General features: G+C 45.2%; 40 protein-coding genes and 3 pseudogenes. 22 read left to right on the top strand and 21 right to left on the bottom strand.

Features of this window, described 5'->3' with window-relative positions:
* The coding region (locus R7127_RS07880; RefSeq protein ID WP_318148336.1) for a hypothetical protein at positions 1-734 on the top strand (734 nt) is incomplete at its 5' end.
* Between the two features lie 3,767 nt (positions 735-4,501).
* Here R7127_RS07880 and R7127_RS07875 read toward each other — a convergent pair.
* Positions 4,502-5,296: a hypothetical protein gene (locus R7127_RS07875; protein WP_025594096.1), complete on the bottom strand. Its 795-nt coding sequence runs from the start codon at positions 5,294-5,296 to the stop codon at positions 4,502-4,504.
* Positions 5,297-5,707: 411 nt separating this feature from the next.
* Positions 5,708-6,196, bottom strand: a complete 489-nt coding sequence (locus R7127_RS07870; protein WP_318117470.1) for a LysE/ArgO family amino acid transporter — start codon at positions 6,194-6,196, stop codon at positions 5,708-5,710.
* Between R7127_RS07870 and R7127_RS07865 the strand changes: the two genes are divergently transcribed.
* Entirely contained in the window at positions 6,188-6,571 is a 384-nt protein-coding gene (locus R7127_RS07865) for a DUF4832 domain-containing protein (protein WP_318148335.1), read from the top strand. The two genes, R7127_RS07870 and R7127_RS07865, sit on opposite strands and share 9 nt — an antisense overlap.
* A 146-nt stretch (positions 6,572-6,717) precedes the next feature.
* On the opposite strand, the gene glpC is transcribed toward R7127_RS07865, so the two are convergent.
* Genes glpC through glpA form a run of 3 tightly spaced genes read right to left on the bottom strand, consistent with a single transcriptional unit; the run spans position 6,718 to position 10,933 of the window.
* Positions 6,718-7,944, bottom strand: coding sequence for an anaerobic glycerol-3-phosphate dehydrogenase subunit GlpC (gene glpC, locus R7127_RS07860; protein WP_004726856.1), 1,227 nt, complete (start codon positions 7,942-7,944; stop codon positions 6,718-6,720).
* A complete protein-coding gene (gene glpB / locus R7127_RS07855; protein ID WP_318148334.1) occupies positions 7,941-9,266 on the bottom strand; it encodes a glycerol-3-phosphate dehydrogenase subunit GlpB in 1,326 nt (441 codons plus the stop codon). The genes glpC and glpB overlap by 4 nt, the downstream gene beginning before the upstream one ends.
* Positions 9,263-10,933 carry an anaerobic glycerol-3-phosphate dehydrogenase subunit A gene (glpA, locus tag R7127_RS07850; protein ID WP_025594253.1) on the bottom strand — a complete coding sequence of 557 codons (1,671 nt, stop codon included), beginning with the start codon at positions 10,931-10,933 and terminating at the stop codon, positions 9,263-9,265. The genes glpB and glpA overlap by 4 nt, the downstream gene beginning before the upstream one ends.
* Before the next feature lie 701 nt (positions 10,934-11,634).
* Here glpA and R7127_RS07845 point away from each other — a divergent pair.
* A complete protein-coding gene (locus R7127_RS07845; RefSeq protein WP_318148333.1) occupies positions 11,635-12,261 on the top strand; it encodes a recombinase family protein in 627 nt (208 codons plus the stop codon).
* A gap of 670 nt (positions 12,262-12,931) precedes the next feature.
* Here the strand turns inward: R7127_RS07845 and R7127_RS07840 are convergent.
* The 6 genes and pseudogenes from R7127_RS07840 to mrkA form a co-directional block, all read right to left on the bottom strand.
* A pseudogene (locus tag R7127_RS07840) lies at positions 12,932-13,243 on the bottom strand (transposase); the annotation flags it as partial.
* 310 nt (positions 13,244-13,553) lie between these two features.
* Positions 13,554-14,189 carry a type 3 fimbria minor subunit MrkF gene (gene mrkF, locus R7127_RS07830; RefSeq protein ID WP_097561883.1) on the bottom strand — a complete coding sequence of 212 codons (636 nt, stop codon included), beginning with the start codon at positions 14,187-14,189 and terminating at the stop codon, positions 13,554-13,556.
* 13 nt (positions 14,190-14,202) lie between these two features.
* Entirely contained in the window at positions 14,203-15,198 is a 996-nt protein-coding gene (gene mrkD, locus R7127_RS07825; RefSeq protein WP_318148332.1) for a type 3 fimbria adhesin subunit MrkD, read from the bottom strand.
* Entirely contained in the window at positions 15,189-17,675 is a 2,487-nt protein-coding gene (gene mrkC / locus R7127_RS07820) for a type 3 fimbria usher protein MrkC (protein WP_318148331.1), read from the bottom strand. Before mrkC ends, mrkD begins: the two co-directional genes overlap by 10 nt.
* 11 nt (positions 17,676-17,686) lie before the next feature.
* Complete coding sequence (mrkB, locus tag R7127_RS07815) at positions 17,687-18,388, bottom strand: type 3 fimbria chaperone MrkB (RefSeq protein WP_000820818.1); 702 nt, start codon at positions 18,386-18,388, stop codon at positions 17,687-17,689.
* Between the two features lie 95 nt (positions 18,389-18,483).
* Positions 18,484-19,086, bottom strand: coding sequence for a type 3 fimbria major subunit MrkA (mrkA, locus tag R7127_RS07810; RefSeq protein WP_318148330.1), 603 nt, complete (start codon positions 19,084-19,086; stop codon positions 18,484-18,486).
* Between the two features lie 241 nt (positions 19,087-19,327).
* Between mrkA and R7127_RS07805 the strand changes: the two genes are divergently transcribed.
* Positions 19,328-20,025 (top strand): IS1-like element IS1B family transposase gene (locus R7127_RS07805; protein ID WP_223844742.1). Its coding sequence is split into 2 segments (ribosomal slippage): positions 19,328-19,577 and positions 19,577-20,025, totalling 699 coding nucleotides; the frame shifts between segments, so codons are not numbered across the junction.
* Between the two features lie 241 nt (positions 20,026-20,266).
* Complete coding sequence (locus tag R7127_RS27035; RefSeq protein WP_411977852.1) at positions 20,267-20,503, top strand: helix-turn-helix domain-containing protein; 237 nt, start codon at positions 20,267-20,269, stop codon at positions 20,501-20,503.
* A gap of 164 nt (positions 20,504-20,667) precedes the next feature.
* Here R7127_RS27035 and R7127_RS07800 read toward each other — a convergent pair whose 3' ends face one another.
* The 3 genes from R7127_RS07800 to radC form a co-directional block, all read right to left on the bottom strand.
* Positions 20,668-21,432: a hypothetical protein gene (locus tag R7127_RS07800; RefSeq protein WP_318148329.1), complete on the bottom strand. Its 765-nt coding sequence runs from the start codon at positions 21,430-21,432 to the stop codon at positions 20,668-20,670.
* A gap of 113 nt (positions 21,433-21,545) precedes the next feature.
* Positions 21,546-21,977, bottom strand: coding sequence for a DUF2787 domain-containing protein (locus tag R7127_RS07795; protein WP_021452675.1), 432 nt, complete (start codon positions 21,975-21,977; stop codon positions 21,546-21,548).
* Positions 21,974-22,447, bottom strand: a complete 474-nt coding sequence (gene radC / locus R7127_RS07790) for a RadC family protein (RefSeq protein WP_020835153.1) — start codon at positions 22,445-22,447, stop codon at positions 21,974-21,976. The genes R7127_RS07795 and radC overlap by 4 nt, the downstream gene beginning before the upstream one ends.
* 145 nt (positions 22,448-22,592) lie before the next feature.
* On the opposite strand from radC, the gene R7127_RS07785 reads away from it, so the two are divergent.
* On the top strand, positions 22,593-22,772 hold the full coding sequence (locus R7127_RS07785; protein WP_020835154.1) for an AlpA family transcriptional regulator: 180 nt from the start codon (positions 22,593-22,595) through the stop codon (positions 22,770-22,772).
* Between the two features lie 176 nt (positions 22,773-22,948).
* On the top strand, positions 22,949-23,218 hold the full coding sequence (locus R7127_RS07780; protein WP_005445453.1) for a hypothetical protein: 270 nt from the start codon (positions 22,949-22,951) through the stop codon (positions 23,216-23,218).
* 80 nt (positions 23,219-23,298) lie between these two features.
* Here the strand turns inward: R7127_RS07780 and R7127_RS07775 are convergent, their stop codons facing one another.
* The 6 genes from R7127_RS07775 to R7127_RS07750 all read right to left on the bottom strand — a co-directional run bounded on the left by R7127_RS07775 (position 23,299) and on the right by R7127_RS07750 (position 30,537).
* Complete coding sequence (locus R7127_RS07775; RefSeq protein ID WP_065274349.1) at positions 23,299-23,979, bottom strand: response regulator; 681 nt, start codon at positions 23,977-23,979, stop codon at positions 23,299-23,301.
* Positions 23,966-25,621, bottom strand: coding sequence for a sensor histidine kinase (locus R7127_RS07770; RefSeq protein ID WP_318148328.1), 1,656 nt, complete (start codon positions 25,619-25,621; stop codon positions 23,966-23,968). Before R7127_RS07770 ends, R7127_RS07775 begins: the two co-directional genes overlap by 14 nt.
* A gap of 112 nt (positions 25,622-25,733) precedes the next feature.
* Positions 25,734-27,035, bottom strand: coding sequence for a sodium ion-translocating decarboxylase subunit beta (locus tag R7127_RS07765; protein ID WP_005445449.1), 1,302 nt, complete (start codon positions 27,033-27,035; stop codon positions 25,734-25,736).
* Positions 27,036-27,050: 15 nt separating this feature from the next.
* Entirely contained in the window at positions 27,051-28,862 is a 1,812-nt protein-coding gene (gene oadA / locus R7127_RS07760) for a sodium-extruding oxaloacetate decarboxylase subunit alpha (RefSeq protein ID WP_065274351.1), read from the bottom strand.
* An 11-nt stretch (positions 28,863-28,873) separates the two neighbouring features.
* Entirely contained in the window at positions 28,874-29,125 is a 252-nt protein-coding gene (locus R7127_RS07755; RefSeq protein ID WP_021452680.1) for an OadG family protein, read from the bottom strand.
* Between the two features lie 68 nt (positions 29,126-29,193).
* Positions 29,194-30,537, bottom strand: coding sequence for a citrate/sodium symporter CitS (locus tag R7127_RS07750; protein ID WP_065275061.1), 1,344 nt, complete (start codon positions 30,535-30,537; stop codon positions 29,194-29,196).
* 270 nt (positions 30,538-30,807) lie between these two features.
* On the opposite strand from R7127_RS07750, the gene citC reads away from it, so the two are divergent.
* From citC to R7127_RS07715, 7 genes are read left to right on the top strand one after another with little or no spacing between them, the layout of a single operon-like run.
* Positions 30,808-31,860 carry a [citrate (pro-3S)-lyase] ligase gene (citC, locus tag R7127_RS07745; protein ID WP_065275062.1) on the top strand — a complete coding sequence of 351 codons (1,053 nt, stop codon included), beginning with the start codon at positions 30,808-30,810 and terminating at the stop codon, positions 31,858-31,860.
* 41 nt (positions 31,861-31,901) lie between these two features.
* Entirely contained in the window at positions 31,902-32,198 is a 297-nt protein-coding gene (gene citD, locus R7127_RS07740) for a citrate lyase acyl carrier protein (protein ID WP_318148327.1), read from the top strand.
* On the top strand, positions 32,195-33,070 hold the full coding sequence (gene citE, locus R7127_RS07735; protein ID WP_065274352.1) for a citrate (pro-3S)-lyase subunit beta: 876 nt from the start codon (positions 32,195-32,197) through the stop codon (positions 33,068-33,070). Before citD ends, citE begins: the two co-directional genes overlap by 4 nt.
* An 18-nt stretch (positions 33,071-33,088) precedes the next feature.
* The gene (citF, locus tag R7127_RS07730; protein WP_370623142.1) at positions 33,089-34,597 is read left to right on the top strand and encodes a citrate lyase subunit alpha; all 1,509 of its coding nucleotides are present in this window, start codon (positions 33,089-33,091) and stop codon (positions 34,595-34,597) included.
* Positions 34,594-35,130, top strand: coding sequence for a citrate lyase holo-[acyl-carrier protein] synthase (gene citX, locus R7127_RS07725; RefSeq protein WP_021452685.1), 537 nt, complete (start codon positions 34,594-34,596; stop codon positions 35,128-35,130). Before citF ends, citX begins: the two co-directional genes overlap by 4 nt.
* Positions 35,111-36,070 (top strand): triphosphoribosyl-dephospho-CoA synthase CitG, encoded by a 960-nt coding sequence (citG, locus tag R7127_RS07720; RefSeq protein WP_020835167.1) that lies wholly within the window; start codon positions 35,111-35,113, stop codon positions 36,068-36,070. The genes citX and citG overlap by 20 nt, the downstream gene beginning before the upstream one ends.
* Positions 36,071-36,088: 18 nt before the next feature.
* On the top strand, positions 36,089-36,916 hold the full coding sequence (locus R7127_RS07715; RefSeq protein WP_021452686.1) for a DUF5718 family protein: 828 nt from the start codon (positions 36,089-36,091) through the stop codon (positions 36,914-36,916).
* A gap of 32 nt (positions 36,917-36,948) precedes the next feature.
* Here R7127_RS07715 and R7127_RS07710 read toward each other — a convergent pair.
* Positions 36,949-37,199: pseudogene (locus tag R7127_RS07710) on the bottom strand (IS3 family transposase); the annotation flags it as partial.
* 133 nt (positions 37,200-37,332) lie between these two features.
* Between R7127_RS07710 and R7127_RS07705 the strand changes: the two are divergent.
* From R7127_RS07705 to R7127_RS07670, 8 genes and pseudogenes are all read left to right on the top strand, one after another.
* Positions 37,333-38,850: pseudogene (locus R7127_RS07705) on the top strand (IS1634 family transposase); the annotation flags it as partial.
* Positions 38,851-39,932: 1,082 nt separating this feature from the next.
* Entirely contained in the window at positions 39,933-41,150 is a 1,218-nt protein-coding gene (locus tag R7127_RS07700; RefSeq protein ID WP_318148326.1) for an AAA family ATPase, read from the top strand.
* A complete protein-coding gene (locus R7127_RS07695) occupies positions 41,150-42,340 on the top strand; it encodes a ParB family protein (RefSeq protein ID WP_318148325.1) in 1,191 nt (396 codons plus the stop codon). Before R7127_RS07700 ends, R7127_RS07695 begins: the two co-directional genes overlap by 1 nt.
* Before the next feature lie 910 nt (positions 42,341-43,250).
* Complete coding sequence (locus R7127_RS07690) at positions 43,251-43,700, top strand: hypothetical protein (protein WP_318148324.1); 450 nt, start codon at positions 43,251-43,253, stop codon at positions 43,698-43,700.
* Between the two features lie 3 nt (positions 43,701-43,703).
* The gene (locus R7127_RS07685; protein WP_206954927.1) at positions 43,704-44,225 is read left to right on the top strand and encodes a FlhC family transcriptional regulator; all 522 of its coding nucleotides are present in this window, start codon (positions 43,704-43,706) and stop codon (positions 44,223-44,225) included.
* Positions 44,226-44,506: 281 nt separating this feature from the next.
* Positions 44,507-45,547 carry a conjugal transfer protein TraF gene (traF, locus tag R7127_RS07680; protein WP_206954929.1) on the top strand — a complete coding sequence of 347 codons (1,041 nt, stop codon included), beginning with the start codon at positions 44,507-44,509 and terminating at the stop codon, positions 45,545-45,547.
* The gene (locus tag R7127_RS07675) at positions 45,547-46,971 is read left to right on the top strand and encodes a conjugal transfer protein TraH (RefSeq protein ID WP_206954931.1); all 1,425 of its coding nucleotides are present in this window, start codon (positions 45,547-45,549) and stop codon (positions 46,969-46,971) included. Before traF ends, R7127_RS07675 begins: the two co-directional genes overlap by 1 nt.
* Before the next feature lies 1 nt (position 46,972).
* A partial coding sequence (locus tag R7127_RS07670; protein WP_318148323.1) for a conjugal transfer protein TraG N-terminal domain-containing protein occupies positions 46,973-51,730 on the top strand: 4,758 nt, incomplete at its 3' end.

Below are 51,730 nucleotides of genomic sequence, written 5' to 3'. Positions count from 1 at the left end.
TAAAGTGGGTTAGCGAATTGGTTTCAACAAGTCAGCCTGTAAAGTGGGTTAGCAAGATGGATTCAACAGGTCAGCCTGTAAAGTGGGTTAGCAAGATGGATTCAACAGGTCAGCCTATAAAGTGGGTTAGCAAGATGGATTCAACTGGTCAGCCTGTAAAGTGGGTTAGCGAATTGGTTTCAACAAGTCAGGCTGTAAAGTGGGTTAGCGAATTGGTTTCAACAAGTCAGCCTGTAAAGTGGGTTAGCAAGATGGATTCAACAGGTCAGCCTATAAAGTGGGTTAGCAAGATGGATTCAACAGGTCAGCCTATAAATTGGGTTAGCAAGATGGATTCAACAGGTCAGCCTATAAAGTGGGTTAGCGAGCTGGTTTCAACAAGTCAGCCTATAAAGTGGGTTAGCGAGCTGGTTTCAACAAGTCAGCCTATAAAGTGGGTTAGCAAGATGGATTCAACAGGTCAGCCTATAAAGTGGGTTAGCAATTTGGTTTCAACAGGTCAGCCTATAAAGTGGGTTAGCGAGCTGGTTTCAACAGGTCATATTATGAAGTGGGTTATTAAATCGATTTTCAACACTCATGGCATGAAGTGGGTTATTAAATCGATTTTCAACACTCATGGCTTGAAGTGGGTTATTAAATCGATTTTCAACACTCATGGCTTGAAGTGGGTTATCAAGACGATATTCATCACTTATGGGGTTCAGATAGTCCAATTCGTGATTAATTTGTGATGTCACGGTTCGCGATACCCATGACGCTGGATTTTTGTGTGAGGTTGCGCAAAGTCAGGAGTTGCATTTCTGATGATGAGCTTGTTGTGAGTATCATTCGAGGGTTTTAGTAAACTTAAAGGATATTGGACATGTCATAAGACTATAAAGTGAGTGAATTAGTTTTATACACATATCTGATATGTTGATAAGATATGCTTATGAAAGAGCCACGAAAATCACGCTGAATCAATGGAACAAAGATATGATATCTAGTACCTACCTTAAGCACATCTTCAGCATTTTGGGATTCTAAAAATCATGATGGATTGATACATTAAGTAAATCACGCCCATAGGATAGAACTGCTCACAATTTTAGTATGACTCGTGTGTTGAAATAGTAACGGTGCAACAACCCAATAGACCAATAGACCAATAGACCAATAGACCAATAGACCAATAGACCAATAGACCAATAGAACTATCAATCAACAACGTATTCGAACTCAATACACTGATAATTAGGACTATGGCCCCTACCCTACCTCATGGTTCTACGCCAATAATCTAAAGTTCAACAACAATCATAGTGTTGTAAATCCAAGTCTGGATGCAAAGGAACCATCTAATTTTTAGTCTATTCATAATACAGATGTGGAATATGCCTAATGGAGTCCATACAGATACAAATTTCCATAACTTTAAATGCTAAATTTAGAATGTAACTAGAAAGTTTTTTTAGCGCACTCCTTGTAGTTATTGAATTGATATCAAAATTCACTAACCTCTCCACCTCTCCACCTCTCCACCTCTCCACCTCTCCACCTCTCCATTCTTGTTTCAGAACTAATCTCTAGCTGGCCAGAACAATTTTTTGAATTAAGTCATTCGGAATTGTGAATAACAGCCAGTTCGTAATGTAGGCCTCCCCTACTCTACTGACCATCATTATGGTAGCTGCGCTAGTTTAATGATCCCGAATGCAAACATCAGAAGGTAACGTCTCTTCAATTTATTAAACGTTCAATTATAAAATCACTGAGTGGTTGTGATGAATTTCTAACTTTAATGAGGAAGTGATGTCATAGCATTTCATGTGATTGTATGAACTTTTAATGAAGGGGTATTTTATTTTTTGACTAATAACCTTCTCGTTTATCAAGGGTTCATTGGTTGAAAGACCGTTCTGCCGGATAGATTACTAATCTAAAATATCAGTATTACTGAGAATGGCCACCAAGGTTTCTAATGATCTGTGAATTTGAAAGATTACGATTCAAGCTGCTAGCTGCTAGATCAATAGTTAAATTTCGGATGCTTTATGTGTTACCACTAGTGGATTACTGTTCCCTGGTACTGTCTCTGGAAAATCGCATGTTGGCATTGGTATTTAATGCTGAAATATTCAATATAAGATCGTGTATCTGGTTGTGGTTGATAAGATTCTAATTTTGATTAACATTTACCTCGCGATGCAAATCTTCCAGAACTAATAGACCAAGTTGCATAAGGTCTTATGTGTTCATTTGCCTTCTTACTCATATTTAGGTTTTGATATATCCACTATCGCAACCGTATGAAAAATCGATACCACAAACTAGTGTATAACTCATAAAGTAGATTGACCAACAACTAATGATTGAGTCATAACATTCAATGGAGCAGATTCCCGTTAGGGCATAAGAACATCCTTCTTTAGTCTTATGTTTAACTTGAGCGAAACCACTGTCTCACATAACTGAATAATTAGCCAAAAGCAGTAAGCATAATAATACGCGACAGCTCTCAGTAACTTGGCAACGACAACAACATTTCTATGTTCACCTGTTTACTGTCGGACGTGAAATCACTGGTGCAATATATTCAGTAATAGTTACTTAAGCTGACTTGAAACTGATTGCGAACTCACATCATCTGTCCGTGCTTAACCGACGGGTCCTCTTATATTTTAAGTTTAGCTTTGTCGCTACGGATAAACACTAGTATCGAAAACATTCTGTTCAAGCCTTTAAATTATACCTTTGAGATAAAAAAGACGTTTAGACTTTGATACCTCCAGACTTCAACACTTGATATATTAGTTGTTACATTTCTTGGCTGAGTTCCCATATTCACGCCAGAACTAATTGAGCCTCCAACCCGATCATAAACATGTTTTTTTCTTTCTTTTTTTCAGCGGAAACGGAAAAGGTCTAAGATCTAGCGAACAGTGTTTAGGGGGGGGGAACAGTAAGACTTCCTAATGCTGATGTGATTAATCAGTCAATCGCATGCAAAGGGAGAGATGTTCTTCTTCTAACTGGTCTAAGCTTTCGGTTCAACTTAAGTTCTTATGCATTCCAGTTCGGAGCTTGAGACAATGTATGAAGGAAATTGTATCGTTGTTTCCTTGCAGGGTTTACCTTCAAGACTTTAAATTAATTTTCGGTACTCATTTCATGCCTAAAATGAGTTCATCCAAACTGTTTGGATGAACCTGATATTTAAAGATTTTGATTTTTAATTTTACTTTATATCAATGACTTGGAGGATATTGATGGTTGAATCCAATGCATTTGGTGAACCACATTTTTCTACGTATTTTTCAACACTCAATCGCTCGCCGTAACTTGGTTATGACCTCAACATCACTGTGTACATATGCCGACTATTAGACGTGTAATCTCAGGTGCAAAATATTCGGCAAGAGTTACTTAAGCTGACTTGAAACTGACTGTGAACTCACATCATCAGTTTGTGTTTAACCGATGGGGCATATTTTATTTTTAAGTTTTGCTTTGCGATACGGCTCAAAAACTGGCATCGCAGACATCAATATGAGCCTTCAAATCGCATCATTGAGATCACTCAGGCGTTTAGCTTTGATGCCTCCAAAATTCAACACGTGGTATATCAGTTATCATACTTCTTGGCAGCGTTCCCACATTCACGCCAGAGCTTATTGAGCTTTCACCCGATCATGAATATGTTTTAGTTCTTTCTTTATGTCAGCAGAAAAGGGAAAGGTCTAAGTTCTAGCGAACAGTGTTTAGGGGAGTGTAACAGTAAGACTTCCTAATGCTGATGTGATTAATCAGTCAATCGCATGCAAAGGGAGAGATGTTCTGCTTCTGGCATGGTCTAAGCTTTCGGTTCAACTTAAGTTCTTATGCATTCCAGTTCGGCACTTGAGACAATGCATGAAGGAAATTGTATCGTTGTTTCCTTGCAGGGTATTCCTTCAAGACTTTAATTAATTCTCGGTACTCATTTTATGCCTAAAGTGAGTTCATCCAAACTGTTTGGATGAACCTGACATTTAAAGAATTTAATTTTTAATTTTACTGTATATCAATAACTTGGAGAATGTTGATGGTTGAATCCAATGCATTTGGTGAACCACATTTTCTACGTATTTTTCAACACTCAATCGCTCGCCGGAACTTGGCTATGACCTCAACATTACTGTGTAAATCTGCCAACTATCGGACGGTAATCTCTGGTGCAGATTGTGTTTAACCGATAGGTCATCTTTTATTATTAAGTTTTGCTTTGACGATACGGTTCAAATGTCGGAGGAACAATAAACTTCAATCGGTAACGTGCCTTTTTAAGCGATTCGTAGACTATAAAAAGCTAAAGATTGATCATTATTAAGGTGCATTGCTACCAGAAACACTGTGGAAATGACAATAAAGTCAGATCAACCTCTAACTTGCTTCTGGACAGAAGTGTTTTAGAACTGATTCTCTACAGCGTTTCTGTCAGAATAGGAAAAGTATGTTGATTCCTTGATTGTTTGTATGTTTATTGCGTCAAATCTAAAAATGGCTTTAATTTAATTAATCCAGCCTGAATAGATGCCAGAATTGCCAATAAAAACGTTAAAATTACCATACTGTACTGTAGTATCACGCTATCTTTATGGCGCCGTTCTTCTGTTTGATACTTTTCAAGTGTTACAATAGCCTTTCCATTTACTTTGTACCCCCCGCCTTTTACCTTACTGACCTCGCCTGATTCCACAAATGAATCTACATACATACGTAGCTTATTTTGACAATTTTCTTTGTCAGGATGCCTAAAAAAACGCAGAGAATACATATCAGAAACTAGTGATGTTAGACTAAACTCCTTCCGACTGATGCCATAATTTTCAATAAGATAGTCTAACAGGTCATATCTTGGTTTTAGCTGAAGTTTTTTTCTGTTAAATAGGGACTGTGAAACCTTGTTCAATATTCGCTTTGACTTAACCTTTATGTAATCTTTTTTTGTAAGGCAATGAAGTATAAATGAGTTAATACCTGTATAAGTTGTGTAGTAATTATGCAAGTAGTGCGTGATTTCAACGGTATTTACATTGATATTGGCAATATCGATGTCTAGTTCTATATCACATGTGTCAGTTGCTGGATTGTACTTTAGTACTTTGACTTTATTCATATCCAACTCGCGAACTAGAGCTGAAACCCCATCAAGCTTAATTCTAGTTGAATAGAAATTATTCTTTTCACACTCTGGACCTGACATGGGGATCGGTGATGGACCGACTTTCCCAAATGCTTTTTTCAAAGCCCACATTTGAATTTTTGACCACATAATTCACCTAAAACATAACAGTGCTTTTTCAGCAGACACTGTCTGTATAATATTTTTAGAAAATACAAACACCATACCAGCAACATACTGTTCTATAAGCCTTATTCTTCCTTCCACTCATAAATTACAGAACATGTCTGTATAATCATAATTGCTCAACTAGGCTCATAGTCTGCTATTAGTAAATGTAGGTCAAGAACTGACATAAGAAAGTGGTCTGGTGTTGAATGCCAAATGATTTTGGGGCATTTTCGTGCCAGCTAAGAGCAAGCTGACACGTTGATGGACAGAAATGGTTTATAGTATTTACTTAAATTAGCAAAGGACGAATAACCCTTCTGGTATGGAAACTCAGTGTCCAATCTAACAGGAGCAATTTAGTTAATAGAAATGCAGCTTCATCGCGACGCTCTATATGTATTGGCTTAACAAAGGTGCTGCCAGCTTCAATGCAATACCACACATGATGCATGAAATCGCAGAATCTAAAATTCGCCATGTTCTTGGCTTACTAAAAAGTGGGATCAACTTGTTAGCCAAATACACTAATCCATAAAACCAGCCCCCTGATGCGATCAGTGCCCCTATAACAAACAATAGTTTTTCATCAGGTTCCATTTGAGCAGTCACGCCCCCGAGTATCACCACCGTATCCAGATATACATGTGGATTTAAAAAAGTGATAGCCATCGCCATTAAAACGACTTTTAACCAACTCTGGGCAATGTCCGAATTTTCCAACTCTAGGTGACTTGAACCTTTCCAAGCTGATTTTGCAGATTGGTAGCCATACCAGAAAGCTTGGATTGGGCGATTGCGCAGCACGCTTCGACATTGAACCTGAAATCGCACGTGGTGCCGACTCAGTATCGTGATTTGTTGGACGATGCGTTGGCTCAAATTGGCTATCGTCTGCGTGTAGACACACTGGTACACCCTGCTGAATTGACGCCGGACGCGACCATGACGGTTCAGGCCTTGCTTGTGAACGAAGGGAACGCGCCACCGTATCAGCACCATTATCTGGCGTATCGATTGGTGAATGAGGACGAAGAAACCGCGTTTTTCAACGTCTCAACCGCAGATGTCATGCGTTGGCTGCCGGGTGAACACGCGACCTCCAGCAGTTTCACTTTGCCTGAAACGATCCCCACCGGCCATTACTACCTTGAGTTGGCTTTGGTCGATCGCCATGCTGAGGCAGAAGTGAATCTGGCCAATGAAGGGTTGCAGGCGTCGGGCTGGTATCGCTTATCTGACGTGACCATTCGTTAGGTCGACAGCCTTCGCCATGCTGTGGTGCGATAGACAGCAGCAAACGAAAAGCGAAAGTGACAGAAGAAAAGCGGGCAATGCCCGCTTTTTTGTACGTTGAGCGTTGAAACGACTTTCTTTGAAGACGCCTTTTTGGGGTTGGAAGACTAAGCCAGTGCTTGCGCCAGCAAGCTGACCGGGTGAATGGTTTCCAGCGCGGTGTTCTCTTCGATTTGCCATTTACAGGTTTCGCAGTCGGTGATCGCAAAATCTGCATCGGAGGCTTTGATCGAGTCAAACAGGTGCGAGCCGATTTTCATCGACACGTCATAGTTCTCTTCTTTAAAGCCATAGGTGCCCGCCAAACCGCAGCATTCGCTATCGAGGACAATCAGTTCTAGGCCCGGAATCATGCGCAGTAACTCAATGGTAAACATCACGTTGCCACTGCGTTCCAAGTGACAAGGCGTGTGATAAACCACTTTGAGGTTGACCGGTTTCATTTTCGGCGCATTGCCATTCATAAACTCTTTCAGCAGGAAGCGCGTGACGTATTCAATGTCGTTGGACACTTGGCTGTTGTCGACGCCGAGCACATGCGGGTATTCCTGTTGCAGCGTGAACGAGCAAGTTGAGGAGGTTGAAATCACTTTGGTGTGATATTCATTGACCGCAGTTTCCATGTTCTTCACGTTCAGCAATGCGTTTTTACGCGCTTTGTCATGAAAACCGTTGGCAATCAAAGGCACGCCGCAGCATTTCTCGTTGTTCAGCAAGCGTACGCCAATATTCATCGCATTCAACACCTTCACCAGATCTTTGCCCAATTGTGGGTGGTTGTAGTTGACGTAGCAGCCATGAAAGTAGGTGACTTGGCGCTGATACAGCGGCTGGCTGGTGCAATTTTGTTTAAACCAGCGACGGAACGTGCCGTGCGAGTATTTCGGCAACGCTTTGTGGTCATGCACGCCGATGGTTTTGTGCATGATTTTTTTCACCAATGGCATCGATGTGGCGAAGTTCACCACTGGTGCAAATGGCGTGGCCAGTGAGCCGAACAGGTCGGTGTGGCTCAGCACGTAGTCACGCATCAGTTTCGGATTGAGCGGTTTCTTGCCATGTTTACCCCGCGCGACGGCGATGATGTCGCCGATTTTCACCCCAGAAGGACACGCGGTTTCGCAGCGTTTGCAGTTGGTGCAGTATTTAAGCGCTTCGTCGTAATATTCCGGGTTTTTAATGCGCAGGCGCTCGCCATCCGGCCCGCACTGTTTCGGGCCTGGGTAATCTGGGTTGGCTTTTGCCACGGGGCAGTACACCGTGCAGACGGTGCATTTAATACATTGGTCAAAGCTGGTATTCAGAGGAGCAGCTTTTGAAAATGGCGCGTTCATGCGAGCACCTCCTGATCGAATGGGTTAGGGTGAGACGCTGACAATTGAGGTTCTAGGCATTGCATGATGGCGTGGTAGGCGGTGCCAATCGCGACGCCGCCACCGCACCCTTCAAACACGGGATCGTATCCCGACAACATGGAGCCGCAGCAGTACAAGTTTTTAATGGTGACGCCGCTGCGCTGTGGGTTCAATTGCGCGTTGGTTTCGACACCGAATGCCATAAAAGGGTGTGAACGGTCGGCAAAGAAGGCCGGATTGCGCCAATCAACGCGTGCTGGTTTATGCGTCACTTGCAAGCCAAAGATCGGTTCTTGGATGGCGTGTTGCTCGGCATGCAACCCTTGGCTGAAATAGCTGCCGGTTGCCATGATGTAGTTGTCAGCGCTGATGGCCATGTCGCGCAGGTTTTGCGTTTGCAGGCTAACCAGACGCTCGCCGTCAAACGTGCCGTTGACCACTTTGTCGCCTTTGAGGTGAATGCCACCCAGCAGCAGGAAGGTGCGACTGAGCGCCTCTTCAATGCGAATACCCAGCAGCGATGGTGGCATGGTCGGCACTTCGTGAAATTGCAGTTGCGTGGTGTCGCGTAGCTTCGTTAGCAGCGTTAGGCCATCGCCGTTGCCCATGATCGCGGGCATGATCACCAAGTCGTTGCGATTGGCTGCACGCATCAAACCATCGCATAGCGCGGTCCACGCGGCATCGTGTTTTAGCAAACGTGCAATGTCGATTGAGCGCAGCTCATTTGGGTTGCGGCGGTATCCGTCAAACCCCGGAATCGACAGGGTGACCGTGTGAATCGGCACACTTTGAAAATCGGGATGCTGGTGAAGGTTATCTTTCAGCATTTGTGGCTGAAAATCGCGATAGCCATCGATCGAAACCACCACAATACGCTCAAACGAAACTTCTTGGCGGTGTTGGTAAACAAATGGCTGCGATAGCCAAGTCGCTTTGAGTGTGCCAAGCGGCGTGATGCGCCCGTGATTGGCCAAATCATCTTGATGCGATAGCGGCACGTTCGCGGTGGCGAGCGTTTGACGAAACCATTCCAGCCCTTTTTGCAGTGTGCTACGACCCACCGTGTTGTACGGATGGGACGGCGCTTGTTGCTGTAATGCGTCGAGGGCATCAAACGGGTGGGTGACCGCGCTGCCATCTGGTAATTTCGCCAGCACATCAATGGAGCCGGAAGAGAAATGTAACGCGCTTTGACCCTGATTGATGAGCACGGTTTTTTTGCCAGCTTGCAGGCTGCGAATTGCAGCGGTATAACCCGCAATGCCCCCGCCGATCACGGCCACATCATAATGCATCATAATTCCGCCTCCTGTTTTTGTTGTTCTGCTTGAGGGTGTTCTGATTGAGCGGGCTGGGGCAGGTCGCTGGCACCGAGTAATCCTTCGTAAATCCAATAGCTGAATTCCGCTTCGCGCAGCGCATCACCCCAGAAAATGGGTTTGATGCCTTTCCAGCGCTCTTCTAGAAAATCGACCAACAATTCACTCGATTGACAGCCATCGACCTGACCATATTCGGAAAACAGGCTGGCCGCACGGTAGATGCACAGTTCGCCCTGACAAGGGCCCATGCCTAAGCGAGTGCGGCGGCGCAGATCGACCAAGTTGTTGACGTCGAGCTGTTTAATCGCGTATTCAATTTCGCCCGCAGTGACCATTTCACATTCACAAATAATCGCTTGGCTCTTGGCATCGTCAGACAAGAATTGCGTGGCGCGTTCACCATGGCGATAAATGGCGGATTCATACACCGGTTTGGCGATGCTGGCGGTTTTCTTGATGGCTTTTGGCGTTTCGTTTGACCCCGGCAGTGGGCGCGTGTGGGTTTCGCACGCCTGAGTGTTGCCCAGTTTCTTCGCCACTAAGTCGGTCGCCCATTCCGCCATTAAGCGGTAGGTCATCAGTTTGCCGCCGGTAATGGTGGTGAGGCCTTTGAGGCCGTCGCGCTCTTGGTGATCGAGCAAAACGATGCCGCGGCTGATATTCCGGCCACTGCCATCGTCATCTACCGAAACCAAAGGACGTACCCCCGCGTAGGCACGCAGTACGCGCGTATTGGCCATGATCGGCGCAAGTTTCGCGCCTTCTGCCAACAGCACATCCACGTCACGTTCGGTGACGTGCAAGTTGTCGATCTGGTCGTAATCAATGTGTTCGGACGTGGTGCCGATAAGTGAAATGGTGTCGCCGGGCACCAGAATGTCGGCATCGGAAGGTTTACGGCAACGGTTGATCACCAAGTTATTGATGCGGTAATCGAGGATCAACAGCGAGCCTTTGGCAGGGAACATCTTGATGTTGAGGTCGGCATATTCGCAGATATGTTGTCCCCAAATGCCCGCGGCGTTGATCACTTCTTTGGCAAAGATTTCAAACTGTTGGTTGGTGCCCAATTGCAAACAGCGTACACCGAGTATGGTATCGCCTTGGCGAATCAAACTGGTGACGATGGTGCGGTTGAACATGCGCGCGCCGTGCTCTTTGGCATCAAGGACGTTCGAGGCACATAAACGGAACGGATCCAGCGTGCCGTCGGGCACTTTCACCGCACCGATCAGCGCCGGGTTCACGTTCGGTTCGAGCGCGAGTGCTTCTTTTGGCGTTAAACGGGTCGCTTCGATACCGGCATTGCCGCAAGCCTGAATAAAGGTGTCTTGAAAGCTGAGTTCGTCTTCAGGCAGGGTAATGAATAGGCCGTCAGTCGCTTCCACACAATGGCGAGCGATGCGTTTGAGCGTTTGGTTTTCTTGAATGCATTCTTTGGCCGATTCTGCATCAGTGACGGCATAGCGCGCACCAGAGTGCAGCAAGCCGTGGTTACGACCCGTGGTGCCGGAGGCGATGTCATCTTTCTCTAACAGAATGCACGCGATGCCTCGCAATGCGCAGTCTCGCATGATGCCTGTGCCGGTCGCGCCGCCGCCAATGATGACAACGTCGGTTTCCATTCGTTGATAAGCCGTCATGACCTTTACCTTATGCAACTTTAATAAACTTACAACTAGTATGTTTTTTTTTATCATTTACGTTCGATATATTGCTCACAAAAGCGCGAACGAGCGTTAAATTGATAGTTTTGGTGATTGTTTCGTGTGGGTGTGGAGAAATTAACCAACAATGTTGCTGGTATTTAACAGGGTTAGGCACATATTTGTTACATGTAAATCGATGAAAACAGGAATAAATTCGCTAACGAGCTGGTCTGATGTGCAAGCGGAGTCAAGAACGTTGTTGGTAAATGAAAACGTATGATGCCTTGTTTAATAAGCAATTGCTCAGTTTATTAGGGTTTTCTTGATTAGAAAATGGCGCGATAAAAACTAACCCTACTGATGAAATGATCAAAATGATGCGCCAATTAACAAAAAACGAGTTTGACATTAACAAACTTGTGCTCGAACGCTCATAAATTTCCTTGTTCGATTTTCGAGAGTGCTCTTCTGTGTCAGATTTGCCCACACAAAGTTTGTGTACATAACTATAAACAGGGGTGTGAAGCCCAACGGTACGGTTTCGTACGTTAAGCATTAAATCAAACAGTTAGAACGGTATGACGCTTAGGTATACTTATAAGTCACACGTAAAAATTGACACGAAAAGTAGATTTGTCATAACCTATTTGTCACACTTGTTTAGATCATAATCTAAATGTCACTTTGAGGGGCTTATGTACATCTTTGGATACTTAAGAGCATCAACCTCTGATCAGAATGCAAAACGTGCTTTACAGGAGTTTGCACAGCAAAAGGGCTTTCGAATAGCAGGTTGGTATATTGAGAATGAATCGGGAGCCTCATTACAAAGACCTGAATTACTCCGATTACTTGATGATGCTGCAATTGGTGATGCGATCATAATAGAGCAAATTGATCGTCTTTCTCGACTTGATGAAGAAAGTTGGTTCAAATTAAAAGAAATGCTGAACCAAAAGGAACTTAAGGTAATCAGTATCGATTTACCAACTAGCCATATCGCTTTTGCGCCACACATTCCCGACGAGTTCACTCGTTCGATGATCAGGGCTATTAATGGGATGATGATGGATATGCTCGCTGCAATTGCACGAAAAGATTACCAAGATCGACGGCGGCGGCAAGCTGAAGGGATCATGAAGGCTCGAGAAGAGGGAAAATATCGAGGAAGACAAGCAGATCTCCAGCTTCATGAAAAAATCTATCAGTTAAGAGTTATCAATGGGTTAAGTATCAGTGATACCGCTAAATTGACGAATGTGTCCACTAGAACGGTAATTCGGGTGGCTAAGAAGTTAGCAAGTGAGCGTTCATTGGGATAAGAAGCTTAACGTTTCTGTTCCTTATGGGCTCTAGTCCCCTAAACAAGAAATGCCCCAAAGTTTGTTTCGTCAAAAAGAACAGGATTGTTACTGGTTGAATTTTGACCAAGTATAACTAATCTGACATCCACGATTCACAAAGTACGAAAAATGGGCATCATTGTGCTGTTCTTGTTTCAAGCGCACTCGCTGACTTTTGCCCTGTAAATCAAGTTCAAAGTGTCACAAACTTTCAAAACGATTTTGGGCCATTTAGGTATAGATTTCTTATTAAAACCGTTGCTAACGCTTTCTAGGTAACAGGAAGCCTGATTTTTGATAGCTAACTTACGGATTTACCATAGTAGGAATAATAAACACCCGTTTTTGAGAGGTTCAACATTATTTTTAGGAATGTGGTGGTAGGATGTGTGAAATTGTTTGTATAAGTAATGGAATAAAAATGAAAAAACTAAACATCATGAATTATTAATTCACCGATCTATTTGTTTTTGTCAACATATTCATTTGTTTAATTAATCGATTTATGGAAAGTAATCCTAATGAATAAAATAATCCTTTCAGCTATTGCGGCAACTGTGCTTTCTGGTTGTTCTACAATTGTTAGTAAGTCAGATTATCCGGTCACAATTCACAGTAACCCTGAGGGTGCTACATTTTCTATACCGAATCAACTTGAAGATGCAGGCTTGAGAACCTGAAAATTATCATTAATTCGAGATGCCAAAGAGCCTGCGATCTCTGGAAGAGTCACAGTAAAAAATTGGTCTATTGCCGCCTTGAAGTCCCGTTTACTTTTGAAGTAAACGTTGTTCCTCGACTTCTCATTCATTACTTTCCAAAGCCGCTCTATTGGATTGAGGTTTGGGCTGTAAGGTGGAAGATAATGCAGCTCGATATTAAGGACAAATGCCGCATCTCTGACCAAGTCACTACGGTGATATCCCGCACCCATATCAATGATTTTCTGGTGCGTACCGGGTTGAGAAGCGGTGTAAGTGAACTGCAGTTGCCATGTTTTACGGCAGTGAGAGCAGAGATAGCGCTGATGTCCGGCAGTGCTTTTGCCGTTACGCACCACCCCGTCAGTAGCTGAACGGGAGGGACAGCTGATAGAAACAGAAGCCACTGGAGCACCTCAAAAACACCATCATACACTAAATCAGTAAGTTGGCAGCATCACCGGTTTGCTATCCAGGGACATTACTGGCGGGAAGTCAGTATTGAACAACTGGTCGCCGATGATATTGCCATGTAAAAAAAGCCGGGAATTCCCGGCTTTTTAACGTCACTTAATTATAAACTAATTCCCACGTTGCCCAGCTGGTAATCGGCCCGCTGGTGGCGCTTTTCGGCGTTGGCGAAACATAGCCAACGTAATAGGTGAACAGGCCGCCGCTGACCGCGCTTTCCTGCAAACGCACCTGATTTTGCTGCGGGTCCGCCGGGACAATTTTATTACTCTTATCCAGCGTATTATTATCGTTAGTCGATAGGGCCAGATAAATATTCTGCGCTCCATCCGGCAAGGTATTGGCCAGATACCCGGCGTTTTCGTTACCGACCGCCGTCAGTAAAAAACCATCGACCCAGCGCACGCTGACCCGACGCACCTCATCCTGCGAGGCTGCCCCACCATCATGGCGCAGCTGGCAGTTTGACAGTGCCAGGGTAAACGGCTGCGGTTTCATAAACGCCCCGGCACCGCGATCGTGGACTTCCGCCAGGCTGACCGGCGCCAGCCAGACATTACCGCTGCCGGCATGCTGGCCGCCGTTTAGCGCGATGCTACAGGAAATATCCGTCACCCGCCCGGAAAAATCGACCCGTCCGCGATCGTAATTGGTCTCAAAACCCCACGCCGAGGGGGCGGCGAGGCTGCCGCAAAATAGCAGCCACGCGATAGTGTTTTTCGGCAATCCCTTCATTCCCCCTCCCGTATTAATCGTACGTCAGGTTAAAGATCATATGCGACTCCACCTCGCCGGTGCTGGTCGTCGGGCCATACTGATAAAAACGCGCTTGCAGCGGTATGGTGATGTAGCGGGTCTCCTGATCATTCAAGCGGCCGACGGTGTATTTCTTATTAAACTGCAGCGGGGAGCCATCCTTCAGCACCTGGATGCCAATGCCTTTCGCCATCCCGCTGCCGGCTTTTTCATTCAGCAAGGCGCCCATGGTAGCGGTAGTGCTGGTGGCCAGGGTACCGGAGAACGAGGTGCTGATGTTGGCATATCCCGTTTCACTCAGGCCGCCGCTGCACTGCAGGTCGATATTAAAATCCTTCCCGCCGGCGGTGGTGCCGACCCCTTTCAGGTCGGTGCGCCGGATGGAACCCACATCGACATTCATATTTTTCCCGCTCAGCACCGAACAGGAGGGCGAGACCACGGTGATGGCGCTGGCGCTCAGATAGGTTTCGAGGATCGGGTTAACGCCGCTCTCCCAGTCGTAGGAGGTGTACTTACGCGCCGCCAGGGTGCCGCTGCCGGTGGTTGCCGCGGTTTTGATAATCTCCAGCGTAAAGCGCGACCCTTCGAGGGAATAGTAGGTGGTGTTATATACCCGGGACGAATAGACGTCGGGATAGACGATATTTACCGTTGCGCCGCCGCGGCTGAAACGCATGCCGATTCCAGGCACGTTGGTGGAGTAGATTTTATTTCCAAGGTCCGTGGCCCCTGGCGACACGATCTTCGCCGCAAAGCGGTTGGTGCCGGAAGTACAGCGATAGCTTGCCCTGCCGGGAGCGCTCATCGTCCAGTCGCGGGTAAGGATCACCGAGCCCACCGGCAGATCCGGGGGCACCACCACCCTGCCCACCACCATGTCCAGCATCACCGTTTTCGATGAGAGACGCGTACAGGAGGCCCAGGACGAGGTGGTTCCCAGCGCCATTAAGACGATAAAAAGCGTTAGTAATTTCCTCAGCGACATACGCTATCCTTTGTTGTTTGCTGTCCCAGATCCACCGAACACTGCCCGCCGCTCCACTTCACAATCGCGCGTTTGGCGTTCGCATCGCTGATAAACATCATGCTGCCCTGGCCGACAACGCCGATCTCCTTGCCGTCGGGGGAGAAAATACTTGCCGCAAACGGCAACGGCTCGTGGTTCGCCTGGCGCGCCTGCAGGGTGAGGTTGTTCTGCACCTTAGTGCCGAACGCGACCTTAACCACGCTGCCTTCCCACGGCACAACCTGCGCCACGGTGCGATCGAAGGCCACGTCGTCATGGCTGCCTTTCGGGTCGATTTCCACGGCGTTAATCCGGTACGGGCGCAGATACGGCAGGATGGCGTAACCATTGCTGTCCACACGGGTGCCCGGCGATCCCGGAAGCATCGCCCCGGCCGCGTCTTTGGCTTCAATCAGGGCCATCGTCGAGCCGCTTTCCGGTGAGAGCACCACGCCGCCGCTGTGGGCGATCATCGTCCCGCTGGCGCCAATGCCGCTCTGACGATAGCCTTCGCCCTGGCTGTAGCTGCCGTTGAGGGTGGTCCATGGCGTACGGTAGCTGCCGTTGAGCGCCACATCATGCTGACCGCCGGTGGCGGTGGTGGTCGACACGCCGTAGTTAAGGTTGTTTTCACTGTCCAGCGAACCGTTGATACCAATCTGCGAGCTGGCAAAGCGTGAGTTATTGAACGAGGTGTTCGACGTCAGGTTGGCGGTGCGGTTATCGCCAAACCACAGCGGGTAGCTGAAGTTGAGTGAAATACGATCGTCGCGACGATGACCGGAGCTGTCTGGCGTATAGACGCGCTGCGCGCTCGCCGACCAGGAGAGACGACCAAATGAATTGTTGTAGCTGACCTGATACTGCTTCTCGGTCCCGGAGCGGTTCCAGTAATCGGAGATACGGCCGCTGAGATAAAACCCGCCCCAGCCGTCCGGCAGGTTCTGGTTCACCGTGAAGGTCATGCCGTTTTTTTGCCGCCACAGGGTGTAGTTGCTGCGACTATTTTTTTCCTGATCGACGGCGTACAGCGCGTCGTTGAGGTTGTAATAACCTTTCGTCGAGTAGCGATACGCCGCCAACACGATGCTGGTCTGGGTATCGGTAAACATGCGGTTAAAGGTCGCGCGATAGCTCTGACCCGAGTCATCATGGGCATCGCTCTTCAACCGCGAATGGGTGACGTCAAAAGAGAGCGCGCCGATGCCGGTGTTCATCCCGGTCCCCACCAGGAAGGCCTGATAGTCGTCAAAACCGGTGACCCCGGTGTAGCCGGTCAACTGGTTGTTGATCCCGTGCTGCCAGGTCGCCTGATAGAGCATCGGCTTGTTGCGCAGCGCGCTGTCGTCCACTTTACCGGCGGAGAGCGCGTAGCGGGTCATGCCCGGGCGCAGCAGCTGAGCAACGGAGGCGTAAGGCACGCTAAACACTTCTACCGAGCCATCCGCTTCTTTCACCGAGACCTCAAGATCGCTGTCATAGCCGGAAGGATAGACATCCTGCAGGGTAAACGGTCCGGGCGGAACGGTGGTCTGATAGATAATATTGCTGCCCTGACGCACGGTGACGAGGGCGTTGCTCTGCGCCACGCCGCGAATTTCCGGAGCATACGAGCGCATGCCGTCCGGGAACATATTGTCATCGGTGGAAAGATTAACCCCGCGCAGACCGATGGTGTCGAAAAATTCACCATTGGTGAAAATCTGCCCGCCGCTGACGATGGAGTTGAGCTGTGGGATAGGGCGCTGGAGATAGGTCTGGTTGCTGTTCCAGTGCGCTTTACCCTGCTGCTGCTGCCAGTTCAGGTTGCCGATGTGCTTCAGCAGCCAGCCGTCCCACGACAGTCCGGCGTTGACGCCCAGATAGGCGCTGCTGTTATCCGACCCGCCCACCGAAGAGGTATGGCTGTTCCAGGCGTTCGCCATCCAGCCAAGATTGAGCGCGGTAATACCTTTGTCCCAGAACTCCGGGCTGACATAGTTTTTCAGGCGTTGATCTTCATAGATCTGCGGTACCGAAATGTTCAACCGCAGGGAGGACTGGACCAGGTTGTCTTTGACGTTTTCTTCGTTGCGCCAGGATTTGAGGCTACCGCAGTAGCCCTCCTGCTCGCTCAGCTGCGGATTGAGCTTTTCCGCCGCGATGCCATATTGGGCCAGCATCGCTTTGGTGTAGCAGACGCCCAGCCGACCATCTTTATCGCGCGCGATGCGTAAATCGTAGCGCCCTTTCCACTCGTCGTTGGTGTAGACGTCAAGGGAGTAAGTGCCTTCGGTAATCGCGCTGGTCGAAAAGCGCGACAGATCGACCTTTTCGCGACTGCCGACAATAAAGCCGTCGTTAAACTGATATACCGTTCCCGGGTTTTCCTGTCCGCTGGAAAATGGCGGAAAGCAGCACAGCGCGATGGCGATCGCGGTGCTTAATCTTCCCGGGCAGAATGACCTCTGCTTCATTAGCTTTTCCCTTATTTAACGGCCACTTTCACTGCGACATCGGCGCCATAGTCATTAATGTTGTTAACGGTCAGGGTTTCGCCGCGGTTGACGGCGGAGGAGAGCGCCACCGTCTGGCTGGACTGCGGCGCCAGCATCACTGTTTTGCTGTTCAGCGCTTTACCGCCGTCGCGGGAAATACGGCTGACGGTAATGTAGAACGGCGTCGGGTTGTTGATGGCGAGACTACTGCCGCTGGCGGTCAGGGTCAGCTTCTCGGCCGCCGCATCGCGGTTGCCCAGTCCGGCAGGACGATAAATAAATTTAAAGCGCGAACGGATCGCCAGCTGCAGCACGTTCTGGCCTTCATTTTTCTGATTGGCCACCACCGGCGGAATTTCCAGCAGATTCAGCCACCACAGCGTCTCTTTATCTTTCGCCAGACCGGCGCTGCTACCGAGCTTAATACGCAGCGTCTGGCCGCTCTTGGCGTCAACGCGCGAAATCGGCGGGGTGATAATAAACGGGGTGGTAATGGTATCCGGTGTGGCATCGGCATCGCCGTTATCCAGCCAGGCCTGCGCCAGCGCCGGACGGTCGGCGTTATTTGAAAGCTGTACCGTTATTTCTTTTTCATTTCCTGGATAAATAAAGCGGGTACCGTTAACAATAATATTGTTGGCATGGGCCGCAAAACTAAAAATGAAACAGAAAAAAAGGGCAATACGCTTCATGCTGACCTCAGAATAAAAATACAAGCGGCGGACATTGCCGCTTTATTATTGTTATTAACTGCCCCATCGCGGGGCAGTTTTATTTTCTGACGGAATTACTGGTAAGTAATTTCGTAAGTCGCGTAGCTGTTAACCACACCGGTGGTTACCGTGGTCGGCGCGCTGGTGGCGTAGCCTACGTAGTAGGTGAAACGCGCGCCATCAGCTACAGCGGAAGCGTCGCCTTCCGCTTTCGGCTGAGTGCTGTCACCCGGGATGATTTTGTTGGTCAGCGCGGTAGCGTTGTCAGTAGACAGCACCAGCTGGATGTTCTGAGCACCGGAAGCTTCGGTGTTCGTCAGGTAGCCCTGTTGTTTGTTGGTTGCGCCAGCCAGCAGGTTACCGCCGGTCCAGTTCACGCCCAGTTTGCTTACGTCACCCGTGCCATCAGCAGCCTGGCAGTTAGAGACGTCAATGGTGAAAGATTTCGGTTTCAGGTAAGTATCCGCTGTTGCCGCTTTAACTTCAGTCAGGGTTACCGGAGACAGGTAAACGTTCGCATCGCTGCCCTGGCCGTTAACGGAAACAGTACAGGATACATCGGTAACTTTACCGAAGAAATTAACCTGGCCGCCGCCAACAGTGGTATCAGCTGCATGGGCAGCAGTCATGCCAAAAAACGCGGTTGCCATTGCTGCAGAGAGAAGAACCTTTTTCATTGTCATTTCCTTGTCAGAGTGAATTACGAATGCTAATAGAATCTTCGACTGACCGGGAACCGCAATATTTAAGGCGTCAGGTAACGAACCTAAAAATATAAGTTCGCTGGTGCTATCGGCTTCAAAGAATGCTATTTATTCGCCGACAAGTATACATTTTATTCGCCGACAAGTATACATTTTTTCGGTGATGCTGCCAACTTACTGATTTAGTGTATGATGGTGTTTTTGAGGTGCTCCAGTGGCTTCTGTTTCTATCAGCTGTCCCTCCCGTTCAGCTACTGACGGGGTGGTGCGTAACGGCAAAAGCACTGCCGGACATCAGCGCTATCTCTGCTCTCACTGCCGTAAAACATGGCAACTGCAGTTCACTTACACCGCTTCTCAACCCGGTACGCACCAGAAAATCATTGATATGGCCATGAATGGCGTTGGATGCCGGGCAACCGCCCGCATTATGGGCGTTGGCCTCAACACGATTTTCCGCCATTTAAAAAACTCAGGCCGCAGTCGGTAACCTCGCGCATACAGCCGGGCAGTGACGTCATCGTCTGCGCGGAAATGGACGAACAGTGGGGCTATGTCGGGGCTAAATCGCGCCAGCGCTGGCTGTTTTACGCGTATGACAGGCTCCGGAAGACGGTTGTTGCGCACGTATTCGGTGAACGCACTATGGCGACGCTGGGGCGTCTTATGAGCCTGCTGTCACCCTTTGACGTGGTGATATGGATGACGGATGGCTGGCCGCTGTATGAATCCCGCCTGAAGGGAAAGCTGCACGTAATCAGCAAGCGATATACGCAGCGAATTGAGCGGCATAACCTGAATCTGAGGCAGCACCTGGCACGGCTGGGACGGAAGTCGCTGTCGTTCTCAAAATCGGTGGAGCTGCATGACAAAGTCATCGGGCATTATCTGAACATAAAACACTATCAATAAGTTGGAGTCATTACCGGCTCTTGCTTGGCTCTATGATTTAGTTCTCACCAAGCTGACCCCGTAATACATATCATAAAAAGTAACAAAAAACGGTCTAAACATTCCTGTAGTGTGACCCTGGGTTGGCATAAAAAGGTTTGTTTGTCCAGTATTTCTAAACATAAGCACTGTAAAGTAATGCTAAACATGCCGTCAACTAATATCAGTGGCGCATGTGATGATAAATTACTGACTCAAACCCATTAGGACGCAAGCAAAGCTTTCTCAGGAGAAGCTGGGCGTTCTTGCGGGCCTAGACGAAACCACGGCCAGATCGCGTATATCTCAGTACGAAACCGGCACTTACAGACCTACCTTTGAAATGGTGTACTCAATTGCTGCCATCCTCGATGTACCAGAGTGCTACTTCTATATTGTTGATGATGATTTTGCCGAAGAGGTTTTGCAGCTTTACAGAAGTAAAAAACGCCAAAAATAAACCTTTCGACCAAAATCAATGGCCAAATGGAAAACCTCCATTTAGTAACAAGTCAGTAACAATAAACTCCCCTCTTTTCCGCATAGAAAACTGTACCTTTCACGGCTTATGTACCGCTTTTATGGCGAACCTTCTCGGCGTGGTGCCGATAAGGGGGCGTTACGTTAAATCGGACGCCCTTTTTGTGCGTAGGTGGTCGATTTACCATAACGGCACTTTGTGCGCATCAAGCCAAAGCCTAATCTTGAGGCAATCCTTTTAGCTAGCGCTATCTTAACCGAAGCGCTAGCTCTCCCAAACTCACTTTGCCATACAAAAAGTAATTTATGAATTGCTAATTTAAGTAGATGCTCTAGCTGATTTCTGTCCAGAGGTATGCCAGCGCCGATCACGGCAAACACACCTTTGTAAGAGTATTGAGTAAATGTGAGTAAGTAATCTCTAAGTGTGTTGGTAAGGTGTAGCGGTTCACCTCTCATTGGAAAGTCAGTAACATGCACTTTGGATGACCAATGGCTTTGGATGTCTTTTATATTTTCAGGTGCAATACCTGAAAGAAAGTTATCCAGTAGAGAAGTAAGGCTGTTAGGCAGTTGATGCTTGGTTGATTCGATTAACCAGTAGAGCAACACCGCTTCATGAGCAGTGGTGCTTAATGCAAGCGTCTCGGCTTTTTGATAACCAAAAGGTTTATCGCGGTCATCTACCATGACATCAGGAAACATGGCACAAATAGCGGACAGATTACGTTGGATAGTGCGTAGGGATCGCTGTAAACCAAGCGGTGAAAGTTGAGCTTGGATTTGTTTAGCGGTGATTTTCTTATTGTATGGAATAAGGTTGTAAATCGCCAAGATAAGCTCAAGATGGTATTGAGTTTGGTTAGGTTGCGTCATGGTAAGCTCAACGAGGTTTATTCTGTTGGGCATGACAATATCAAAAAGGTGCGACAAAGCTTGTCGTATCAATATCTTAGGTGAAATTGCTACGACGACCTCTATCGCATCTGCGTCATGGCGTGTCGTAATGAAGAGGAAGACGGTCACTTTCCAATGATAGATAAATGGATCTCATCAAAAGCTACTTTTGAAAGGTGACGAGCGAATGTTTTCATCCATATCTGCAAAAGATCTAGAACTTCTGGATGACTGAGATTAGCGGAGCCAGTATCCGGTTGGTAACACCAACCATTTGCTAAATGGAAATAAAGCTCAGGCTCCACTGAGTGCGCGCCTTCAAATGGGTAAGAAAAGCTAGCAAAGAAGACAACCTGCCAAGGTTCTGAACTTGAATCTCGTTTGAACTGCACTTCAACAGGGTGTATTCCTTGTCCATTTCGATAATAATTAAGTTGGCGACAATTCAAGACTAGCCGTTTTGCCTCATCGGATAAGTTGTAACGCGTGAACAATGCTTCTAATTGCTGATGAAGTTGAGGCACCAACGACACGTCACCATAAGTTGAATTGATCATAACCATCCCTTCTCTGCAAACGAGACACTGCTTTCTCCAACCACAATGTGATCCAGAACTCTGACATCCACCAGCGCTAAAGTATCGATAAGCTTACGTGTAATGCGTTTATCTGCCTGAGATGGCGAGGGATCTCCGGATGGATGATTGTGTGCCAGAATGACGGCGGCAGCGTTGACCTCTAAAACGGTTTTAACCACTTCTCGTGGATAAATACTGGCTGAGTCAATGGTTCCTTTGAAGAGCGGTTTGAACTCAATGACACGGTGCTGACTATCAAGCAGTAGTAGCGCAAAAACTTCGTGCTCTGCGCTGGCTAATTTGAATCGAACATATTCTTTTGTTGCATCCGGATTACAAAGGGCATCACCGCGAACATAGCGATTAGCAAGGATTTCTGCGGCATGCTCAAGGATTTCATTTTCTTGATATTTCTGTTGTTTTTGGTAGTGAAGGTTATCGGTCGACATAGGTCCTCCAAGAGTGAAACGATAGGAACTTCACTAAGAGGACATATATCTGAAAGTGATTGGTTTCATAGACAAAGAAGAGCTCTGAACGTTTTTTCTAACACACAGCGTTATCCCATGGGTAAAAGAATTAGGAGTCAATCCCATGAGATTTTTAAAGCTGAAAGAAGTGATAGAAAAGACCGCATTGAGCCGTTCGGCCATCTATAGAAAAATGAGTGAAGATGCTTTCCCTAAGTCAGTCAATTTAGGTGACCGTGCGGTAGCGTGGGTAGAAAGTGAAGTTGACGATTGGATGGCGAAGGTGTTAGTTAATCGACAGTGATTACCTGAAAACTGAAATTGAATAGCCACCTTCTAAAGAAGGTGGCTTTGGGCTAAAAATAAAAACCATAGAAATTAAATCATGCATTAAATCTGCGCTTTTTTTTGAACGCGCTTAGAAACTCAAACTCGATGATCCTGTGTAATGCTTCTGTCTACTAAACAAATGGTATGCGTATGATAGTAAGTAAGATATCTGATGAGCTAATTACGGAAAAAGCAAAACTAGAGTGGCTAGCGTATTGGCGTCACTTCAGCACCGTTAAGCATCGCCTTTGCTGCGAAGCCAACTGTACCGCAGAGCATGATTATGGTGTTCTGGTTAGAAAAGACGGGGAAGAGCGTAAGGTTTTCGTGGTGCCATTATGCAAGGCGCACAGTGATAATCTTGAACGATTGGAAGTCTCTGACGGCACAGAAATTATCTCCGCGGATCTGACCTTGTGATTTACGTTGTTGCTTCAACGACGTTTAGGGAACGCTTTGAATCGTAGGGTTTCAAAGCGTTCTTCCTAAGCAAAGGGAGGTTACATTTTCTTTTGATAAACCCTTTCAGGGCGACCAACTTTACCATGTTGAATCACAGCAAGTAGAAACCCTTTTGCGGCTAAAAACTCAAGATAACGTCTTGCTGTTGTTTTGCTGATGCCGACTTCATTGCCTAGAGACTCCGCCGTGTAAACAATTTCACCATCATCAAAGGCATTCGTGACTTTGTCGAGCGTGAGCTCATCGATCCCCTTGGGTAAGGCTTGCATGTGTGATGATTTGGATTGAAAGTTAAACAGCTCGTCGACGTGGCGTTGATTGATATTGTCATTTGCTTTTAACGAACTGGTGTACTTCAGATAGCGCTCTAAAGAATCGGTTAAGCGATCATAAGAGATCGGTTTTAGCAGATAGTCGAACACGCCACACCTTACGCCTTCTCTTACTGTTTCCATGTCATTGGCGGCGGTGATAAAAATAACATCTGGTGACTGCTTGGCAGCGGTTATGCCTTTCAATAAATCGATGCCTTTGCCGTCAGGCAAGTAGTTATCCAATAAGACTAGTTTTGGCTTCAGTAACTGAATCATCTTTCTGGCTTCAGCGATACTTTTTGCAATTCCGATAGGTCTGAAACGTTGTGTTTGCTGAAGATAGTAAGAATGAAAGTCCGAGATATTGGATTCATCTTCTACTATCAAAACGTCATAAATTTCCATCTTTCAAACTCTCGTTAGGAATAAATAAAGAAAAGATTGTTCCGGTTGGTTCGGCGTCGTCGACAAGGATTGCACCGCCAGCGTTATTGACAAGCTGGTGGACCAAATACAAGCCAATACCGTGTCCCGGTTGCGATTTGCTGGTGATCCCTTTATCAAATAGGGATTCTGCGATTTCATCGGGTATTCCAGTGCCATTGTCAGCAACCTCGACCACCAATTCCGTTTCGTTGGCGTCAGAAATCAGTATCGAGATGCATTTGTTGCTGTCAGGTTTTTTCAACGTTGCTTCATAAGCATTGTCGAGTAGGTTACCTATGATGGCGGCTAACTCATCATCAGTAAGTTTGGTTGGTGTACCGCTTAGGTGACAGTACGGATCAAAATGGAGAGCGAGACCAAGTTCTTTTGCTCGGCTGTATTTGCCCAATAACAGACCCGCAATCACTTTGGAGTTGAACGTACGAGAAATGAAATCAATCAGCTTTTGATGTATTTCTGTTTCTTGCCTTATGGCACTGAGCGCCTCTTCGTACGCGCCAATTTGAATCAGCCCACTGACTGTAGAAAGCTTATTTGCGTATTCGTGGCTCAATACTCGTAAATTGTCGGTTTGCTGCTGAACTTGGTTAAGTTGCGATGTAAGCGTGCTTAAATCATTGCGCGGTCTGAAGCTGATGACCCAACCAGAGTGTTGGTTGTCTTCCCAAATCTTTACACGAGTTGCGACCAAGGTTTCGCCGTTACAGGTAATCACTTGATGCTGTCTCTGTGACTCCTCCGCGTCCTCTGCCATCTTTGCTCCCAAGAAAAAGTCAGCAGGGGTGACGTATTCGTTGACCATTCGACCTTGGAGGTGGGAAAGATTACGCGCAATTCCCAAGATCTTAAGTCCCCTCTGGTTTGCCGACAAAATACGACCTTGTTTGTCGACCGCAATAATGCCTTCATAAACCGCTTCAAATACCGAGTTTTGCACACGGAGGGAGAGGGCGATCTCTTCTGGTTCCATGCCATACATCTGACTTTTGATATGACGGGAGAAGAACCAAGCGCCCAAAGATGAGCAAACTAGAATGATCAATAAGGCAAAGAAAAACGGCGTGGAGTAGAGGAGCAGTAAATTACTAACGGTATCCAGTAAATAGCCTACTGAAACAACACCAATGATCTCGCCAGTTGAGGAAATAATGGGGGATTTCCCACGTATCGCAAAACCTAAGCTGCCTTCTCGTATTGAGTAGTAGTGCAATCCTTGTTGAAGGGCGCGTATGTTGTCTCCACCTTGCATCGGGTAGCCAACTTTTTTGATGTCTGGATGCGCTAAGCGAATGCCCTTACTATCGCCGACGACGATGAAGTTGGCATCGGAAATCCCTTGTAGGCGCTTAATTTGTTTTTGCACTCGCGCTGTATCTCGTAAAGAGACCGCTTCGATCAGTTGAGGGTCGCTGGCAATTTCACGAGCTTGTATGACTGCGCGCGCACTGACCTGGTGGTTTAACGTATCAGAAAGGATGTGGTGGAAATAGCCTCCGATAAGGAGTAATTGAAACGAAACAACCACAAAAAGCAGCGCCCATACACGCTGTCTAAAAGAGAGGTTACGGCAGAGGTAGTCGTGAAATGTTCGGTCTGGCATGAATGGTAAGCTTCTTATTGATTGAAGGGTAAATTATCAAATGAAACAAGGAAGAGACTTGATCGAGATCTATTGAAGATAGTCAATCGAGCCTCGTTCCTTGTGTAACTGTCTAACCGATCACATATTTGATCATCACGCCTGCTGCAACCGCCGAGCCGATAACGCCGGCTACGTTTGGTCCCATCGCGTGCATCAGTAGGAAATTCTGTGCATTCGCTTCTAGACCCACTTTGTTGGACACCCTTGCTGCCATCGGAACCGCAGAGACACCCGCAGAGCCAATCAGTGGATTCACTTTTTCACTCGCGAAACGGTTCATCAGTTTTGCCATCAATACACCTGCCATTGTGCCAATACAAAACGCGACGATGCCAAGTGCGAGAATACCGATGGTTTGCGGCTGTAAGAACTTATCGGCAACCAATTTGGAACCCACAGAAAGACCCAAAAAGATGGTGACGACGTTGATCAATGCGTTTTGAGCAGTATCCGATAAACGTTCAACTACGCCACATTCACGCATTAAGTTACCAAAGCAGAACATACCTAGTAGCGGTGTCGCCGAAGGAAGCAACATGGCAATCAGAATCAACAGGAGCAAAGGGAAGCAAATCTTTTCTAACTTGCTTACTTTACGCAATTGCTGCATCGTGATTTGGCGTTCTGATTCTGTGGTCAGCGCACGCATGATTGGCGGCTGAATCAAAGGTACAAGTGCCATATAAGAGTAAGCTGCTACAGCGATAGCACCCAGTAACTCTGGTGCGAGCAAGCTAGATACGTAAATCGCCGTTGGACCATCTGCGCCGCCAATGATGCCCACAGCAGCGGCTTGCGCGACACTGAAATCCATCAAGCCCATAGAGCTCAAACCCAGAGCGCCGAGCACAGTTGCGAAGATACCAAACTGAGCTGCCGCACCAAGAAGTAAGGTTTTAGGGTTGGCTAACAATGGACCAAAGTCCGTCATTGCGCCTACGCCCATGAATATCACCAAAGGACCAGCGCCAGATGCAATTGCAATGCTGTAAAACAGGTACAGCATGCCATCTGAGTATTGATACTCTTCCGCGAGTAAGTGGATATTGGCAAGTTGAGTTGGTGTCGCCGTTGCAAGTGCCGTTTTTACTTCGGCAGCGGAGTCCGTCGCAATGTTCAACACAGAGCCAAATGCTGACATTACCTCTGGTTTGGCTGCATGGAGTGCATTTTCTACCGCAGACAAGGCTAAGCCTGCATCAGGTAGGTTAGCAAGAATCCCACCAAAGCCGATTGGCACCAACAACAAAGGCTCGAACTGTTTAACAATGGCGAGATAAAGCAGAATCAAGCCAACAATAAGCATGATGGCTTGTCCCCATTCGAGGTGGAACAAACCAAAGTCATTCACTAACGCTAAGACATTTTCCATGTGACTAATGCCTCGTTACGCCAGTTGAAGTAAAGGTTCGCCTACATCTACTGCGTCGCCTTCAGACACATCAATGCTGGCGATTTTTCCGGAACGTGGTGCACGAACTTCTGTTTCCATCTTCATCGCTTCAAGAATCAGCAGCACATCGCCTTCTTCAACTTCATCACCAGGCTTGGTGTGGATCTTCCAAATGTTACCCGCAAGTGGGGCGTTCATCGGCTCGGCATCTTGAGCGGTTGTCACTGGCTTTGATGGCGCGGGTTGCGGCTCTGACACGGCTTGAATATCTCCACCTGCGTCAACCTGAACGACATAACTTTGGTTGTTGACGGTAATGGTGTAAACACCGCTTTCTGAGGTAGCATTCATGGTTTGTTTCTCTGGTTTGGTGTTAGTTTTTGCTTGTGCTGTTGCTCTTGCTGCTTCATTGCAAGGTGCGGGTTCAAAGGCGTCTGGGTTGTTGCGGTTTTCTAGGAACTTCCAACCCACTTGTGGGAAAAGCGCGATAGTAAGTACATCGTCAATAGCGCTGCCGGAGAGCGGAATGTTTTGCGCTTTTGCTTGAGTGGTCACTTCTGTGGTCAGGTGCTCCAGTTCTGGCTCCAACTTATCGGCAGGGCGGCAAGTAATTGGTTCTGAACCTTCCAACACACGCTGTTGCAGTTCCGTGTCGACAAGGGCAGGCGTTTTGCCGTACTCGCCTCTCAAGACACCAGCGGTTTCTTTGGTAATGGTTTTGTAGCGCTCACCCATAAGGACATTGATGACAGACTGTGTGCCGACGATTTGCGACGTTGGCGTGACAAGCGGCAGATACCCAAGCTCTTTTCTGACTTTCGGGATCTCTTCTAACACGGCATCAAGCTTGTCTGCGGCATTTTGCTGTTTCAACTGACTTTCCATGTTGGTTAACATTCCGCCAGGGACTTGCGCCACGATAATGCGAGAGTCTGAGCCTTTTAACTGACCTTCAAAAGCGGCGTATTTTTTACGTACTTCTCTAAAGTATGCAGCGACAGCTTCCAGCGCTGAAATGTCCAAACCTGTGTCGTATTCAGTGTTTTGAAGTGATGCAACCAGAGATTCTGTTGCTGGGTGACCGTAAGTGCCGCTCATGGAAGAAATCGCTGTGTCCACACGATCTACACCCGCTTCAATGGCTTTCATTAACGTCATATCAGCCATGCCAGCGGTCGAGTGGCAATGCAGGTGAAGGTCAACATCCACTTGCTGTTTTAATGTTGAAACCAGCTCACTGGCTAAGGTTGGCGTCAGGATACCCGCCATGTCTTTGATTGCGATCGAATCAACGCCCAGTTCACTCAATTGTTGCGCGATGTCTACCCAGGTTTGTAGGTTATGAACAGGGCTAGTGGTGTAACAGAGTGTACCTTGAGCGTGTGCGCCTTGTTTTTTCACCGCAGCAATCGCTTGTTGCATGTTCCGTGGGTCGTTCATCGCATCAAATACACGGAATACATCCATGCCGTTTACCACAGAGCGCTCAATGAACTTATCAACGACGTCGTCAGCGTAATGGCGATAACCCAATAGATTTTGACCTCGAAGCAGCATTTGCAACGGCGTTTTTGGCATCGCTTTTTTGAGTTCTCGCAGTCTTTCCCAAGGATCTTCCCCTAGAAAACGAATGCAACTATCAAACGTAGCGCCACCCCAACACTCAAGTGACCAATAGCCGATGTCATCCAACTGTTGGGCGATTGGCAGCATATCGTCGATGCGTAAACGGGTGGCAAATAACGACTGGTGGGCATCACGTAATACAACGTCAGTGATACCAATGCGTTTAGTAGACTCAGACATTCGAATTCCTCTTATAGCGAGCTTTGTTTGATTTTTTGATGATGAATAGCGGCAGCAATCACAGCGACGAGTTGGTTATCATCGTTTGATGGTTTGGCAGCACCCACTTTCTTTTTCGGAGGGGGAGTTGGTTCGACATGAAAGCGCCCCAAAAAGCGAGACATGGCTTTGACAGCAAAGACCAAGAAAACAAGAAAAGTGAAGACAAAACCCATACCCAGTGTCATGAGGTTTAAGCCTTCGGCGAATAAATTAACTTCCATTAATATCTCCCATTGGACAAAACAAAGAGCAAAGGAAGACTTTGCTCTTTGACAAAATAAGAAGGGGATTAACCGCCCAACATGCCAAACACGACACTTGCGATGACCAGTACAATACCGCCACCAAGACGAGATGAGATTTGCGCGTAAGACAGCAAGCTCATGCGGTTTGAAGCAGCAAGAACTTCAAGGTCACCAGAGCCACCACGGTTTGCCATACATAGACCAGCAGTGATTGAAGACTCGATTGGGTAAAAGCCCATTAACCAACCACCGACAGAGGCACCAATGATTGCGCCAGCAACGATCAGTGTTGCGATGATTAAGTTCGTGAAGGTTAGTGCATTCATGATTTCGCCAAGGTCGGTATAAGCGATACCAACGCCCACCATGAGCACCCAAAGCAATTGTTTTGAGAAGAATGAAGACAAACGTTTTGCGCCTTCTTTCACTTCTTCAGAGCAGATACCACAGGCGTTAACAATCGCAACGATGATGACCATGTAAGCGAAAGTGTGGATTTTTACGTCACCAAAACCTGGCAGTATTTCTTTAGAAAGGGCGGATGAGAAGGTGTAAATACATGCCGCCATCATCAAGCCAATCGCGATTTCACGGGGAGTGATTTTTGGAGCTTCGCTCTCTTCAACATCGAAATTAGACTTACGCAATAGCTCGCCATTACCAGTCAAAGACGGTACTTTTTCACCGATGCTGTTTAGAACGGCTGCTGCGACAATCGCTACGATGTTAGCGATGGTTAAAATTGCAATTGCAACCGAGTAGTACTGTTCTTTAGAGCCACCCGTGACTGACTCATAGATTTCAGAAAGTGGAATCGCACCTGCACCGTTACCACCACCCATGATAGGCAGTACGTAAAGCATCATGATTTTGTCGATAGAAATGCCAAACATCATTCCGCCAAGAATGCCGAGAATTGAAGCACCTGCAACGGCTGCAAGAATGGTCGGAATGTAACCAACTAATGATTTAAGCAGTAGCTGACGGTTAACCGCCAAAATCGAGCCAGTGATCAGAACGGCAATGAACAAGTCGAGGAAATCGGTCTTCTTCATGACTGCAGTAACAGTGTCAATTTCGTTTTGGGTTAGTAAACCTGCATGAACAAACCAAGCTGCGACAAGGAAGATCATGACAGGCGCACCGCCAATGTATTTGTTAAAAATAGGCAGGCGTTTACCCAGTTCGCCAAATAGCGCACCAACAACAAACATAAAACCAAAACCGCCGACAATATTATCAGGGATGGTGTCTGTCATATGTGCAATTAACATGACCGCGAACATAAATGCATATAGCGGTAATGGTAAGCCAAAGATTCGGACTTGAGATAATAAGTCTAATCCCGGGCTTCTTGTTTCAGTTATTGAAAGGGTCTTTTCGTTCATCATTATTATTCCGTGTTGATTTAACATGGCGTAATTTAAATTTGAATGAAAAACCTAACTGTGAGTGTGATCATTTTACTTTGTGGAATATATACACACTTATGAATTTAAAGTTTTTAATTATTTAATTACTTAATTTACAGATAGTTAAGTAATTAAATTCATTAAATTCATAAATGACGTTTAGTAGAAGAAAATAGTCGATACGGATCATCATTTTTCAAATTCAAGTGACGCATGATGGCGGCAACACGAAAGAGGATGATGATCATGTTTGACACCTACGCATTTAGTCGAGTGAACCGAAATCAATACGAGAAGTTTGGTGCTATTACCGAGTTTCTAACTTGTTATGATTTGGATGTTGACGCTGATGTAGAGCGATTTGTGGTGGCGAAGTCTCAAGGTCAAATCATTGCTTGCGGCGGTCTTGCTGGCTCAACACTAAAATCTATTGCGATTGATCCTGCCTTACAAGGTACTGGATTTTCTCTGCGGTTAATGACTGAGTTGACCACGATGGCTTATGAAATGGGGCGCTTTGATCTATTCTTGTTTACCAAGCCTCAGAATATGCAAAGGTTTCGTGAATCTGGTTTTTTCCCCATTTCTTTTGCGGACGATAAATTAGTCTTGATGGAAAGTAGTCAGACCAATTTAAGAAACTTTGTACGTTCATTAAGAAAGAAAAAGAAAGACGGTGATAAAATAGGCAGCATTGTGATGAATGCAAACCCGTTTACTTTAGGGCATCAATACTTAATTGAAACGGCGGCGTCACAATGTGATTGGCTACATTTATTTGTCGTCAGCGAAGAAGGTAAAGGTTTTGCTTATCACGATCGTTTGAACATGATTGAAAGTGGCACTAAACATATTCCCAACCTTACGATTCATCATGGTTCAAAATATATAATTTCTAAAGCAACGTTTCCTACTTATTTTATTAAAGAGAAGCGATTGATTGATTATTGTCATACCGCTATTGATCTAAATTTATATCGTCAGCATATTGCGCCAGCATTAGGCATTACACACCGATTTGTTGGGACGGAGCCAGACTGTGTTGTGACTCATTATTACAACCAACAAATGAAACACAGATTAACCACAAAGGATCTCAACGGCGCACCAATTAGCGTTATTGAAATAGAGCGTAAGTGTGCGTCTGGCACTACGATTTCAGCGTCAACGGTGCGAAAACTCTTGCAGAAAGGACAATTGGATCAACTGGTTCACTTTTTACCCTCAACCTCTATCGACTACCTACAAAGGCACACGGACGCTTTACCGTGTCTTACCCAAGAAACAGTGGCTGCTTAACAGCCCAATTAATTTTTAACCAAGGTGTTAAAGGTCTTTCAATGAAAATAATAAAACCCGCTTTTGCAGGGACGCTGGAATCCAGTGACTTGCAAGTTCGTATCTCACCCAATCTAGAAGGTGATATCGACATTTCTCTTGATAGCACAGTGAAAAAGCAGTTTGGCAAAGTCATCGAAGCGTTGATTCATGATGTACTCAATTCGATGGGCGTGACTTCCGCAACGTTAGAAGTGGAAGACAAAGGCGCGCTAGATTGTGTGATTAAGGCTCGCGTTCAGGCTGCAGTCATGCGCGCGGCAGACAGCAATGACATTCAATGGAGCAAATTATCATGAGTAAGTTACGCCGTAGCATGTTGTTTGTTCCAGGGGCAAACGCCGCCATGTTAAGTAATACCTTCATTTATCAGCCTGATGCAATCATGTTTGATTTGGAAGACTCTGTGGCGCTGAGAGAAAAAGACACCGCCCGTATGTTGGTGTTTAACGCGCTGCAACATCCTCTGTATCAAGAGATTGAAACAGTAGTCCGTGTGAACCCACTAGAGTCTGAGTTTGGTTTGAAAGATCTGCATGCCGTTGTGCGTGCGGGCGTTAATGTGGTTCGTCTACCAAAAACAGACAGTGCGGAAGACGTGCAAGAAATGGAGCGCTGCATTGAAGACATCGAACGTGTATGTGGCAGAGAAGTTGGCAGCACCAAAATGATGGCGGCAATCGAAAGTGCGCAAGGTGTGAATAACGCCGTCGAAATTGCTCAATCGTCTTCGCGTTTAATTGGTATTGCACTGGGTGCTGAAGATTATGTCAGGGACTTAAAAACGCAACGTAGCCCAGAAGGGACAGAGTTGCTGTTCGCCCGTTGTTCTATTCTGCAAGCTGCACGTGCTGCGGGCATTATGGCGTTCGATACCGTTTATTCCGACGCTAATAACGAGCGAGGATTCCTCAATGAAGCGGAACACATTAAGTCGTTAGGTTTCGACGGAAAATCGCTGATTAACCCAAGGCAAATCGAGCTACTTCACAACGTATTTGCACCGACTCAAAAAGAGGTGGATTACGCGATTCAAGTTATCGAGGCAGCAGAAGAAGCGCAAGAGCAAGGGCTTGGTGTGGTTTCACTTAACGGAAAAATGGTCGATGGACCAATTATCGAGCGAGCTCGTTGGACGTTACAAAAAGCGCAATCTGGAATTAAAGAGTAGGGCACGAACATGAAACAAATGGAATCCATCAAACCAGCATTGCTGCCAGAGACGTTGTCACTGTTTTCAGAGGCAAATGCGTTAACGCCTCATCTCAACGACTCAAACTCTAAAAAGTCGAGAAAGCTAAAGTCAGATCTGCGTTCTGCCATTTTAGACTCTGGGCTTAAAGACGGTATGACGATCTCTTTCCACCACGCGTTCCGAGGTGGTGATAAGGTGGTTAACTTGGTGTTAGATACTATCGCCCAGATGGGATATAAAGATCTGACACTGGCTTCAAGCTCTTTAACGGGTATTCATTCGCCGGTTGTTGAGCACATCAAAAACGGCGTAGTGAGTAAGATTTACACATCAGGTATTCGCGGTGAGCTTGGTGAAGCTATTTCTCATGGTTTGCTCAAAGAACCTGTGCATATTCACTCCCATGGAGGACGTGTGCACTTGATTAAATCAGGCGAGCTAAACATCGATGTGGCGTTCATCGGTGTGCCTTGTTGCGATGAGTTTGGCAATGCAAATGGCATGAACGGCAAATCTCGCTGCGGCTCTTTGGGTTACGCCAAAATCGATGCTCAACACGCGCGTAAAGTGGTCATGCTTACTGAATCTATCGTCGGTTATCCAAATCACCCAGCATCAATCACACAAGATTTGGTGGATGCCGTAGTCGAAGTCGAAGAAGTTGGTGATGCGAGCAAAATTGGTGGCGGTGAAACGCGTCTTACCAGTAACCCACGTGAACTGCTTATTGCAAAACGTGCTGCCGATGTGATTATTAATTCTGGTTACTTTAAGCAAGACTTTAGCTTACAAACTGGGTCTGGTGGTGCGTCGCTTGCCGTCACGCGTTTTCTAGAAAATAGCATGGAAAAACGAGGCATTACTGCTGAGTTTGGGTTGGGCGGCATTACCTCAACCATGGTCTCTATGCACGAGAAAGGGCTGATCCGAAATCTAATCGACGTGCAGTGCTTTGACTCTGGTGCAGCGGACTCACTTGCTCGAAACCCAAACCATATTGAAATCTCAGCGAATGAATACGCTAACCCATCTTCCAAAGGCGCAGTGGTTGATCGTCTAGACGTGGTCATTCTCAGCGCGCTTGAAATTGATGTGAACTTCAACGTCAACGTTATCACCGGTTCTGATGGTGTGATTCGTGGCGCGTCTGGTGGTCACTGCGACGCAGCGGCAGGCGCAAACCTTGCCGTGATTGTGGCTCCGCTCGTGCGTGGTCGTATTCCAACTGTCGTAGAGCAAGTGTTAAACGTGGTAACGCCGGGTCAATCGATAGATGTGTTGGTGACTGACCATGGTATTGCCGTGAATCCTCGACGCCCAGAAGTAAAAGAGCGTTTGTTGAACGCAGGACTGCCTGTGCTTGATATGGAAGCCTTGGTTGCGAGAGCGCAATCATTAACGGGCAAAGCGGAACCAATTGAATATGACGATCAAGTGGTGGGTTATGTACGTTATCGCGATGGTTCTGTGATTGATGTCATCAGAAAGGTTAAATCTGAATGAGCATTCGCTATGGGCTGAAAGTTGGTCTCGATGATGTCTTGAGCAACAAAGAAGCTCGTGTGAAACGACAAGGTGAGTGGTTAAAACGCCACTCCCTTCCTTTGCTGTCGTTTACCGTCAATATGCCAGGTCCGCAGAAAATGACGGAGTGCACGGAGCGAATCTTCGAACAGGGTGTGCAAGCGATTCAAGCCATTTGTCTCGAAAAGAACTGGTCAATGGCTGGACGACAATTGCTGCGACAAGTCACAGGTCCAGAGGCAATTTTTGCGGTCCAAGCACCGAACGCTATGGCGCTCAAACGAGCCATGATTGAGATAGAGAATAACCATCGTCTCGGTCGGTTAATGGATTTAGATGTGATCGATGTCGATGGAAAGATCATCTCAAGAAAAGGGCAAGGGATGACTCGAAGAAAATGCCTTATTTGCGAACAAGATGCCGTGATTTGCGCGCGCTCGCGTAAACATGATCTTCAAACCTTGGTTTCTCACATAGAGTCGATGGTGTGTTATGACGAATGTTGCTCTTAAACTGTTGCTCGACCAAAATATCGAGCGTGTTCCAAGCGTTGCGCATCGCTCTGCTGTAAAGGTGAATCTGTTCTCTTTGGTTTCTGAGTTGGCGTATCACGCGATGCTGGTGGAAGTGCACTTGTCCCCAAAACCGGGGCTTGTTGACCTTATTAGCAACGGTGCTCACTCAGATATGAATGTGCCGCTGTTTGAAGCCAGCGCGAGTGCAATTCGTCCTTTTCTCAATGGCTTTCTTAACGCTGGTCTTGCGCATTCAACGCATTCGGCAGAGACATTACTGGATGTGTTGCGTCCGGTTGGAATTCAAGCTGAACGCGCAATGTTTGCCGCGACTGGTGGTGTGAATACGCACAAAGGGATGATCTTTGGACTTGGACTGGTGTGTGGTGCGATCGGCTGGTTAAAAGGCAAAGGCATTGCGGTCGATTCTTTGCACATTAGCCAAGTTATCAAGCGCAGCTGTGCGTTAATGGTATTTCAAGAGCTGAAAAATACCGACTCTAAAACGGAAACTCATGGTGAGCGGCTGTATCGAGAATTTGGCTTAACTGGAGCGAGAGGTGAGGCGGCGTCTGGCTATCAAACGATCATGACTTACAGTTTGCCTGCATACCAACAAGCGCTGTATGAAGGTGCGTCCGCAGAACAAGCATTATGGCAAGTGTTGCTCACACTAATGGTGCACAATCAAGATACCAACGTGGTATCTCGTGGTGGGATGCATGGCTTGCGTTATGTGCAGAACATAGCATCGAAGCTTATTGAGAGTGGTGGTTGGCATAATCCAAACCTTGAAGAGCAGCTACTGGATTTTGACCGCCAGCTTATTGAAAAAAACCTTAGTCCGGGCGGCAGTGCAGATTTGCTCGCGCTGACTTGGTTGCTGGCAGAAATTGATGATTTGACGAGACATATCATCGCGAATAACGACGAATAATTAGGAAGAAGTAAACGTATGCACAATTTTGAAGATGCGATGATCTTAGGTATTGCGGGAAACTTCGCAGGTCACCTGCAACAAGCTGGTGAGGCTGATGACTTTGCTCTCTACGGAGATGTGAATGCTAACAAGCCCCAAGCATTGTTCCCCATTTATGTGCCTTGTATCGAACATCCGTATTTGTCGACATATCCAATAAGTGCCGATACGACCAAGTTGCCAAATGATATTTTGAACTTACAGATTGAACCAGAGCTTGCTCTGATCTGTGATATTACCTATGAAGGTGGTCAGGTCTTACAGCTCACGCCGACGCATTTTGGCGCATTTAATGATTGTTCGATTCGACGCCCTGATGCAAATAAAATCAGTGAGAAGAAAAATTGGGGTGCAGCGTCAAAAGGCTTGGCATCGCAACTTATTGAATTAGAACGACTCACTCCTGATAGCGATATCGGCAGGTTTAGAATCGCGAGCTTTCATAAGCGAGGAGAGCAGGTATTCGCCTACGGCGAAGATTGCGCAGTAAAGGAATACTCCTATTTCTATGCGGATCTGCTGGATTGGATACGTGATCAGATGAATCATCAAGTGGAGCGAGGTCCAATGGAAAACATTCACGCATTGCTCAAACAAGCAAACCTCCCAAGCCAGCTAGTGGTCGCAGTGGGAGCAACGCGCTACACCGAATATGGTGAGCAGAATTTCTTGGAAAGAGGCGATGAAAGTGTGGTTGTTGTGTATGACAGCCACCTATACCAACCAAAAGATGTGCTCGGCATGGTACAGAAGGTGCAGTATGAAGCGACAGGCTTTTCTTATGTGAGTCAAAGAGTGGTTTGAAGTGATTTACACCAGCCAGACTAGACACTTCATTAAGCGACATTTTGCCGTTCAAAGTTAACTGGGCTTAGATACCCTAGAGCACTGTGCCTTATTGTCCGATTATAATCAACCTAATGTACTCGAAGACCGTTTGGCGCATCTCATCTCTAGTCATTATCGGTTCGTATTGGATCGCTTCAACTTTCATCGAATGGAAGAAGCTCCCAACACACGCATTATCCCAGCAGTTTCCTTTTCAACTCATACTTTGTTGTAGATTATAAGCAGTTATTAGGCTTCTATCCGTCATTCCGCAGCCAATTCAGGAATTTACATAACGTGATCCAATGATCATTTATAAGCCTTAGTAGCCTAAACCGCTTGACCGCGATCCTCAGTTTTGATCTATTACTGTTATTTAACGGTCGCTTATTATGTCTGCTCCTCAACCTGTTATTAAACGTCTAGATCACTTAGGGCTTATCGCTGCTTTCTGTCACGAGGTCGACCTGCCGGGTATTATCGACCGTATAATTCCTAAGTACTCGGAGCATAACGTTTCACATGGTGATGCAGTGTTGGCAATGATCCTTAATGGATTGGGCTTTCATAGCCGAACGCTGCACATGTTCTGTGATTTTTTCGAGACCAAGCCGATTGCTAAGTTGCTGGCTAAAGACATTGAGGCGAAGCACTTAACTGATGATGTTCTTGGGCGTACATTGGATGCTTTATATGAAGCCGACGTATCTGCTCTTTATCAAGCGATTGCCGAGCATGTCGTTGATAAGCTTGGGCTTAAAACCGACTCTGTTCATCTCGATATCACGAGTTTTCATGTTGATGGTGACTACGCACAGGACGAAGATATTAACGCTATTAAACTAGTTAAAGGCTATAGCCGAGACCACCGTCCAGAGTTAAACCAAGTCGTCCTTGAGCTGATTTGTGAAAACCAAGCGGGATTACCCGTTTACATGCAGGCGCTCAGTGGCAACACCAATGATGCTAAAGCCTTTTCTGAAGTGACGAAGAAGCACATCCATTGTCTAAAAGCAGCTCAAAATAGCCGCTACTTCATCGCTGACGCTGCGTTATATACCGAAGACAGTATTCGTTCACTGGATGAGCAACAGCAAAAATTCATTACTCGCGTAGCAATGACCATCAAGTCAGCCAAAGAAGCGCTATTGGCTCTAGAGCCAGAGCATTTAAGCCCCATAGGTAATGGCTATTCTGGTTGCTGGGTTGACGCTAACTATGGCTCGGTTAATCAGAAGTGGTTGTTGGTTCACAGTGAACAAGCCACCAAGCGAGAAGAAGCCACGTTTTACAAAAACTTAGATAAGAATGTCACCAAAGAGCTGAAAGCGCTTAGGCAACTAATGAAAAAGCAGTTTGCTTGCGCAGTGGATGCCGAGCAAGCGATGAACGACTTTGCCAACGAGTGTCATTTACTGGGCTTTGCCCAGTTCAGCATCGTGAAAGAGCCGATCTATGCCGGTCGCGGTCGACCTAAAAAAGAAGCGAAGCCAACAGGTTACCACTATTACATCGATGCGATGCCTTATACCGATCTAGAGAAAGTCAAACTGGCGAGGCTTAAAGTAGGTATGTTCATCCTCGCGACCAACGATACTGATAGCTCAGAGCTGACAATGGCGGCGTTGCTTGAGCATTATAAATCCCAGCAAAAGGTTGAGCGAGGATTCCGCTTTTTGAAAAGCCCAGAGTTCCTAACCTCATCCATTTTTCTAAAAAAGCCTTAACGTATTGAGGCGCTACTGATGGTGATGACGCTAAGTCTTCTTGTTTACGCGAGTCTAGAGCACAAAATCCGAGAGCAGCTCACCAACACCGACGAGTTCTTTCCGAGCATGGTGAAGAACAAAACAACAACGAAACCGACAGCGCGTTGGGTGTTTTTAAAATTCGAAGGCATCGATGATCTGCTCCTGCCAGACTGGACACTGAGTTAAGTGAATTTTCCATACTTGAAGTTATTCGTTCTTTCCTAATTTAAGTAGAAACTCTAACCAATTTTTGTCCAGAAGCGACTTACCAATCCAATTAAAATTTCACTCTCACCGCATAACTATTATTAACGTCACATGAGTTATATTTGGGTAAATTACGACTGATTGAAATCGCAAATTTGTTAGACGAAACCAATAATGGGGCAAAGGCGTGTTTGCTATAATCGGTTCACATTACCTCTGCCAAGTGAATTAACAGAGGGAAAGTGTCAAACTTTATTGTAAGGAATCGTTCAATCTATTGTATTCCGACATGAAAAACTCACATCGAAAACATCTATTTTAGCCTTCAAATCGCATACTTGAGAACACTCAGACGTTTAGCCTTTGATACCTCCAAACTTCAAAATTTGGTATATCAGTTGTAATACTTTTTGGCAGAGTTCCTATATTCACGCCAGACCTGATTGAGCTTCCAACCCGAGCAGGAACATGTATTCTTTTTTCTTTATGTCAGCGGAAACGAAAAAGGTCTAAGGTTTAGCGAACAGTATTTAGGGGAGGGTAACAGTAAGACTTTCTAATGCAGATGTGATTAATCAGTGAATCGTATGCAGCGGGATGGATTCTCAACTTCTGTTCTAGGATAGCTTTCTATTCAATTGAGGTTCTTTTTGCACTCCAGTTAGCCACTTGCGACACAATTTTATCGATGTTTACTGGCAGTAACTTCCTCTCAACGTTCATCTCACATCACTTTTTAGAACTCATATTATTCCTAAAAAGAGTTCATCCAAACTGTTTGGATGAACCTCATATTTAAAGAGTTTGATTTTAAATGTAGCTATATATCAATAACTTGAATTGGTTTGATGGTTAAATCCAATGCATTTGGTGAACCACTTTTTTGTACGTTCAACTTCAATAAATACCTAATTATCAACGCGTACACCATATTTTGATATATGAATTGTTTTTTAATGTACTTGCAAGAAGATGTTGTGTAGAGTAAATTTCATATTGCATACCAAGTTACTCATAACTAATGGGAAAAGTTGATGAACACTACTGAAACTAGAATTTATATTAATGAGCTTAGTGAGGCTGCGTCCGAATACCTAAGTAAACGCGAAGAGGTGTATACAAAAGAACCTCGCTATTTTACTCGCGTTGAGGCAACTGATTATCTAGGGGTAAATGCTAAAACCGTTGATAAGTATGTGAATCAACTTGGTATTGATCCAAAGCGATTCGATGATGCAGCCTGGCTTGTTTCTATAGATGAAATTTATCGTGTTCGTGACAAATTACGTGAAGAAAAGCTCATTCATGATTCCAAGTTTGTTAGAGGGAATCGTAAGTTGATGGTATTGGCTGTTCAAAACCAGAAAGGTGGTGTAGGTAAAACAGTAAGTGCTACAACAATCGCTTCTGGTTTAGCAACTGAGTTTCATGATGAGTTTCGTGTTGGTTTGATTGATTTGGACCCTCAAAGAACGGCGACTTCGTACTATCCACCTTCTGAGTATAATGAAGAGGGTAATATGGTTCCTTGTCCTGATTACTGGTCTGCAGGTGACTTGTTAAAAGGAAATTATGAACTAGAAGAAGGTGAATCATACGAACAGTTCGTTTCAGACTGTTTTCTTAGTACTACAATTCCCAATCTACGTATACTACCGGCTTCTCAATCAGATCGAGGTGTTGAAGCTGAGTTCCATAGCAAACTAGCTAAAGGTACGTTGAAAAAGCCATACATGATCTTGCAGGATATTATTAATGCGGTCGAAGATGAGTTCGATATCATTATTATAGATACTCCCCCTAGCATGACGTTCGCAACTATCAATGCTTATACAGCTGCGACGAGTGTGTTGTTTCCAATGCAGCTTGACCAAAATGACATTGACGCAACTTGTGGTTATCTTCAATTTTTGGACGAGGTGTGGACTATATGTGAAGACAATAACCATCCAGGTTATGACTTCATGAAGATTCTTTATACGAATGTAAAAGCCCAAAGTAATGCATCTACGTTATTAGATAATGAATTTAGTAAATACTTTTCAAATTACATTAGCTCTACTCAATTTAATAACTCTGAAGCAATAAAAGAGTGCTCACGTCTTCTATCTACAGTGTTTGATATTTCAAAATCTGAATATAGCGGTAAGACAAAAGCACCATTTCAACATGCTAAAACTAACGCTTTTACTGTTGTTAGCGGAGTTTATAAAGAATTTAATGCAATTTGGACGAAAGGGAGTGGTAAATAATGGCTCGTAAAAAAGGCGGATCAGTTCAGGGTACATTTGGTCAAGATTTATCTGTTGAAAACCAAGCAACTATGCTTCGTGACAAAATCCAGAAAACTTTATCTGCCGTCGCCCCTCTTTTGAAAGAAGCTAAAGAACTTAATATCGAACTGGATTTCGACGCTAATAGCGACTGGGCTAAATTGATTAACCTTACTTCATCAGGTTTGCCTTACCCAATGCCTGATGGCCGTGAGGTGATGTTTGATCTTGTCGTAATCAAACCTCATGAAATTAAGTCTAAAACGCGCATTCATGATGCTAACCAACGTGAAGAGTCAGCGTTAACCGAAGACGCTGTTTCTGACTTAATACCAAGCATCAAACGTTCAAAAGGTAACTTTTTACCTGCTGTTGGTGTCCGTGCGTCCGATGGAATCATCGAACTCATGGACGGCCGTCGTCGTAGTTGGGCGTGTTACTATGCTGATTCTGATTTCCGAGTATTAATTCCAAGAGAAGATATAACAGAGGAAGAGGCCCTATATATTGCGGATATCTCTCTTCTATCGAAAGCTCTATCATATCGAGAGCAGGGCACTTCTCTCATTAAAATTATGGAAAAGAACGGATTTGAACAAGTTTCTGACCTAGTAATCCATCTCCATAGTGCAAACTATACTAAATCTGAACATGAGATCATTCGGTTAAAGGTTCGTGCAGCACAGCTTCCTGAAGAATTGCTTCAGGAGATTCCGGATTACAATTCACTATCAGTCAGTGACTATAAGAATATTCGTAGAGTTTATGATTCCGTTTTAAAATCAGTCAAATCTATAGAAGAATTTATTAAGTTTGTTGAACCGGATATGAAATCCGCTAAAGAGCAGTTTAGAGAAGAGAGTGTGAAAATTGGTACAATCCAAAAATCTCTAATTGATCTTATGACAGAAAAATCGAAGCGTTTCTTGAAGGTAAGAACAAAGCCTTCGACTACCGCTGTTACTAACGAATTGAAGCAGTATGATAAAAAGGGCTACTATGCTCGATCTAAGGAACAAAAATATAAGAAATCATTGGAGTTTGGAAAGATATCAGTAGGAGAGTGGGAAGCGATTAAAAGCTTTGCAGAAGCTGTAGTAAATGAAGACTGGGATAAAATGAAGACCATCACCTCTAGCTTCCAAAATACTGAACCTGACTCGAATTAAATTAAATACCAATAAATTATTAGCTTAAGTGTACGTTTTGCCATTTCCAAACTGTTTGGATTAACTGCGGAGTCTGTCGGTTATGGAAGTGGTGAACCTACCTTTATTTAGTTTTGAACACATTAATACAAAGGGATAGTCGAAATTTGCGAGTTCAAACTCTTTGGATGAACTTTCAATATAATCATTTTGTGTCAGCTGATCTAGTTAGGTTAATCTTAAAATGAAACCATGCAGATAGATTTTTGTTGAAATCTTCGCTTGTAACCTCTTCTCCTTGACTAAGATATCCTCGAATTTTAGGTATAGTCTCCAACGAATTCTCGGCTTCACGATCTCAGTTCCTAAAGTGACAGTAATATCCAAATACTCTTTTGAGTAGTCACTACAGTCATCATGCACTTAATCCGTCTTCCGGTAGGAACTCACTTAACGGGGAAGTACATTTATACGAACCGGATGCTTGTTAACCTCATGTCTAGCTTGACGATGATATCGAATTGATACGTATCGTATACAGCAAAGCTGTGAGAGACAGGATTCCGAAAGCTTAGTACCTAAAAATCCTAGTGTATGTCTCTACCGTCAATATTTCTGGTTGCGAGTATTCTTGATTGCTTATACGTCCAGTTGGGTGTTAGCTGGGAATTATTAAAGAGTGCGCTTCATGTGAACACTGTTTGTAGCCTGTACATAGGGCAATCTACATTAACTGAATGAGATCGAGATACCGAGAGCATTAGAGGTGTAGTTTAAAATTCATAGTGTTATACATAATTCGGTGACCCACTTTTTTAGTGGATATGTAAGGGAGCAGGGATTTAGGAATGGTTGAATAAGACTACTTTCATTTAGGCTGCTTTTAGCCTTTAACTTCTGGTTGTGCATAACAAACAGGGAAATTTGTTGAATGAACGAGCAAACGGTCATATCATACTACTACATGTTTAATGATTTGCGTTTTAAAGGCTACCGTTCAATGGAAATTGGAATACTAGACAATAACAGTTATCGCTCGATTCAGGATTCGCAGACCGCATACATCATGTCGATGCGAGATTTGGCGCGTGTTGACCCAATCAGTGTGGCAGCTTTGTTTAAGATTTCTACGGCGGAAGCTCGCAGATTAGCAGAAACATCAACCTATGACCTACAGGTTGCTTTACATTCTTGCCCACCAATCTTAACTATAAAAGGCCAGGATACAATGCGTGGTGCAAGTCCAATGTCTGCATTACTCGATTCTTTAGAGTCAAATACGGATGAATTCCATAATACAGCTGCTCATATCAACGCATACAGCGGGCCAGTGAACACATCCAGCTTAAACGCCGCTCCTTTAAAAAAAGCGAGAGGGTAGTTTGTGACTAGTACTGTATCCAAGCGCAGAACACAAAGTTGGGAACCAGACATTTATTACGAAAAGCAGCAACTCGCTTACCAAATGGCGAGACTTGGTGCTAACACTCGAGTTCTGAAAAATTTCTTTGTAGTTGATAAACGCTTAGAGTTATCCATTAACAAAGAACTAGGTAAGTTTCGTAAAGGCTCGGGTTGGATGACAACACACGTTGTACATCGTGTTCATGCTAATATTGTTTACCGAAATTACTGTAACGCAGTGCCTGATAACGCTGATTTTCACCGTCAGCCAACACCAGCTGAATTGCTTTCTTTGGCTCGAACATATTTGGTTGTGTATAATAATCAATATATCGACATCAACAGAATTTATTACATATTCAGATACTTACAAGATGGCACTTTTACAAGAAAGGTTTGTAATAAATGCGGTATAGATTATATTTTCCACTCAGAAAGAAATTACAATCTTTGTCCATTTTGTGAAAAAGATTCAACCTTGTACAGCAAAGGTAAACGTTAACCATTACACGATTTTTAACGTTAATCTTGGGCCTAGAGAAACCAATGGCATCCGTATGGATAGATTCTGTGTTGCGTACTTACACCTCGAATACAGGTAATGTAAGAGCGAATACAGAATTGCTGACACTCGGGCCATATCTTTCAGTCATTCGATAGATTATTCCTCTCCAGTTCGTCTTCGATATGCTACTACGCTATCAAAATTATATTGATTATGTACGCCTACTAAGACCCACTTAATCAACACACGTTAATTTCCAATCCTGCAATATTCATTGCATGAAAAAGCATATCTTATCTTTGGCTATGGCTGTCAGCCTTACGACGGCTTATACGTCGAATGCATTTGCCAATAGCGATACATCTGACTCCTTCTACAACCGTAAAAGTGAAGGTTGGTTTTGGTATGAGCCAGAACCGGAACCTGAACCAGAAATAAAGGTGGAACCTAAGAAAGAACTAGTTAAATCATCAGAAACTAAAAAAGAAGCCGAGCCAAAGAAAGACACTACTCAAAATAAAGAGGTAGTGGTCAATGTTGAATGGTTACGTAAAAACTTACCAAAACTGCGTGACTCAGCAATCGACAACCCGACTTACGAAAATGTCAGGCGGTATTTTTATGCTCAACGAATCATGATGGATAAGAGTTCCAAGTTTGCGTCCGTTGCTCAGCTAGTTTCAAAATTTGAAGTACCACTAGATGAAACATTACGCCGTCCAGAAAACCAAATGGCTTTGATCGACCAAAAGGTGTCAGCGAAAAAAAATCGAAGTGATTTGGTTAAGCAATTGGCGGATAAAGTCGGTTTCTTCTTTTTCTTCTCTTCTACATGCACTTATTGCATGAAACAAGCCCCTATGCTTCAGCGTCTGCAGAGGGATACCGGTATTGACATATTAGCAATATCGCTTGACGGCAGACCGCTACCTAACAACGAATTCCCTGACTATGTAACGGATCCAGGTACTTTAAAACAAAAACTGCAGGTCATGGTTACACCAACAATTTACCTCGTTACTAAAGATGGTAGTGAGTTTCACAACTTAGCTGCAGGCCTTACCGCTCCAGATGAACTGATGCGAAGAACCATTATGTTAGCCAACAGAGAAGGGTGGGTTACAGGTGAGCAATATGACTCAACACAAGACGTCCGTGAAATTCTCCTTGATGACGCGACTAAGGGCCAGTTGACTGTCGACCCTAACAAAGTCTTCAACGACCCAGATTACTTAGCTAACAAGTTGAGATCCAAGTTCCAAAGTCAATATGACCAAACGAAGAACATCCAGAGCATGAATCAGGACGTGACACCGTAATGAACATTAAGAAAAGATTGTTATTAGCCTCTACAGCCTTGAGCTTTTCTCTGCTTATGCCGAGTCAAACTTTGGCTGACGACCCATTAAAAGAGATCTTTGGGATGATGACTACTTCAACCGGTAGTCAGGTATACGAGTCTCAAAAACGTAACGGTGTTGCCTTTGGCACATTCAGTGCTCGCTTCTCAATGTATCAGCCTAAAGTAATCAATTTTCAGGCACCTTCAATGAATGCAGGATGTGGCGGTATTGATTTCTTTGCAGGATCGTTGAGTCTCATAAAGAAGGAAGAACTGGTTCAAATGGGGCGTTCTATCGCTGCTGGTGCGGCGGTATATGCTTTCAATTTAGCAGTGGAGTCTATTTGTCCTTCATGTGCTCAAGGTATGGCTTGGCTTCAAGACAAACTAGATAAGTTCAATGATCTGGTGAGCATGAGTTGTCAAGATACCGTTAATGCATTAAGTGAATCAAAGGTTGGTGCGGGTATTTCTCAATCTATTACCGATACAGTGAACAAGGATGGATGGCAAAATACATTGGGTTCTTATGCAGATACGGCAGTAGATACCATGAGTAGTTGGGGTGACTTCTTCTCTGAACGTTCAGTATCTGGTGACCCTAAATCAGTAACCATACCGGGTCTAAAGGGTAATATCATTTGGGATGCATTTGGTACAGCGAAGGTTGAGACATGGAACTTTGCATCTGGTTGGGATAAAGAGCAAATACAAGAATTAATCATGTCGTTAATAGGAACTAGGGTCATTACGGTCGGCAGTGGTGATGAACTTATTACTACACCTTTTCCAAACACTGTTAGTGCGGAAGATCTTCTATTTAACGAAGCAGGAGACGAGATCCAGCTTCTTAAGTGTGACCCGAGTGAACCTAAAATAGATGGTCGTCTACCTTGCACCAATGTTTTAGATGATTCATCAGCAAAGGTTAACTGGGAAGGATTATACCCTAAAGCATTAAAACTGCTTAATGGTGATGGTACACAGGCAGGGATCAGGAAAAGAATTCTTACTAAGACAAATCTGACTATTGAACAGCAAAAATTTGTTGAGAATGCCGACGTGCCGATTATGACTTGGTTATTTATGACAGGTAAAGACGACGGTGCCCAGGCAGCGGTTGCCAATCTAGTAGCGTTCCGAGTGGCTGAAAAAAACTTGCAAGAATTGATGTACCAATTACAGGACATTCTTAAAAAAGCTGAATTGAGTGCAACTTCTGACGTAAAAGCCACCCAGAACCTAATCGACTTTTTGAGAGCTCGTACATCTGAATTCCAAAAACAAATTGATGACATTCAGTCAAAGAAAAGAGACGAAATTAAGTCAGCTAATGATTTAGTTAAAACATATACGTCATTGGCAGAAGCGGTTAAAGCAATGTCAGCGAGCGGGGTCTAATATGTCTGGTTTTGTAATTTATTCAATGGGTGATCCTGGCTTTATTAGACTAGCTTTGCTTGGGTTATCTCATGCCTTTGAACAAGGTGCTATATCTATTGCAAAAATTGGTTTAGTTCTTGGTTTGTTGGCCATTTTTTGGAATGGTATTTGGAACCCAGGAAAAATCGAATTTAAGCAGTTTTTTATTGGGTTTTTCCTTGTTTTGATACTCTTTGGTAAATCGGTACCGGTAACACTCATCCATGCAGATGGAGGCGCTGATGCCATGCCAGACATTCCTATCGGTATAGCTCTTGGTGGCACACTGGCAACAACATTCGGGTATACGATGGCCAATGAGTTGCGGGATTTTTACCACACCGCTTATGTACCAGGTAGTGCAGCAACCGGTAGCTATAGAGCCATGATAGGTATTGACAGTGACGACCCGAGTTCAGTACCAGTTGCAGGTAATGGTTTAGAGCCATTACGGGAATTGATGAAAATGCGTTTTACTGGCGATATTGATGAGTTCAAAGCGAAACAATCGTATAGCGCAACAGCAGTTATAGCGGCAGGTAGTACTGCAACGGATTTGTCTGAATCTGTCCAAGGATATATTAAGAACTGTGTACTAAAAGATCTCTATTTAAAAAATGCTTCGCAGGAAGTAAATGAACCAGCTATGGCAACAATGCCATACGCATGGGACGCAATGAAAGTTTCATACAATGGCTGGACGACGGAAGTCAATGTTGATGCAGGCCAAGGTTGGAAAATCATGGGTTGTGGTGATGCATACAATAAGATTGGTGCAGCTATTGGAAGTGAATGGAAGTATATCGCTGAACATGGGGCATCCATAGGAGGAAAGGCAGATGAAATTCAATTAAATGAAGGTCAAAGCATGCTCTCTGATGCCAATATGAATGCATGGAAAATCAAAGTTAACCAAATACTCTTATACCACTGGAAGAAAGCAAAATCGCAAAGTCGATGGTCTAGCGAAGCAGAACTCATGGCAAGTCAAGCCGAGTTTCAAGCTCTCGATCAACGTAGAGTCTCGACTGCAGTTCAGTACTCTTTATGGTCTGAAATGGCGATTCCTCTGATTACATACATTGAAGCGTTTGTATTTCTTATCGGTCCACTCATGCCCTTTGTAGTCGCGTTTGGCGAAAAAGGAATGGGAATGGTCATAAAGTATTTCTTCTTATTAGTATGGGTGAATACTTGGCCAATATTGCAAGTTGGCGTAAACATGTACTTGCAAAATGCTATGAACAACGCGTCCTTTAATCAAACTAGCTATGATGCATTCTCATGGGCAGGATATAACACAAGCTTTACAGAGTTAGAGTCATTTATTGCTATGGGCGCAACTCTACAAACAATGGTGCCAGCTCTTAGTTTGATGCTTCTCTATGGTTCAGTGCACACTGCTATTAACCTATCTAATAATGCATCTAAGGGTGGTGGCAGTGAAGGTTCAATGGCGACACCAAAGGCCGTTGGATCTGCTGATTCAGGTAAGGTTTCTGTTGGTCATAACAGTCAAACTTATGATTCGAGTGCAGGTGGTGTGGTTGGTTCCTATAGCGGCTCTAATGCTGCTCCAATCGGTATGGCTCAGCACAATACCAAAACGGATCTAACCAATACGACTTCTAATGCTCTAAGTAGCGCCCAGGAAATTGCTAAAACTCAGGGCTCGAAAGTTAACAATGCTCAACAAGAGATGTTCAACAGCATGGTTGCTGGCAATGAGACTGCTACAAGTGCACAGACCGAAACGGCATCTAAGAATGAAGGTATTGCTCGAGCAAATGCTTACGCTAAATCTTTGATGGAAACAGGACAGTTTTCTAAACAAGATGCAAAAACTCTTGGTTTGGCTCTATCAGGTGGTTTGGGTGCAAAAGCTCAGGCCGATGCAGCAGTGGCCCTTGGGTATGGAGAAGGTGTGGTAAGTGCAAAATTTGGAGCTTCAGTAAAAGGTGAAATTGGTTTAGACGCTAAATCTAAGCTCGATTCTGCATTGAGCAATGTGTCATCGTTGACAACGCAATCTGGGGAAAACTGGAACTTTTCTGATACAGAAAGCGGTAGTGCTATGTTAGCAAAAGCTGATTCCCTTTCTACATCTCGTTCAGCCAATGAAAGTGCAGGCTTTGGTAAGTCCGGTTCAGAGATGGTCGAAGCAAGCACTGCTTGGACGACAGCTCAGAAACAAGTTGAGCAAGAAAGTCGGGCTCAGGCTGCAATTGCAGGTATGTCATCAGGCATTTCCTTTAACTTTGCAGGTGCTACATCTACAGCCTCCAACAACACCATTGATGAGGGATTAACCGATGGCTCATTGAGAGCAAATCTTGCTCGGAATACAGCTATCGGTTCTATGGACTCAGAGCAACGCCAGAAGTTTGAAGACTTCAAGCAGCAGGGTGGTTATGAATCAGGTCTTAACGGTGATATCAAAGCGCTTAAAGACTTTTCTGCTACAAAAGATGGCGCATCGCTTAATGGTATGAAATCTCAGTTTAAGACTACAGATCAGTACGCAGCCGAAGCAGAACAATCGATTAGAGAAGATGTCGGTAATGATAAGTCCCTTCAAGCTCGTATGGCTGCAATTGGTCGGTATGCCGATAAATCATTTAAGGACATTATGGCTAATAGCGGAAGTCAACGTTATCAAGCTGGCGCAAATTTCCTTGATAACTTGAACGCTAATATGGGTGGTGGAATGAAACAATGGGCAGCAGCAGCTAATGACATCCGCACTATCGGTGCGGCAGCAGAAGCTCCGCTTAAGAGTAGTCCACCACCAACAGCTGACGAAGATGGAGGTCCAACCCAAGCATCCGTCAGAGCTGCGAATAATCAGGAAAGAGCCCGTGTTTTGGCCACGGTTGCTAATCACCAGGCTGTAATAGCGAGTGCAAATCCAGAAGCAAAGCATGAAGAAAATAAGGGCACTGTCAAATCTGAAGTAGTTCCCGATAAGAAAAAAACTAAGGAAGCCCAAGCATTAACTACCAAGGTACAAGATAATACCGATGATGCTAATAAGGTTTCAGGTATTGTTAAACCGATTTCTGATGCAAATGTTGGTACGGGAGAATTGGTCGGTTCTGCAGCTCCAAGTTTGAGCAAAGGACTACAAAAAGCTAATGAAACTTTCTTTGGTACTAATCAAGAAAAGGCAACGGATCGCTTGGCGGAAAGCCAAGGTGTTAGTAGAGATATTGCAGCGAAAATAACTGGTGAGAATACTAGCACTCAACATTCTGATCTTGTCCAGTCTGTTTCAAATGGTTTAAGAACTGACGCTACGGTTCAGGAAAGAAATGAAACTTTGGGTATTTTAGCAGCAGCTAAAGGTGCTGAAACTGAAATTGCTCAATTACGCGCAACCGGTGATAAAGATGACGCCGCACTTGCTGACTTAATGCAGCGTAATGTGAATTCAGTTAATACGGCAATGGAACGCGTATCAGGTATAGATAAAGACGTGTTGTCTGGGTTAGCTGATAAAGTTAATAGCGGTGAGTTAACTTTGTCTCAAGCAAGCGCGGGTTTGCAAATGGCTACTAATGATAGATATGACCCAGTAAAGGCCGCTGAAACAAGTTTTAACGCGAATACTGGCGGTATGCAGGGGTCGAATAGATATGGTCACAAAGTACAAGAAGCTGCTTTCGACCGTTTAGAAAACGATATCGCTGGTGGTAAAGCTATCATGCAAGAGATGGCTGGGAACGGTCAAATCGCTACAGTGGACTACCAATTATTGAATTCTCGCGTTGAACAAGCAGAAACGTTTTTGAATTCTAAATCTGATCAACACACAGCTTCAGTTGCAACAAGTGCATTCAAGGATGGTATTCAGGATAGCGGGAACTTTGCTGATCTTAACAGGGTTGGGAGCCAGGTTATTTCTGATGCCATAAGTGGTAAAGAAATTTCGGCATTAAATCAGGCTAACATCGATAAGGCGATGTCAGGTGAAGAGTCTAAAAGCTTCTCATTGTTCGGTTCAAGTGAAACTACAAGTGTTGAACAGATGAAACAGTATGAGGAAATGCGTGGAGGTTTGGTAAATGCTGCAGAGGCGCTTAAGGGCACACCAGGCATGCAAGAAGCAGGTATACGCTTAGAAAGTGCTATTCAAAAACTTGATGCTCAAACTGGCTTCGATGCTCGTAATGCTACACAAACACAAAACTCAGAAACTGCGCCAACGGCCAAAGGTGATAATGCGCCTGTAGCTGCTAGTGGCTCACAGCAGGGGGCAGGTGGTGAAACTGCATCATCCTCAAATGGTGATCGTGCTACTGCTAATACGCGAAACGATAGTGCACCAGTTCAGCAACGTTCAGAGTCAGCGCCACCGACTAGCGGTGGTAATTCAGCTGCCGACAATGGGAATTCTGAGCCGGCTCAAAGCAATGATTCTGTACCAGCGGCTACTAACATTCAGCCGGCTCAAAGTTCAGAGATTGCGTTAACGACCAAAGGTGATAATGCACCTGTAGCTGCTAGTGGCTCACAGCAGGGGGCGGGTGGTGAAACTGCACCATCCTTAAATGGTGATCGTTCTACTGAAAATTCACAAAACGGTAGTGGTCCAGTTCAGCAACGTTCAGAGACAGCGCCAACGACTAGCGGTGGTAATTCAGCTGCCGACAATGGGAATGCTGAGCCGGCTCAAAGCAATGATTCTGTACCAGCGGCTACTAACATTCAGCCGGCTCAAAGTTCAGAGATTGCGTTA

The sequence above is a fragment of the Vibrio sp. 1159 genome (assembly GCF_033340395.1).
Lineage (GTDB): Bacteria > Pseudomonadota > Gammaproteobacteria > Enterobacterales > Vibrionaceae > Vibrio > Vibrio alginolyticus.
The sequence above is the reverse complement of the archived record's forward strand: the minus strand, read 5'-3'. Positions and strand labels throughout refer to the sequence as shown.

Excerpts from the sequence above, each read along its gene's own strand:
- R7127_RS07875 (WP_025594096.1), bottom strand. The coding sequence starts at position 5,296 with ATGTGGTCAAAAATTCAAATGTGGGCTTTGAAAAAAGCATTTGGGAAA.
- glpC (WP_004726856.1), bottom strand. The coding sequence starts at position 7,944 with ATGAACGCGCCATTTTCAAAAGCTGCTCCTCTGAATACCAGCTTTGAC.
- glpB (WP_318148334.1), bottom strand. The coding sequence starts at position 9,266 with ATGATGCATTATGATGTGGCCGTGATCGGCGGGGGCATTGCGGGTTAT.
- glpA (WP_025594253.1), bottom strand. The coding sequence starts at position 10,933 with ATGACGGCTTATCAACGAATGGAAACCGACGTTGTCATCATTGGCGGC.
- R7127_RS07845 (WP_318148333.1), top strand. The coding sequence starts at position 11,635 with ATGTACATCTTTGGATACTTAAGAGCATCAACCTCTGATCAGAATGCA.
- mrkF (WP_097561883.1), bottom strand. The coding sequence starts at position 14,189 with ATGAAGGGATTGCCGAAAAACACTATCGCGTGGCTGCTATTTTGCGGC.
- mrkD (WP_318148332.1), bottom strand. The coding sequence starts at position 15,198 with ATGTCGCTGAGGAAATTACTAACGCTTTTTATCGTCTTAATGGCGCTG.
- mrkC (WP_318148331.1), bottom strand. The coding sequence starts at position 17,675 with ATGAAGCAGAGGTCATTCTGCCCGGGAAGATTAAGCACCGCGATCGCC.
- mrkB (WP_000820818.1), bottom strand. The coding sequence starts at position 18,388 with ATGAAGCGTATTGCCCTTTTTTTCTGTTTCATTTTTAGTTTTGCGGCC.
- mrkA (WP_318148330.1), bottom strand. The coding sequence starts at position 19,086 with ATGAAAAAGGTTCTTCTCTCTGCAGCAATGGCAACCGCGTTTTTTGGC.
- R7127_RS07800 (WP_318148329.1), bottom strand. The coding sequence starts at position 21,432 with ATGCCCAACAGAATAAACCTCGTTGAGCTTACCATGACGCAACCTAAC.
- R7127_RS07795 (WP_021452675.1), bottom strand. The coding sequence starts at position 21,977 with ATGATCAATTCAACTTATGGTGACGTGTCGTTGGTGCCTCAACTTCAT.
- radC (WP_020835153.1), bottom strand. The coding sequence starts at position 22,447 with ATGTCGACCGATAACCTTCACTACCAAAAACAACAGAAATATCAAGAA.
- R7127_RS07785 (WP_020835154.1), top strand. The coding sequence starts at position 22,593 with ATGAGATTTTTAAAGCTGAAAGAAGTGATAGAAAAGACCGCATTGAGC.
- R7127_RS07780 (WP_005445453.1), top strand. The coding sequence starts at position 22,949 with ATGATAGTAAGTAAGATATCTGATGAGCTAATTACGGAAAAAGCAAAA.
- R7127_RS07775 (WP_065274349.1), bottom strand. The coding sequence starts at position 23,979 with ATGGAAATTTATGACGTTTTGATAGTAGAAGATGAATCCAATATCTCG.
- R7127_RS07770 (WP_318148328.1), bottom strand. The coding sequence starts at position 25,621 with ATGCCAGACCGAACATTTCACGACTACCTCTGCCGTAACCTCTCTTTT.
- R7127_RS07765 (WP_005445449.1), bottom strand. The coding sequence starts at position 27,035 with ATGGAAAATGTCTTAGCGTTAGTGAATGACTTTGGTTTGTTCCACCTC.
- oadA (WP_065274351.1), bottom strand. The coding sequence starts at position 28,862 with ATGTCTGAGTCTACTAAACGCATTGGTATCACTGACGTTGTATTACGT.
- R7127_RS07755 (WP_021452680.1), bottom strand. The coding sequence starts at position 29,125 with ATGGAAGTTAATTTATTCGCCGAAGGCTTAAACCTCATGACACTGGGT.
- R7127_RS07750 (WP_065275061.1), bottom strand. The coding sequence starts at position 30,537 with ATGAACGAAAAGACCCTTTCAATAACTGAAACAAGAAGCCCGGGATTA.
- citC (WP_065275062.1), top strand. The coding sequence starts at position 30,808 with ATGTTTGACACCTACGCATTTAGTCGAGTGAACCGAAATCAATACGAG.
- citD (WP_318148327.1), top strand. The coding sequence starts at position 31,902 with ATGAAAATAATAAAACCCGCTTTTGCAGGGACGCTGGAATCCAGTGAC.
- citE (WP_065274352.1), top strand. The coding sequence starts at position 32,195 with ATGAGTAAGTTACGCCGTAGCATGTTGTTTGTTCCAGGGGCAAACGCC.
- citF (WP_370623142.1), top strand. The coding sequence starts at position 33,089 with ATGGAATCCATCAAACCAGCATTGCTGCCAGAGACGTTGTCACTGTTT.
- citX (WP_021452685.1), top strand. The coding sequence starts at position 34,594 with ATGAGCATTCGCTATGGGCTGAAAGTTGGTCTCGATGATGTCTTGAGC.
- citG (WP_020835167.1), top strand. The coding sequence starts at position 35,111 with ATGACGAATGTTGCTCTTAAACTGTTGCTCGACCAAAATATCGAGCGT.
- R7127_RS07715 (WP_021452686.1), top strand. The coding sequence starts at position 36,089 with ATGCACAATTTTGAAGATGCGATGATCTTAGGTATTGCGGGAAACTTC.
- R7127_RS07700 (WP_318148326.1), top strand. The coding sequence starts at position 39,933 with ATGAACACTACTGAAACTAGAATTTATATTAATGAGCTTAGTGAGGCT.
- R7127_RS07695 (WP_318148325.1), top strand. The coding sequence starts at position 41,150 with ATGGCTCGTAAAAAAGGCGGATCAGTTCAGGGTACATTTGGTCAAGAT.
- R7127_RS07690 (WP_318148324.1), top strand. The coding sequence starts at position 43,251 with ATGAACGAGCAAACGGTCATATCATACTACTACATGTTTAATGATTTG.
- traF (WP_206954929.1), top strand. The coding sequence starts at position 44,507 with ATGAAAAAGCATATCTTATCTTTGGCTATGGCTGTCAGCCTTACGACG.
- R7127_RS07675 (WP_206954931.1), top strand. The coding sequence starts at position 45,547 with ATGAACATTAAGAAAAGATTGTTATTAGCCTCTACAGCCTTGAGCTTT.